The sequence below is a fragment of the Staphylococcus sp. HMSC062H10 genome, assembly GCF_001836945.1.
Taxonomy (GTDB): domain Bacteria; phylum Bacillota; class Bacilli; order Staphylococcales; family Staphylococcaceae; genus Staphylococcus; species Staphylococcus aureus.
The window spans coordinates 1-57,671 of record NZ_KV830996.1; the positions used below are offsets into that span (position 1 = coordinate 1).

The window sequence follows — 57,671 nt, forward strand, 5'->3', positions numbered from 1 at the left end:
GCATAAGAGCCACTAATTATTATAAATAATAAGTGGCTCTAAAAGGAGGTGAATGCTATGTCACAAGAAATTTTAAATGTTGAAGGTATGAGCTGTGGTCACTGCAAAAGTGCTGTTGAATCTGCATTAAATAATATTGACGGTGTCACTTCAGCTGAAGTTAACCTTGAAAATGGTCAAGTAAGTGTTCAATATGATGACAGTAAAGTTGCTGTATCTCAAATGAAAGACGCAATTGAAGATCAAGGTTACGATGTCGTTTAATTAGGCAATATTCAACGTCATCAACACCAAATTAAAAAATCGAACTGATGAGAATCCCAACAATCCAAATTATCTCATCAGTTCGATTTTTAATTTACTCGTAACCTAGTATCTCCAGTCTGCAATACATCTAATGTTGCATCTAATGCATCGACAATTAGATTTTCAACTGTAGCTTCAGTATAAAACGCAATATGTGGTGTTAATATGACATCTTCCCTGTCAATCAACGATTCTAACAATGGATCGTTCAGTGTTTTGCCCCTTTGATCACTTGGGAAAAGTTTGCGTTCAAATTCATACGTATCAAGTGCTGCACCTTTAATCACACCATTGTCTAATGCGTCTAATAACGCCTTAGTATCTACTAAAGAACCTCTTGCACAATTGACAAATACTGCGCCCTTTTTAAAGTGTTTAAATAATTCAGCATTAAATAGATAATGATTATATTTCGTTGCAGGTACATGTAATGTCACGATATCAGCACCTTCAACCGCTTCCTCAATCGTATCTTTGTAATCGACATACGTTGCAATTTTAGCATTAGGAAACGGGTCGTATGCGACCACATCACTTTGATAACCATTGGCAAATATATCGGCTACTACACGGCCAATTCGACCTGTACCAATAACAGCTACTTTTAAATCTTTAATGGATTTCGATAAAATAGTAGGTTCCCATCTAAAATCATGCTCTCGCACTTTCGTTTGAATTTGATTAAAATGACGAACCACATTAATAGCCTGATTCACAGCAAACTCCGCAATTGAATTCGGAGAGTATGACGGCACATTTGACACAATCAAGTTATACTTGTTTGCTAACTCCAAATCATATGTATCAAATCCAGCACTACGTTGTGCGATTTGTTTAATACCTAGTTCATTTAATCGTTTATAAACATGCTCTGATAATGGTATTTGTTGTGATAGCGATAAGCCATCATAACCAGCGACACCTTCAACATTGTCATCAGTTAATGCTTCTTTAGTAATATCTACCTCAACATGATGTTTCTCTGCCCACGCCTTGATATAAGGCATATCTTCATCACGTACACTCATGATTTTAATTTTTGTCATTTTAACATCACCCTTAACTTTATTATTTATATAAATTTGCTAATTCTGTTAATCTTATTGCTGCTTCGTCTAATTGCTGGTCATCTAACGCCAATGAGATTCTCACATAACGATTACCATTCTCTCCAAATGGTTTCCCCGGTGCAACAAGTATTGATTTCTCTTTCACTAAAAATTGCTCAAATTGCTCGCTGTCATAACCAGACGGTGTTTCCAACCATACATATATGCCACCTTTAGCATGAACAAATGGCAAATCAACTTTTGCAAGCATGGCTTCGAATCGGTCACGACGTGCTTTAAATACATTGCTTTGTTCTTCTAAAAAATCATCATAATGATTCAAAGCATATATTGCGGCATCTTGTAATGCACCAAACATCCCAGCATTTGTGTGCGTTTGGTACTTTTTCAAAGCTTGAATCATATCTTTATTACCAACTGCAAAACCGACTCTAAAACCTGACATGTTATAACCTTTAGACAAGGAATAAATTTCAATCGCAACATCTTTCCCATTTTCCGAAGCAAGTATACTAGGATTTTTAGCGTCGAAACCGAAAGCACCATAAGCAAAGTCATGCACGATTTTAGTGTCTGTATCTTTAAATTTAGCTATCGCTTCATCAAAAACTTCTTTCGTAGCTGTCGATCCAGTTGGATTATTTGGATACGTTAAATAAATGAGTTTTGTTTTATCTATTATTTGTGAATCAACTGTGGACCAATCTGGCAAATAATGTGGCGGTTCTAAATTAAGTGGCACTGGCTTTCCATCAGCTAAAAGTACTCCTGCCAAGTAATCTGTATAACCTGGATCCGGTAGTAACACGTAATCTCCTGGATTGATAACACATGTCGGTACTGCCACTAATCCATTTTTTGTACCATATAAAATACATACTTCATCTTCTTTATCTAACGTCACATCATATTGTCTTTGATAAAAATCTACAATGGCTTGCTTGAACATCTCTTTACCATGAAAAGCACCATATTTTTGATTTTCAGGAATAGTTAGTGCTTTTTGAAAATGATCAATAATACCTTGTGGCGTGGGCCCATCAGGGATCCCAACTGCCATATTAATTAATGGCAATGGTCCATGTTCGATTTTACGTCCCATCGTTTTCCCGAAATAACTATCAGGGATATTTGCTAATTTGTTAGAAATCATCAAATTCCTCCTCTATCATTAAACATAGCCTGGGCGACTATCATAATCCTAACAACTTGTATCACTCTCATTTAGATGGTTACAATGACATCGTCATTCACCGTTATGTTCAACAGAATTTATGTCACACGTTGTATTGAATGAATTTATTTTCATTTTAGGTAGGTACAATATTATTGTCAATATTAGGAATTTTCAGATTAATACACACTCAATCGTTATGATTTAACAGCCATGCATATCCGCATGCGCAACCAGTTAGATATGCTTATATAAAGTATAACGCCCATCAAGGCACGTATTCAAACGTGAACCTTAACAGGCGTCATTCATTGTTAAATAAAACTTCTTAAGCACATACTTATTTCACAATGTCTTTTACGTTCCCCTTATACTTTTCTCACATCTTTCTCTTAGACTACTCCCTTACACGCCTTGCTCAATATCTTTAATTATTTCGTCTACAGTTATTTTCGCACTCGTTAAGACAATAGGAACGCCTGCACCTGGATGCGTACTTGCACCTGCAAAATATAAATCTTTATAATCTCGCGATACATTTTGTGGACGATAATAATTACTTTGCGATAAAGTTGGCATTAAACCGAATGCCGAACCAAATTTCGCATGATACGTTTGCTCAAAATCATTCGGCGTAAAGATGGTTTCCGATATAATATGCGATTTTATATCTTCAAATGCTTCAATTGTTGCTAGTTTACGATAAATAACATCTTTTATTTGTTGTGTCAAAGCTTCATCTGACCAATCGATTCCGCTACCTGTTTTAAGTTCCGGAGTCGGCATTAACACATAAATACCAGTTTTGCCTTCTGGCGCAAGTGATTTATCAGCGACCGCTGGAACATACACATAAATAGAAGGATCATATGATAAACGTCCCTCAAATATTTCTTCAATATTGCCTCTAAAATCATCTGAAAAAATAACATTATGAAGTCTCACTTGATCTGTCACATCAATATCTATACCGATATACATTAAAAATGCTGAACAAGAGTAATCTAAGTCTGCAATTTTATGTGGTGGATACTTTTTAATAGGTGCAAAATCTGGCATTAATGATTCCGCAACACTAGGGAAATCAGCCGTACATAAAATTTTATCAAATTTTCTTATGTCACGATTCACTTTTATCGCATCGGCCCTTTTGAATTTAGGATCAATAATAATTTGCTCAATTTCAGCATTAAGTTCAATATTAACGCCTAAGTCTTTATTTAATTGTGCTAGCCCTTGAGCCATGCCATACATACCGCCTTTAATAAAATGCACACCAAACATCATTTCAATCATAGGAATAATTGAATATAGTGACGGGCCTCGTTTTGGATCAATTCCTATGTATAACGTTTGAAAGGCTAACAGTTTTTGTATTTTTTCATTATCAATGTACTGCTCAATTAATTGATCTGCATGATTTAGAGTTTTTAATTTAGCACCTTGCACAAGTGACGTCATATTATAAAAGTCACTTGGTTTGCGATACGTTCTTTCTAAGAAATAGCGACGTGCAATTTCATATTTTTTATAAACATCTGTTAAAAAGGACATAAAACCATGTGTTGAACCCGGTTCTATACTTTCTAGCATGTGCTGTAATTCAGCTAAATCTGTAGGCACCGTTATACAATCATCGCGGTCAAAATACACGTCGTAAATATAACGTAATTGTCTCAATTCAATATAATCTTCATAATTTTTACCACACATTGTAAATACATCTTTATAAACATCTGGCATCATGACAATTGTGGGACCCATATCAAATGTAAAGCCGTCTTTCTTTAATTGATTCATACGCCCGCCTACATTTGTATTTTTTTCAAATATCGTCACTTCATGACCTTGAGAAGCAATACGGGCTGCCGCTGCTAATCCTGTGACACCTGCACCAATTACTGCAATCTTCATTATTCAACCACCTATATTATATGATATTTACTATTTATTTCATGAAACAACTTTGCTTTTTTCCTCTTATCCACAAAAATACGTTCATGTAATGTATAGTTAGCCTGTCTCACTTCGTCCAGTATTTCAATATATATACGTGCTGCTAATTCTATGATTGGTTGTGCTTCAATACTAAATACTTTGATTTGATCCATAACATCTCGAAAATCTTTTTCTGCGATAGCTGCATAATATTCCCATAAGTCAATATAATGATTATTAACACCATTTTGGTACACTTCAGCAATATCAACTTCATATTGCTTTAATCGTTGCTTACTAAAATATATCCGTTCATTTTCAAAATCTTCACCGACATCTCTTAATATATTAATCAATTGCAACGATTCACCAAGCCTTCTTGCGACATCGTATGTCTGATGTGTTTCATGATCACTTAAAATCGGCGTCAATACTTCACCTACTGTACCAGCAACACCATAACAATATCCGAATAATTCAGCGTCCGTTTCAAACATTGTAAAATGTTGATCTTTATATACAGTATCAATGAGATTATAGAAAGATTGAAAGGCGATATTTTTATGTTGTGCAACATGCTGAAGCGCCATCATGATTCTACGATTACTTTGAAAGTGATGATGTTCATATGGGTATTTTTCAATAGATTGTATATCTTCTTTTATTTGATTTAAAAATTGAATATCGCCATAAACATCTATACTGTCATCAATTTTACGACACACAGCATAAATTGCCCAAACCGCTTTTCTTTGATCTTCTGGTAACAAGTCAAAAGCGTAAGAAAAGCTTTTTGAATGTTTCTTCATGATTTTATGACAATATTTAAAATTCATATCCATCATTGCCATACTAGTCCTCCTATATTGAAATGCCATTACCTTGATTTATTGTTCTTTAGATATAGAATATTGACGACCTTTCCATTCAACTACACCATAACAATGCGTTTGTCTCCAAGATTGGATGAAAATTTTAGTAAAAAACATAAATAACAATGGATGACATACCATTAATAAATTAGAAAATTGGCCGACCCTTCGATGCAGATAAATAAATTGTGTAGTATAGCTCAAGTAAACTGTTAACATTTTTCCTACAGACATTTGGCGATATTTTAAACTAAGACATAGCCCTACAATACTCGCAATAGAACCGAACAACCACAACACTATTGCTGCCATGATCTTAGGCTTTGTGCCACCTGCCCCAGTTGACAAATGCTTTGTCCATCCTTCTTGTAATGACTGAAATCCTTCTTGATACATGCGAAATGCAACAAACGGAAATCCTTCATAAACTGTTACGGGCAATGATTGTGAAGTATATGCACTTCCTAAAGCAAATCCTTCAATAATATGACGGTTCGCACTTTTATGACCTCCAGTTGCATAATAATCTTCTTTATTTGTTAATATCACCGGTCCAAATGCATGTTGGTTAGTCTGACCGTCGTCTAAGGTAGAAAATACATTCATACCAATGACTGTCATTAAATTAAATATCGCTGAAAACCCTTCGTAGAAACGCTTTGTTATATGATAAGGCTGTACGCTTAACAATCCTTTTTCACCTTGTAATTGATACTGATTAATCAACGTTTCAACAGCATCTTTCCTTAAGAAAGTTACATCAGCATCTACAAAAGCAATACGATTCGTGCATGCATGCGTCACACCTTGATAACAAGCATGTGATTTCCCATACCATTTACCTTCAGTATCATCAACAACATCTACTACAGTCGCACCATATGAACGCGCTACACGTGCTGTTTCATCTATCGATCCGTCATTCATAACAATGACATCTACTGGAACTTGCTGTTGTATTATCGAATGTAGTAAATGACCTATTCTTTTTTCTTCGTTTCTAGCCGGAATAATAATTGTTAATGCTTTATGATTGAAGTTCAGCGTTTTCGCCTTTAGCTGATGCCTACGATTAAATATCAATGCACCACACGCCATAGACATAGTCACTATTACTGTTAATATTCGTGATAACCATTTCATAGATATCACTTCCTATTCTTCGCTTCTCGCGCGTTTATTTTGTCTGCGACTTGTTGCCCACTTAATGTAACCATTGGCATGCCACCACCAGGATTTACTGATCCACCTACAAAGTACAAGTTTTCAAAATACTGACTTTCTTTAGGAAATTTAAACCCTTTGTTTTTCTTTTTATCTGCTACAACACCATATATTGCACCACGATTAGAACGATAATTTTTTTCAATATCCTCCGGTGTCCAAACATCTTCATAAATAATGTGTTTTCTTAAATCAGTAAGTCCCATTTCTTCTAATTTATCCAAAATTTTATCCCTAAACTTCGCATAATCTTCAGCTGTAAAAGGCTGATCTTGAATATATGGAATATGTGGTAAGACTTTGATGTTTTCATAACCTACTGGTGCTTGTGTGTGATCAGTTTTATTCGTATTTACTAGATAAATGGTCGGATCATCTGGCAATACTTTTTCATGAAAAACTTGTTGATAATTGAGATAAGCATTTTCCGTAAAAAAGAAATTATGATGTGCTAATTGCGGGTATTGGCAAGCAACACCTAAATGCATCACATATCCTGAGCTTGCTGGCTCAAATTCCCGCTCTAATTTGTTTAATCGTTGAGTATCAAGGTGAAGTAAATATTTATAAGTAGGTATGACTTCCATATTTGAAATAATATAATCTGCCTTTACAAACTCACCTGTATCTAATCTGATACCCGTCACACGTCTTTGATATGTTTTAATATTGTCCACACGTGTACCTGTATGAATTGTGACACCTTCTTCACGCGCTAACTTTTCCAAGGCATTGGCTAAATGATGGATTCCACCTTCTACATACCAAAGGCCTTGCTCTTGTTGCATATGGAATAACATAGATAATACAGCTGGCGCATCGTATGATGAAGAACCAACATATTTGATAAAATAGCCTAACATTTGTCGCAAGTATGGATTCGAGATACGCTTGTCTATGGCCTGTTGCATAGTATGTACATAATCATAATTAATAAGTGCATTTAATGGCCCATGAAATTTAATAATTTGAGAAAGTGTATCTAAGCCATGCTTAAAATATCCTTCTTCAGTTATACGATCGATTTGTTTTGTGTAATTCAAATAATTTTGCAGTTCCTCTATATCCTTGTTCGACAATATCGCATTATGCTGACCTGTTTCTTTAATACCTTCATACAAATCGATAGTCGTTCCATCTGGAAAAAAGCTACGCCATTGATGTGGCAATCTCTTGATTTTAACGTAGTCTGACATTTGCTTCTTGCTATATTCGAATAATTTTTCAAAAATATAAGGCATCGTTAAAATAGATGGACCTAAATCAAAGCCAAAGCCATCTGATTCATGACGATTCACTTTGCCTCCTATATGATTATTTTGTTCATATAATGAGACCGAATAGCCACTTTGTGCCATTCGAATTGCTGCAGAAATCCCACCTAAGCCACCACCAATAACGATGATATGTTTAGTCATGACGTTCACCTCTTCGTTTTAATATGCGTAGTAACTGCGTTAATCTCGGTCGATTATAACGTTGCACAATAATGATTGGAACATTAGCTATCATTGCATAGAAAATATTTATATACTTTACTAAACGAGGGCCTTTATTGAATATGATGACTGGAAGTATCGATATCCAATGAATTAACTCTGCCCTCTTTGTCTCTATAATCATTTTTTCAATTTCATCAGTATTGATTGTCATTAAATGACGCTGATCATATATATTTTGATTAAGCTGATGACCATCTAAAATCTTATGTTTCCATTTTCTTACGTAAAACCATTTGTTCCAAAATTTTCCATGCTTCTCAAAGTTAAATGATTTAAATATTATATGCTTCTGACGAAAATACTTGTCAGGAATTCTTGTACCTAAATTTGCTATATTTAGTTGAACAATTAACCAATACATACTGCAGAAAAATGCTGTTTTGATATATTTTTTTATGATTTTCATTTAAATTGAATCACTCTCAATCATACCTATATAGTATAAATTGCCATTTTATTACTTAGTTCCCTAAAGATTAGTGAATAAACCGCTCTCATTTATATTTATATAAAACAAAAACGCCAATACTCTCATGTTAGAGACTATTGACGTCATTTGATTTACATTTGATTAATGAATGAAATTATATGAACCTGCTTGGTTTGCTGAAATAGTTCGTGATGTTACGACACCTGCACCGTGACCATAGTTCATTTCAGAAACACGTACTGAACCATTGCTATTCACGCTCTCAACATAAGCTACATGTCCATAGTAACCTTGTGTTGTTTGCATGATTGCACCAGCTTTAGGGGTATTGTTCACAGTATAACCTGATGCAGCAGCTGCACTAGCCCAATTGTTGGCATTGCCCCATGTTGAACCAATTTTTCCACCAACACGATCAAATACATAATAAGTACATTGTCCTGAAGTATATAAGTTACTTCCTGATGCATAACCATTAGAAATTGAACGACCATTTGAAGATGGCGCTGCAGTTGTAGTCACACGAACATTATTGCTTGTTGTGCTATAACTTGCACCTGATCCACCAGTGTAATAGTTATTTGTTGCTGTTTGGCTATTGTTTGTATAGTTATTGTAAGATGCATTGTTATAACTATAAGTATTGTAGTTGTTGTAGTAGTATGTGTTGTTTTGCGTTAATTGACTTGGATTCCAATTTCCTGTCCAAGTGTAATGATAATTACCTTGTGCATCAATTGTATACGTATAGCTGTATGATTGAGCGTCATTAGAATTATATCCATTGTTATTTTGTTCTGCGGCTTGTGCATCATGTCCTGCAAATGCGATAGTGGCAAGTCCTGCTGTAGCGATTGTAGCTGTAACGATTTTTTTCATAATTAAATATCCTCCCAATAATCAAAACACTCTATACATATAGTCATTAGCGACTCAATTATTTTAAATTTTATATTTTTTATTTTTTTAGTATGCAAATAATTATAACTTTTATAGTTTTGCGATAAAACAAACTATAACAGAGATTAGGTACCTTGTGGACTTTGTTATCATAATGTAATCTGTTCCTAACAAAGCATCATTGAATGTAATATACCAATTAGAATGTTTACAACACTTTTTCTGCACCGCTAACATGGGATTTGAAAATAAAAAAAGCACTAAACTTTTAATGAAATACATCCTTTTTGATAATAAATATCAGAAGTAATGTAATATTTCAAAAGTTTAGTGCATCAAGTTATCTCTTATTTGTAGCATGTGTTTCCATCGTTTTTACAATCAAATCAGTCAGTGCTTTACTACCTGCATATTCTAAGTGAATACCGTCATATGCAAAGTACTCCGGATGACCTTCAGAAGCTTTATACCAATCGACTAGATGTACATTAGAGCGCTTTTCAGCTGCCTCATAAATTAATTTATTTATTCTACCTTCATAATCTCTAGGTACTCTAATAGAAACTAAATAAATGTCTGCTTTTCCGAAACTATCCAATAGTTCATTTAATTGATCTTTCGTAAATGCGCCATTTGTACCAAGCTCTACTACAACTTTTTGACCTTTTTTAGCATAGTCTTTATATTGCGATTTCACAATTGGTGTAGCATCAACGAGTTGCCGTCCAACTTTACCATCAATTTGTGCATTTGGTATTTTCTTAGTAAAGACATTACCAATATCCACCATAACCGAGTCACCAATTAATAGTGGTGATGACTTTTTAATATCCTCTTTACTATTTGCTGTCTGCTTATCCTCTTGCTTATCTTTTTTAACGACTTTTTTCTTCGTTGTTTTAAATTCCGTCTTCTTCTCTTTCTTCTCGGCTTCATGTTGTTTGCCAAGTGCATCAAACTGTCCACTGAGCACAACGATAGACGGAACCAATAATAGGATAACTAACACAGTTCTAGCAAATTGCCCCTTCTTTTTAGGTAAAAATGCAAAAGCTTTAAACCCTTTTTTACGTATAGGTGTTTCAATAAAGCGATACGAAATTTCAGCCATTAACGCTGTTAACAAAATTTCTATCACATAGACGTATACGGGTATTTGTCCTTGTACGTAATAACTGTTCACAAAAACAATGATAGGATAATGCCATAAATATAAACTATATGATCGTTTACCTATAATTAGCAAGGGTTTCATACTTAAAAATTTAGCAAATAAACTAGAAGGATGTACCGCAATCGCAATAATGAATAAAGTTGCAAATGATATAATGTAAAATCCTCCATTATAAATCCATTGATCTTGGTCTCCAACTATAAAGAACAAAGTCATTAGCACCGCAAAACCAGATATCCCTATAATATCTAATGATACGACAATCTTTTTAGAAATATCTTTTTTCAAAGCAAACGGTGGCCAAATAAATGCTAATATACAACCAAGCAATAAAGTTTGCAGTCGTGTATCTGTCCCAAAATACACACGTGAATTATCTCCAGTGATGAAATGAATCACTATCATAAGTCCTAAAGAAATCAACGATACAATAAATAGCGTTTGAATAATATTTCTCGGTTTAAATCTATGTAATAAGAACGTGATAACCAATGGGAAAAGCAAGTAAAATTGTTCTTCAATGGCTAAAGACCATAAATGTTTGAGTGGTTCAATAGCAAATTGGTTAAAATAATCTACATTCTGTGAAATGTACCACCAGTTTGAAACATAGAATATAGCTGCAATAGCATCTCGTTTCATTTGTATAATCAATTCCGGTTTAAATATCAGTGTGAACGTAAGCACGACACAGATTAAAAATAACACTGCCGGAATGAGTCGTTTCAATCGTCGCTTCCAAAACTCTAGTAAATCGATTTTTTGCGTCCGATAATACTCACTTATCAACAAACTTGTTATTAAATAACCTGAAATAACGAAGAATGTATCTACTCCTAAAAAGCCCCCACTTAACCATTGTGCATTCAAGTGATAAATAATGATTCCTATAACTGCGAATGCCCTCAATCCATCTAATCCGGGTAAGTATCGCGGGGAATACATTTTTTCTAAACGTTTAAAGTCTTTTGTATCCATGTTAATAAACGCCCCATTTATTTTTCTCTATTTTGTAGCATATCACAATATTTTTGAAAATAAAATATTGCACTGATTTTCATTAATTGATTTAACCCTTAATTAAGATAGTTTTAAATTTTTTATTAAGTAGAAAACAATTATTACAGTTAATTTCATTACTGCAAACCACATATAAATTTGTCGATTTTACTACATAACATAGATTATCATAGATTCTTGAATTTTTAACAAAATAACTGTTGTTTTCATTATATTTTTACAAAAAAAGGTTCGTTTTATATTTTATGCATCTTACTTTTACAGAATCATTAAGATTTGCTATTCGGAATTTACTTTTTCAAAGTTGAAAAAACTAACATGTATTGAAAATAAAGTGAAATGCAGCCTATCCTCTAATTTAAACCAAACGATATATCACGTCAACCTTTATATTTAAACGCTATGTGTCACTTTTAAAATGAATATTACTAAGATTGTCATATCAATTATTCATTGCATCGAATTAATCTTTTAAATTTCTATAATAAAACCTATTATCTACATCTAATTTAGGAAAACTACTTGGTAAATCTCCTCGCTTAATTTCTCGGAAGCCATTATTAGAATAAAAATACTGTGCACTAATAAATTTATCAATTGTTCCTAAATAAATACCATCGATATTTTGTTCTTTACATGTCATTATAACTTTATCTAAAAGTTTTTTACCTATTTTTAAATTCCTATAACCTTCATCAACAAACATTTTTTTAAGTGCAGACATATTATTATCTAGTCTAATCAAACCTATAGTACCAACAATATTTTGATGATTGTTTATTGCAAGCCAAAATTGACCTCCGCTATTCAAATAATTATGTTCGATGTTTTCCAAATCAGGTTGATCATTCCTATCAATATTTATATTAAATTCATTTTTTTGAATCGATAAAATAAATTCGATTAACTCTTCCTTATAAGATCTATTATATTCAATTATGTTTATAGCCATTTTTATCTCCTTTTTCATTTAATTTAATCATAAAATGCGCGTTTAGTTTGTATCTAGTGTACTCAGTACAGCCTCAAATGAAGTTTCATTCCACTTGGCACTTAATAAAGACAAGTATTTTAGCAGTAATACAATAAAGTCCAATAAATTTCCCTAACTTCAATATCCACTTTTTAAGAAATGTATTTTTAATTAATAAAAAAACTCTCCCCAATTTCTATGGGAAGAGCTATATATTTAATGTCTAAACATTACTTTTATTAATTATGAAGGAATTAGAATCCCCAAGCGCTTAAACCTTGTGCTTTGTATGCTTTAACAGCTGCGTTGATTTGTTGGTCAACAGTGTTTGTTGGACCCCAACCTGGCATAGTTTGGAATAAACCTGAAGCACCTGATGGGTTGTAAGCATTTACTTGACCATTTGATTCACGAGCGATGATTGCAGCCCATGTAGCAGCTGAAACACCAGTACGTTGAGCCATGATTTGAGCTGCTGATGAACCAGTAGCACCTGCAGTATTACCATTGCTTAATCTCACTGAACTTGAAGTAGTTGAAGTGCTGTAGTTATGGTAAGTTGGAGCTGAAACAGCTTCAACGTTTGAGTTACTTGATTGTGCATTGTAGCTTACTGATTGTACATTTGAACCTTGGTTGTATGAAGTAGTGTAGTCTGCACCTGCAACGTTTGAGAAACCAGCAGTTTGACCATTAGCTGCTTCATAGCTCCATGACCATGTAGTACCATTTGAAGTAAAGTTATATTGGAAACCATCTTTTACAAAGTGGATGTCATATGCACCATCTTTGATTGGAGCTGCATTTAATTGATCTTGGTGATTATGCGCTAAGTCAACTAAGTGTGCTTGATCAACGTTTACTTCAGCAGCGTGTGCTTGATGTCCTGTACCTGCTGCGTAACCTGTTACACCTAATGCCACTGCTAATGATGATGCCATAATTGTCTTTTTCATAGTAAAAAATCCTCCAGTAATAATTGTAAGTTTATGTTTTTAGTAATTATATTTTGAATTTGAATGTCGTAGTGCAAGTTTAAATTGTCTTTTATTTCTTTCAACGGTACTCACTATATCATAAAAAAGTAGCAAGTAAATTACACTTTCTTTACAAAACATTACAATATCAAGTGTTATTTGTAATGTTGAAATATGGTTGTTTTATACTGTAATGTGAAATATGTTTCTTTTAGAATCTAATCAATCCTTGAAATAAGCATAAATGCATAAGTTTTTTACTATATTTAGCTCAACTATTACAGCTTTCGTAATATTACAGATTGTATTTTTGTTACACGCCTGTAACATTACCGTCATCAAATACAACTTACTTTGATCAATTAAACGCAATTAAAAAGCAATCAACACATAGATTTCTACAAATGTATTGATTGCTATTATTATTACATATTCAAAGTTTTAGAATACACATCTTTTATTAAATTAAAGTCTTCCTTTTTCAAAAGACATATTTGATTTTAAACACGTGAGTAAATTTCTTCTATAATGAAAGTTTCTATTTCAATTGTTTTGCTAATCCAAACTTATGATTTAAAGATTACTCCATTTCAATAGATAGATCGGAAATTAACCCATAAATTTGAAAATATCATTTGTATAAAGACGAAATACTTTTCTATAAACGATATCCGCAACCCACGCTGTAAGGAATGGTACTACAAAGAATGCAACTACAATAAGCAATACACTTAACCATGCTGAATCAACATGCATGAATTTAAACGCATTGATTGGCCCAACCATACCTATAAAACCAAAACCAGCAGATTCTTTCGTTCCATAAATACCAACTATTGCTGATACCAACCCTGAAACAATTGCAGTCGTTAATATTGGCAACATTAAAATTGGGTATTTGACAATATTCGGTATCATCATTTTGACCCCACCGAAGAATACAGATAGTGGTACACCTAATCTATTTACTTTACTAGTTCCAATAATAAGAACGGCTTCAGTTGCTGAAATTCCGATTGATGCAGATCCAGCAGCTAGTCCAGTAATACCTATTGCAAAAGCAATTGCTACCGTAGATAACGGTGAAATAATAATAAGACTAAATACCATTGAAATTAAAATACTCATTATAATTGGTTGTAATTCTGTGAATCCATTTACCATATTTCCAATGCCTGTTGTAATCATTCTAGTATATGGCAATATTAGAACACCTATAGCTCCTGAAATACCTCCAACTACTGTCGGAAAAACAATCAACGCCATACTACCGACACGATGTTGAATTAACAAAATAAATAATACGGCTATAGCTGCTGTGATCATTGTATTTATCAGGTCACCTATACCAGCAATAACCCAAGCACCATTTTTAAATTGTGCTGCCCCGCTTCCTACATATGCAGCACTAGATACTACTGCAATTGCTAATGGCGATAGGTCAAATTTCATGGCAATTAATGCACCAATCAAAGCTGGTACTGTAAATTGAATTGCTACTACAACACCCAGTAATGTTTTAAAAATTGGATGATAATCCATAAAATACTTAAAAATTTCTCCAAGTATAGCATTGGGAACTAAACCCGCAACAATACCTATAGCGACACCCGATAAAACTCTAAATATAAAATCTTTTGGTGTAATTGTTTTAATTGATGTCATAATATCATCCTTCCACTTATGTATACGCATATTTATGCAAAAATAATAAAGAGCCTTAAGTTATAAGCTACCACTAGCTTAAATTCTAAGATGTGCATGCCGATGTTGTTATATTTAGGCTAGCGATATCATCTATAACTCAAGACTATGAAAAATAGTATATCACAAAATTCTGAATTTTTAGATAAAGAAATTGGCAATTTTTCAAACATATTGTTACAATACACTTTTATTTTATCTTCATTTTTAAAATACATTCATATAATAGAAGAAAGGCATTCAAATGCTTACCAAAAAGGTACATTATTTGTTAGGAGCGTATCAGCACTTACATATCATCAACACAATTGACAATATAATAGAAGATACTGATAATAAGTGTTAAAACAACAGATGTTAGGTAGTGAACAAATGATTGAAAGTAAATCCATAGATCCAAGAATCGTTAGAACCAAACAATTGCTTGTCGATGCTTTTCTTAAAATTTCTAGAGAAAAGAAATTATCTCAAATTACAGTTAAAGATATCACTGATATTGCTACGCTAAATCGTGCAACATTTTACGCTCATTTCACTGATAAAGAAGACCTCCTAGACTACACATTGTCTGTAACCATTTTAAAAGACTTGAATGATAACTTGAGCATTTCTAATGTCATTAATGAAAAGGTACTGCGTAATATTTTCATTTCAATTGCGAGTTATATCAAAGATGCTGCAAAGTCTTGCGAATTAAATAGTGAAGCATTTTGCAACAAAGCACATCAACGTATTAATAATGAATTAGAAGATATTTTTGCGATTATGTTAGAAAACAGCTATCCGGAGCATCAACGAGATATCATTGTAAATAGTGCGAGTTTTTTAGCAGCTGGTATCTCAGGCTTAGCATTACATTGGTTTAACACGAGTCAAGAAACAGCCGATGTGTTTATCGATCGCAACCTTCCATTTTTAATTCATCATATAGCACATTTTTAATAAAACTTGGTATTTAGTCATGCATCTTGAAATCACTATGTGACTTAGGTTCATACTTGTACACACAATAAAATTTAACGTATTACGATTGATTAGCCGTGTCTAGGACATAAATCAACGTCCTATACTCTACAAAGCCATATTGGCAGTCGTTAACTGAATAAAAATAAGCTTGTCATTAAAACATATAGATTTTAGTGACAAGCATTTTTGTTTTTGCGTACTTAAACAACACTTCAGGCAATATGTTGTTTAGGCAACAAATGATATGTACGTGTTTATTGGCAAACGTACGACATAGTAGTATAGTATGTCTAAACAACACATGTCGCATAGTTGATATGCGTTGTTTAAATACTAAGATAGGAGGGATTGACGTGAGCGAGACAGATGAACCTCAGGGGTTTGAACACACGCATAACATATTAAATATTAATCAGAATAGTCAGAGTCTAATGACATTCATTATAAGTAAATTGAAGTCGAAGTTGAAGCATCACATAATAATTGCTCGTGGTAATAAGCGAATCGACTATCGACTGTCGTATAACTTTTACACTACGTATTATGATAATGTAGAAATCAAGAAAATCGACTGTGAATATACCTATGCGATGGCCATTGCAATTTTAATAAGACACACGATGTCATTCGACAATGCTCATTTCTTTGCTCAGCTACGTCATCCTGTCTTATAAAACAACATTGCAGACATGTATATCAAACGGCACTTCAATAACATCACTTTGCCGTCGTACTACTATTAAAATCGTGTCTCAAACCCCTTATTTTAATTCCAAAAATCTGCTGGTCAAAAGACCGAGAAACTAAAAACATTACTGAATGTGTTGATAAATTACCTTATAGAAATAAACTCAAAATATATCAACACTTGATTCTAAGGAGGATATGACAATATGAAAATTTTAGATAGAATTAATGAACTTGCAAATAAAGAAAAAGTACAACCACTTACTGTAGCTGAAAAACAAGAACAACATGCTTTGAGACAGGACTATTTGAGCATGATTAGAGGTCAAGTGTTAACAACATTCTCTACAATGAAAGTCGTTGATCCAATCGGTCAGGATGTCACACCAGATAAAGTTTATGATCTTCGCCAACAATACGGTTATATTCAAAATTAATATTTGCTCACGAGGTATTGCACTTAAGGTGCCAACTGACCTCATAAACAAAGCCCATACGGATTGAAGACACTAATGTGTCGCACCATGTCTCTTACGACATGCGCACATTACGCTTCATCTCTGTATGGGCTTTTTATTTATTCTTTTGAGAATTTTATTTTAGCAGACTAAAAAATTAAAATGGTGTCCATCAAGATCTTTGAACATTGCACCATAAAACCCTTGGCTTACTGTTGGTTCTTGAACGACTGTGCCACCCGCTTCTTTCACTTTATTCACCAACTGGTCAACTTCTTCATTTGTGTTCACACCTAGAGAAATCATCACTTCATTTGGTTCAGTGTTAAGGCTTTGCTGACTCACATTTTGAAAATGCTTGTTTTCTATTAAAATTACGGTTGTTTGACCTATTTGAATGCCTACCATTTTATCTAACATTTGTGGGTTTCTATTTATTTTAAATCCTAACGCTTTATAAAACTGTGCGCTCTTTTCTAAATCTTGCACATGCAAATTAAACCACATTGATTGAATCATGATTGCACCCCATTCATTACTTATTATAGTCTTGGACTTTAAGCCAATCACTTAATGATAATCTTGTTGGATTTATTTCAGCCATTAATTCAAAGTCTACTTCATAACCTTTTTCTTCCAACCATTGCTTTTCTGCAACACCACTAACAAATTCTCCTTCTATAACAGTTGATTTACCTGTCACTTCACTAAAAATTGTTGCTGCTTCACTTAATGTAACTTCATCGGAACCAATCTCTATTGATTGATGCGTAAAGCTTTGTGGATGTGCAAAAATATACGATGCAATTTTAGCTATATCAATAGAAGAAATCATTGTGAATTTTATATTCGGATTAATAAATTCTGGTAATGTAATACGTTCATCTTCGACTTTAGCAATACGTAAAAAATTATCCATAAAGAATGATGGTTTGATAATTGTTGCATTTATATTAGATTCTATTAATCTATTTTCTATTTTTGCTAGTACTTCAAAGTGTGGGCCAGTTCGATTTCGATTAACCCCTCCCGCAGTACTATACACAATATGTTGAATATTTTCTTGCTCAGCTATTTCAATTATCTTCATACCTTGTCTTAATTCTTCGCTAACATCATCTTTAACGATTGGCTGAATACTGTATAAGCCATACTTCCCTTTCATCGCTGATTGCAAACTAACACTATCACTCAGATCACCTTCAACGATTGATAAATGCGGATGTCCTATGTCTGAAAGTTTACGATTATTCTTATTTCTTGTTAATGCACTTACATACCATCCATCCTCTAACAACTGTTTTACAACTGCATTACCTTGCTTCCCTGTTGCGCCTATTACTAAAATATCTTTCATTTTAGATCCACTCCCCTTTTATCTTAAAAACCAATAGTCCTCTTTTTCACCTTTTAAATACGTATATGGTTCTGGTGTTTGTCCATTTTCCTTAATATTGTCATTTATTACATTTCTGACATCCCATACTAAATGAATAAATCGTTGTAATTGATGACTAAAAATGCCTAGTGGCGCTTTCATAGCTAATGCTTTTTCCACATCTTCTGTAGTAACATTCAGTTTTTCTGCAATCATTTGAACCGATAAAGTTGATGCTTCGAAATGTGCTTGCAATTCTTCAGCTGTAATACGTCTTTGCTCTTTATTTAAAGACATACGCAACACTCTTTTCTTTTATGATGTTTAATAGTTATTGCAAATTCATTGCTAACTTTCTTAACACGTTTTATAATAAACGGAGAGTTATCCGTTTGTCAATTTTAGAGAACTATAAGTAGGTGGAATCATGCGAAAAGATGCAAAAGAGAATAGGCAACGAATTGAAGAAATAGCGCACAAACTTTTTGATGAAGAAGGCGTTGAAAACATTAGTATGAACCGTATTGCTAAAGAACTAGGTATCGGTATGGGGACACTATATCGACATTTTAAAGATAAAAGCGATTTATGCTACTACGTCATACAAAGAGACCTTGATATTTTTATCACTCATTTTAAGCAAATTAAAGATGACTATCATTCTAATTATGAGGTTATGCAAGTGTCGTTAGATTATCTTTTACAATTTAAAATCGATAATAAGGCACTACTGCAATGTATTGAAGCAGGCAACAATAAATTACGTTTTTACCAAAGCGCATTTTATCAAGAATTATTTGATTTTTATTATGACTTGTTTAAAAGCGATGACGACATTTACACGAAGTTTAAAACAGATATGCTGTTGCAAGCATTATCAACACGTGTATTTGATTTCCAAATAGAACATCGCCATATTTCAATTGAAGCGTATAGAAATTATTTATTAAACATTTATTTAGATGAGGTGGAACGTAATGACTAAAATTGTGTTAATTACAGGTGGTAATAAAGGATTAGGCTATGCAAGTGCGGAGGCACTTAAAGCATTGGGCTACAAAGTGTATATAGGTTCTCGTAATGACGTAAGAGGACAACAAGCATCTCAAAAATTAGGTGTTCATTATGTACAGTTAGATGTTACAAGTGACTACTCTGTCAAAAATGCTTATAACATGATTGCTGAAAAAGAAGGTCGTCTTGATATCCTCATTAACAATGCAGGTATATCTGGTCAATTTTCAGCACCTTCCAAATTGACACCTCGTGACGTTGAAGAAGTATATCAAACGAATGTATTTGGTATCGTTCGAATGATGAACACATTCGTCCCTCTCTTAGAAAAATCTGAACAACCTGTTGTCGTCAACGTATCAAGTGGTTTAGGTTCATTTGGAATGGTTACAAACCCCGAAACAGCTGAATATAAAGTGAATTCATTAGCTTATTGTTCGTCTAAATCGGCAGTAACAATGCTAACATTACAATACGCTAAAGGATTACCAAACATGCAAATCAATGCTGCTGATCCAGGTGCTACAAACACTGATTTAGTTGGTGATTTTAGTAATAATTCAAAACATGTTTCTGAAGGGATCAAGCCAATCATTCAATTAGCAACCATTGATGCAGATGGCCCGACAGGTACATTTATTAATGGGAATGGTGAAATGCCTTGGTAATCCAAATTTATGTTACAAATATTGAATTTAGAGGTAAATAAAAAATGCTTCTGCAATAGATGCAATATACATGCAAAACAATATGGAGGCGAATCAAATGAAAAGTATTACGTTTGAAGAACATTATGTCATTGAAGATATTCAAAAAGAAACGATGAATGCGATATCGGCAGATCCTAAAGGTGTGCCGATGAAAGTAATGTTAGAAGGCCTTGAAAAAAAGACAGGTTTTACAAATGCAGATGAATTATCACATCATGATGAACGTATCCAATTTATGAATAATCAAGACGTTCAAATTCAAGTCTTATCTTATGGAAATGGGTCTCCTTCAAATTTAGTTGGTCAGAAAGCCATTGAATTATGTCAAAAAGCCAACGATCAATTGGCAAACTATATTGCACAATATCCCAATCGTTTTGTAGGCTTTGCAACTTTACCTATCAATGAGCCTGAAGCCGCAGCGCGAGAATTCGAACGTTGCATCAATGATTTAGGATTCAAAGGTGCGCTCATTATGGGACGTGCACAAGATGGTTTTCTTGATCAAGACAAATATGACATTATTTTCAAAAAAGCTGAAAATTTAGACGTACCGATTTATCTACATCCCGCGCCAGTTAACAGTGACATTTATCAATCATACTATAAAGGAAATTATCCTGAAGTAACTGCGGCAACATTTGCTTGTTTTGGTTATGGTTGGCACATTGATGTCGGTATTCATGCAATACATCTAGTATTATCTGGCATTTTTGATCGTTATCCAAAGTTAAATATGATTATTGGACATTGGGGTGAGTTTATCCCCTTCTTCTTAGAACGTATGGATGAAGCTTTATTCGCTGAACATTTGAACCACCCTGTAAGCTATTACTTTAAAAATAATTTTTATATCACACCGAGTGGCATGTTAACGAAGCCACAGTTTGATTTAGTCAAGAAAGAAGTAGGCATTGATAGAATTCTTTATGCTGCTGATTATCCATATATTGAGCCTGAAAAATTAGGTGTATTTTTAGATGAACTGGGTTTAACAGATGAAGAAAAGGAGAAAATAAGTTATACAAATGGTGTTAAATTATTAGGTTTATCATCTAACAATTAACAAATGGAGGTCATTGAATATGGAAACTTTAGAATTACAAGGCGCTAAATTACGCTACCACCAAGTCGGACAAGGACCCGTGCTCATCTTTATTCCTGGTGCAAACGGTACCGGAGACATTTTTCTACCTCTTGCAGAACAGTTAAAAGACCATTTTACTGTTGTAGCCGTTGATCGTCGTGATTATGGAGAAAGCGAGTTAACTGAACCACTCCCTGATTCCGCTTCTAACCCTGACAGTGATTATCGTGTCAAACGCGACGCACAGGACATTGCCGAACTTGCAAAGTCATTAAGTGATGAACCTGTCTATATATTAGGTTCAAGTTCAGGTTCAATCGTTGCGATGCATGTGTTAAAAGATTACCCTGAAGTCGTTAAAAAGATTGCATTTCATGAACCACCAATTAATACATTTTTACCAGACAGTACTTATTGGAAAGATAAAAATGATGACATTGTGCATCAAATTTTAACAGAAGGCTTAGAAAAAGGCATGAAAACATTTGGTGAAACATTAAATATCGCACCAATTGATGCAAAAATGATGTCTCAACCTGCTGATACTGAAGAAGGACGTATAGAACAGTACAAACGTACGATGTTCTGGTCAGAATTTGAAATTAGACAATATACGCATTCAGATATTACTTTGGATGATTTCATAAAATACAGCGATAAAATCACCCTACTAAATGGGACAGATTCTAGAGGCTCCTTCCCACAAGATGTTAACTTTTATATAAATAAAGAAACTGGCATACCTATTGTAGATATTCCAGGCGGTCACTTAGGTTATATTCAAAAACCTGAAGGCTTTGCTGACGTATTATTAAATATGTGGGGTTAATCTATCGTTCTCTAATAAAACAGCTTGGGCAGTTTTCAAAATATTTTTGATGACTGCCTAAGCTTATTTTTGTTTACGTTTAAACATTCAAATCGACTCGTTATTATACATGAAGGCATGTTAACCATTCTTTTCCACTGAAAACACTACTGTTCCAAACATTGATAGTCTTCTTTTGAAATACCCTTTCCGATAAGCACCAAATATTCTGGCACTTTTTTTGAAAATGCTACAGGTGTTAATTCATATTGTCCTTGTGTAAATTGAATGAGATATGTATGTGTGGTGTCTTGGAATGTCATAAATCCTTTCAACCTATAAATATGAGACGGAAGGCATGCTAAACGTTCTATAAATTCAGCTTTTGTACATTTGACTGGTGATTGTACAAATTGATGATTAATCATTTGATGTAACGACTTATGTTTATTGTCAGAAGTTACTGTCATTTGGCCAACTGATATTGGCAAAGTGACTCTGCCATGCATACCAACTTGTATATCAGCATCTGGATTAATTACTTCTAAATCTTTTAAAAGTTTGCTCGTCGTATCAACATCTGCTGAATCTATTTTATTAACAAATAAGACAGAACAATATGCTAATTGCTCATAAAATAAGCCTTGGATGTCTTTAGGGAATGATTTAATGTGTTTATACATGCTTGCGTCTATTACACCAATCATATGTGTAATTGTTGTAAACGGAGCTAAAATAGGTGTTAAACAAGCATCTAAGACAGAGACCGGTTCTGCAATCCCACTACATTCAATAAATACAATGTCTGGTTGCTCTTTTAAATATAATTGATGTAACTGTTCTGATACATCTGCTTTCATTGCACAACAGATACACCCCTCTGTCAGTTCACTTAAAGGTATGTCTTCAGATACTAAGGCACCATCAACACTCATTTTGCCAAATTCATTCATAATAACTGCCGGTTTCAGCGACTCCTTTAATGATTCAGCGAGCAAATGATTTAAGACAGTCGTTTTACCGCCACCTAAAAACCCACCTATAATAACTATTTTCATCTGCGACTCTCCTCTTATACTTCATATGCATAGAATATTCCAAGATAGCTTTCCTATTGACTGACATGACTCTATATTCAGTTATAGTTCATTTCTTTTTTAAATAATCAACATTACCATTTTAACAATGATGCCTACACCAATAACTAAAGACAATGATGTCACCATTTGCTTTCCAATTAATTTTAGTGCTGACTGACCACCTAAATGTTTCAAAAGCATCGTCATTGTGACCGAGCACGCTGTAAAAGTTGAACTAAAAAACACAAGTAGTAGTAACTGTATTGCTGTCATTCCTTGTAATAAGGCGCCCTGATGCAAATTAAACAAGAGCATGCCGTCTTTTCGAATCATTGAAAATAAAATCCCTGGTGACAATTCTGACGAGATGCCTAATAACGATAATATAGGTGTAAATATTTGTGATAAAACATTCAAAATTGGCGTTAGTGATAAAATACTAACAATAAGACAGATTGTGATAAAAATAGGTAGCGCTTGAACGATAAACATTTGTATATTTTGCCACATTTGTAGCAACATTTGACGTATATTTGGCATATGTAATTGCCTATCATAAGGTAGCGGAACGCTAAGTTGTTGATCATTCTTTTTCAACCATATCCTATTATGCAAGATGCCACCTAATAGTACTAATATTAAGTACGGCATAAACAGCCATGACTTTCCAGCTACACTAAAAATAGATAATGTCGCGCCTATTTGATAACTGCAAGAACTACCAAAACTTATTAAGCTCATGCACTGTGTCTTCGTGCAGGTATGACATTGGTGTGCTGCTTGTGAAATGGCTGCTGCATTACATCCAAATCCTTCTAATAGTGGCACGATATCATTGCCTTGTAATCCTATCCGTAACATTGAAGGTTCAATTGCCCATATCATCCATGATTTGAGTCCTGTTTGATCAATTACAGCAGTTGATAAACTAATCAATATTACAACCGGCAATGCCCATACGAGCGAATATGTTCCAAGTGATAGCACACCATAATCACCAAATAATATATGCTGTAATATATCGTGATTGAGCAATGTTGTTTGAGTTAAATATTCTATCCATGCTGATACATACTGATTTTGAAACCAATCTGAAAATTGATAAGCGATACCGATTGGCAATGCAAACATTAAAAATATCAACAACCAGGCTAAAAATGTCGCACTTATTTTAGGTCTTAAATGTCGTCGTTCATGTTGAAATAGTGTCAATTGTTCTATCACATGTTCGCTCGCTATAGGCGAAGAAACTACACTTTCTGCCAATGAAATATCTAATTTCTGTTTTATGATTAATAATCTTAATTTCGCTTTTTCTGTTGCGGTAAGTTTATCCGCATGACTAATAACCAAATAATGAGGTTCATTAGGTATGGGCGTATAATGCCCGGTTCTCATATCATATTTCACTTCTAACATGTGCATGACACTTCACAACATGAATAATCATCTAAATACATTTGATTTTTTTGGTAATTTTCAATGACCTCTTGTTTAGCTGGTAAGCCTTCCCGCTGTGTTAAAAGATGTGCAAGTACTGCAAATCGCGCTCTGAATTTATAGATATAGCATAATTTGGCATTATCATTTTCAACTGTTGCACCAATCATAAAAATATTCGGATAACGTGTCGATTCATCATGTGTTGTTAATTTAATATCTTGATTTGTTGTCGCAAATAATTGTTGAACGATTGGATTTTTTGTTGCATCAAAGCCAGTTGCTAGTATTGGTTCATGAGGCGTATGCACACTTTGTCCGCTATCAAAACTGATATGATACTGTCCATCGTTAAAATCAATATCTTTAACTGTATAATGCACATTCATTTCAATGCGAGCTCCTTGCTTAATGACATTACCTAGTCGCTGACGTGTATAAGGTGACAATCTAACACTAGGATCAGCATCCGGATCATTTAAACCGGTTGTGCTAGTATAAAGTGCGATATCAGAGCCATTTTTTGCAAGTTGATATGCAGCATCAAAGCCACTTTCATTACCTCCGATAACCACATATTGCCCCTTATTAAAGTTATCAAAGTCTTCAATTTCACTATAATGAATACCATATTTAAATGGCTTTTTAGGGAAATTATAATCACCTGTTGCGACAAAGATATAATCCGCGTGATATGTCTCTGTTGTCGTTGCAATCGTATAATATGCATCATCTACAGATATATTTGTGACAACTGTGTTTTCAAAGATATTCAGCTCGTAATGGTTGGCAACCACTTGTAAATATTCAGCATATGTTTCTCCGGAAATATGTTCTTCATTAAATGTAAATGCTGGTGAAGTATCCATGGAAATTGCATTCATATCAGGCATGCCAAATCCATTAGACGTAAATGATGGCGTAATCGTACGGGTCGATTTCGGCCAATGTTTAAATGAATGTCCTACTGTTCCTTTTTCTAAAATAATGACATCTTTTATACCGAAATCTTTTAAGGTAATGGCCATACCTATACCTGCAGCACCGGCACCGATAATAGCCACTTTATGATGTTGCATATTAACACTCCCTCAATGATCTATTTCAAGTTATTGTTTTTGATTATAAATCGTAATAATTACGATTTATAAAGTATAGACCTATCCTTGAGAAATTTCAATATTAAAAGAAAAACTTCCGCTATTGTAGAGAATTCATCTACATTTCGGAAGTTGGTATGTGTCTTTTTTATTAAATTTAAAGATGCTACGGTTAGTTCAAATGATTGCGATAGACATTCAATGGTTGTCATCCAGCCTCAGTACTTGGAGATAACATTTTGGCGATGAGACAGAAATCATATTTTTACAAAATTTATTTCGTCGTCCCCCCAATAAATATAAAGTATTTCTTTATTGTTGTGTAACTTCTCCACGTTGTATTTCACTATCCAAATTTTGTTTCATATTATCAAACAACTCTTGAAATCTAACCTCATCTTGATCAGAATAACCTTTAAAAATAACTGAATCTATATTTTCTTCGTTAAAATAATAAATTTCATCTTCCACAGCACCAATCGGATATTTACATGCAGAATAGTCAAACATATACTTTTGATTTTCAATTTCTACAATTGGTCCTCTTTTAATAATCATTAACTTTTGCGAACCTTCTTTTAAATAAATAATGCTTCCTATTGTTTCCATTTATTTTCCTCCTTTGTCACCATCTCGATTTCGATATTCCTTCGCATTTCCAAGTCAATCATCTCTTCTTCCGCTTTACGAATGCCATGTTGAATTTGCTGTTGCTGCTCGTATAACGCTTCCGTTGAACGTCGTTTCGCAAAATGAAATTCATCGCGTAACTGTTCCATGCGACTAGCCATATTGCTACTATAATAACGCTCACTTAAATGTTGATATAATTGTTCTATCGAATGATTAAGCGCATCACTTTCATCTATCAATGCTTTAACCTCTTGCTTTTCATCATATAAGTCATCCATTTGCTTATGTTTCGCTGTGATTATTTTATTGATTTCATCAAGTTTATTAGACATCATTTCACCACGTTTTAATTTTTGCCAATTTCATTACCAATCATTACGTCTGTTTGATTAAATTCTTCGCCAACTTTTTGTATACTATCGCTCGCAGTTCGTATTGCTTCAGCAACAGATTGATTCTTACTAATCAAATCATCTATCACACTATGAGCATTATTATTTCCACTTACTGTTGTACTTTCATCTTTATCCGGTTTCGAAACATTATTACATGTTTCAACAGCGCTTTTAATAGATGATGATGCACTATTGGTCTTAAAAATATCACTTTGAACTGTACTCATCATTTACACCTCTTCCCATTTAAATTATTTTAAAATTATTAGAAACTGTATCAATATATGATATTCAAACATTCAATTATACTTAAATATTGTTTTATGATTATATTCAAAATTATTGTATCAATAAATATGTATCATTCCTAGAATTTTATTGAACAAAAAGTTATAAAATCACTTTTATTGCAAATCAACCTTGTTTTGCATTACAGAAATTAGCGCTAGAAATTAAAATTTTATTTTCCAACAATAAAAAAGCACAAATATTTTATTGAGGCAGCTGAAGACCTTCTCATTGTAAAAATATCTGTGCATATTATTTATTATCTTAATCTAACGTAATAACTAACCTGTTGTATCTTGTAAAATCTTATCCATAGATTGCGCAACACTATCACGGTACATCTCCCCAAATTTCAATAAATGCACCATCAATAAATATAAACGATAAAATTCAAGTCTATAGGATGCACCTTTTGCGAGTGGATAATGTTTATTATACGCATCATAAAATTCGCTCGTAAAACCACCAAATACCGTTGTAATACCGATATCAAATTCTCTGTCACCATATAATGGCGCTGGATCAAATAACGCTGGACGACCATCTTGTAAGAACATATAATTACCACCCCATAGGTCACCATGTAATAAAGACGGTTTACTTTGATGCTTTTCTAATTCCGCCACAATTTGACGTCGCACTTTGTCATATACTTTGATATCGTTGGCATCCCATAGCCCTCTATTTAGCAACTCATCTTTCAAATGGTCCATGCGCTTGTCGACAAAAATGGTACACCAATCGTCTTGCCAATGATTATCAAAAGAAATATCGCCACCTTCATAAGGTAATGAGAAGCCAAATTTGCCTTCTTCTTGTTGCTGACTGTGTAATTGAGCTACGAGTTGCCCTAATTGGCGTTGACTCCCTGAAGCCCCTTCTTCTAAATACGTCATCACTAAATACGCATCACCGTTAACCTCGCCACTTGCAATTACTCTAGGTGCCGTGATACCTGCACGTTCAAATTCATTTAAACCTGCAATTTCTGCAGCATAAAATGATTCTTTACGTCCACGTTGGACAAGTAAGAAAAATGTATCCGTATCCGTTTCGACTCGATATGCTTCGTTTACATCACCACCACTCACTGGTGAAATCTTTTTAATATCTTTTAAAGGTAATTGCTCTAACCATTGTTCATTCATACAAACACCTTCCATTACGCTTACTTTATACTATTATATTGCCTAATTAGGATGATTTAATCTTAAAAACGTTATTCAAACTTGCGTCAATTTTCAAAACTTTTTAGTTTTAACTAGGAAATTATGTAGGGAAATGCTAGTCTATTAAAAGAATATATTTCACATATATTAAGTTGAGGATAGTAAGCCTCAAATATAATGAAATAGGAGCATACTCATGTACAAATTAATTAAACCTTTCTTATTCAAAATCGAACCCGAAAAAGCACACGGACTAACTATCGATGCATTAAAAACGTTACAAAAATTTCCGGTTTTATTCCCAGTCGTCGATAAACTATTTACTTATAAGAATCCAACGTTATCACAAACGATACAAGGTAATACGTACGACAATCCAATTGGCTTAGCAGCTGGTTTCGACAAATCTTGCGAAGTGCCAAAAGCATTGGAACACCTTGGATTCGGTGCTTTAGAATTAGGTGGTATCACACCTAAACCTCAACCGGGTAACCCTCAACCACGCATGTTTAGATTATTAGAAGATGATGCCTTGATAAATCGAATGGGCTTCAATAATATTGGTATGAACAAAGCACTCAGTCATTTGCGTAAAAATGCTTATCAAGTACCTGTTGGTATCAATGTTGGTGTGAATAAAATGACACCTTATGAAGCGCGTTATCAAGATTATATAAAGGTTGTTGATACGTTTAAACACGACGTTTCATTTTTCACAGTCAATATCAGTTCTCCAAATACTGAAAATCTTCAAAACTTCCATGATAAAGATGAATTTTCAATGTTATGCCAAGCTTTAACAACATTTAAAAAACAGCACGATGTAACAGTGCCAATTTACTTAAAACTAACGTCTGATATGGATTTCGATGGCTTAAAAGCACTATTACCAGCGATTACTGAGACATTTGACGGTATCATCTTAGCAAACACAACGCGACAACGAGATGGTTTAACTTCTGCTAATAAAGTCGAAGAAGGCGGTTTGAGTGGTCGTCCATTATTTGAACGTAATTTAAAATTGATTAAGTATGCTTATCAGCAAACAAATGGTGAATTTTTAATTATAGGTACAGGCGGCGTATTCAGTACTGAAGATGCAATCAAAATGATGCGTCACGGTGCGTCACTTATTCAAATTTATTCATCACTTGTTATTGAAGGCCCAGGTTTAACTAAGAAAATGAACAAAGGCATCGCACGTTACTTAAAAGATCATCATTTTGACAATGTCAGTGATATTATAGGACTAGATGCCTAATCCAACGTAGTCAAATAACACTTTAAAACTTGCTGAATCGTCTTATTAAAATTATGATATAACTCAAGAAGATATATTTATCACCATTTTTCAAAATAATGGCTTAAATATCACATATCATTAAATATAGCGTTTTATAACGGAGGCGTTTGTTATGACTAAAGAAACAGATAATAAAAAAACAGTAGCGACTTCTGACAACAAAGACACAAAGCAACAAAATCAAACTGAAGAAGATGAACGTCAAGGTTTAAATGGTTATCGTAAAACAGATCTTGATTTAGAAATCGAGCAAGAGCTACGTGAAATGATGAAAACAGGTGAAAATGAAACGAAAAACGACTACAAAAAGTTTAAAGTTTTTTCTCTTATTTCAACACTTGTCATTGTTATTTTAGCAATTATAAGATTTGTTCATAAAATGATGTAATTAGAGTGAGACATTGTTTTATGTCTCAGGATTCAGTTATTCATTATAGCTACAATATTTACGATGATATAAATAACCCGAGATTTTAGTATGATTCATTTCACTAAAGTCTCGGGTTTCTATTTGATAATTTTTAATAGGGCATGGCTTGTATATGCGCCTGCCTTTTATCTCATTTCCAATGATTAATCTGGATATTGTTCTAAAAATGCTTTCGCTTCTTTATTAACTGTTTTAAAATCAATACCTTGTTGCATCGCTGCAAAGACACATCCACAATAACACTGCCTAAAGATATTATAGTCATTACACATTTCTATGGAACGCTCATAACCTTTACTTTTCTTAAAATCACTTGGCAAATAATTCACATCGTATATTTTTTGGACATCCATACCAAGTTCATTGATTAATTGTGCGTTCTTTTTAGGGGATAACGTTAGTGCGCTTCCAAAATAGTCATACCCATGCTCTACAGCTGCTTTAGCTACAATATCCAAACGCATTTCAAAACAAGCAGTACAACGTAAGCCGCCTTCTTTTTCATCAGCTAATTCTTTATCTTTCACCATTTTCATAAACTTATGCGGTTCATAAGGTGCTTCAATATACTTCACATTCGCACCAGTCTTGCGATTAAAATCTTCCACAAATTGTTCTTGCACTTTAGCACGTCGTAAATATTCATTTTTCGGATGAATATTGGAATTCGCGAAATAAATTGCAATGTCTGCATATTGTGTTAAAAACTCTAATGTATATGTACTACAAGGTGCACAACAACTATGCAATAAGATTTTAGGTCTGATTGCTTCTCTTTCCCACTGCCCGATTAATTTCTTCAACACCTTGTCATAATTAATTTTTTGATTTTTCATTTTACTGATAATTGGTTCAGCATTAATCATGATTTAACCTCCCACATTGAATCATTAACTTCTATTATATATGATTCATATTAAATGTCAGTCAAAAAAGTTAGAAATTTATTTTAATACATTTATATTTCGAAAATCCCTTATGTATCTGAAGTATTTTTTAAACTTGAATTTTACAACACTAAACAACACATACGTCTCTGTGTCATTTTCATTTTTTGTATGTCATATATGTTTACTACATGTTGAAAAATTTCACCCTTCAATTTATCATGTGTTTTACAAAAAATTGATTTCAATTAATCGTTAAAGTTATACTTTTGTCTATTTTTAATGTAACATGATGTTAGTAATAAAAATAATACATTGAGGTGTTTTACATGACAGCATTATTCCCTTATATCGCTTTTGAAAATTCAAAAGAAGCCCTTGCATATTACGAAGAAGTATTTGGTGCAACTGACGTTAAACGTTTAGAAGTTGGCGAAGAACAAGCGTCACATTTTGGTATGACTAAGGAAGAAGCGCAAGAAGCAACTATGCATGCTGAATTTGAAGTGCTTGGCGTAAAAGTGCTATGTTCTGATTCTTTTGGTCGCGCTGACAAAATTAATAATGGCATATCATTATTAATTGATTATGATGTTAACAATAAGGAAGATGCTGATAAAGTTGAAGCATTCTATGAGCAAATTAAAGATCATTCTTCAATTGAAATAGAATTACCGTTTGCTGACCAATTCTGGGGTGGCAAAATGGGCATCTTTACCGATAAATACGGTGTTCGTTGGATGTTACATGGTCAAGACTATACTGCAATCCAACAATAATGTTATTGATAAAGATATCATTTAATAAGCTTATGTTATTTAGCAAAGCAAGCCACTCTTGATTCATGGCTTGCCTTATTTTATTGTATATTTTTAATTATCGTTGCTGGCCCTTGATTGACAATCGTATTAAAATGCCTTATTAAGTCAACTTTGTCTATACGGTTTGGATCTTCTACCCAATGTCTTATCAGAGACAATCCCGCACCTGAAACATAACTCATGAAATAGGAAAATGGTATACCATTAATTTGATCATTTTCATTTTTATAACGTTGCAAATGACACATAATTAAATCATAAAGTTTTTTCGTGGATATTTGAATCTTTACCCATACGAAACATCAATTGATAAAATGCGATGTCTTTTTCTATCATTTCTATTAAAACGGTCATAATTTGATGTATATTATCCGTGGATAACTTAACTGCTCCATTTAACTTCTCATCATGAATGAAGTCTCTTATTTCCTCCAACTGCTGGTCCTCTAATTTTTCAAGCAAATCATATTTATCATAATAATGCGTATAAAATGTACTACGGTTAACATCAGCTAAATCTGCAATTTGTTGCACAGTAATCTCTTCTAATTGGTGTTGATGTAAAAGTTCAATAAATGCATTTCTCATTGCAACTTGTGATTTTCTAATACGTCGATCTATAGTCATTTGTATCAAGTCCTCCCCAATGATTATAAACAATTATAAATGTTATGTTCATTATCCTACAAATCTCCAACATTGATGATTGGCACACAATGTTTACCTGTTTAATATAGGTGATACAAACAAACGGAAAAAGGTGATAACAATGAACCAACATTTACTAGGAAATCCAAAATTAACTGTAACTAATGTCAATGAAGTGAAAGCCGGTATTAACCACATCGTTGTCGACAGTGTTCAATATGGAAATCAAGAAATGATTATGGAAAAAGATGTCACTGTGGAAATGCGCGATGGCGAAAAATTATATATTAATATTTTCAGACCAAATAAAGATGGCAAATTCCCTGTAGTTATGTCTGCAGATACTTACGGTAAAGATAATAAGCCTAAAATCACAAATATGGGTGCCCTTTGGCCAACATTAGGCGCCATTCCGACATCTAGTTTTACACCTGAAGAATCACCAGACCCAGGATTTTGGGTGCCAAATGATTATGTTGTAGTTAAAGTTGCATTACGCGGTAGTGACAAATCAAAAGGCGTCTTATCTCCATGGTCAAAAAGAGAAGCGGAAGATTATTACGAAGTGATTGAATGGGCAGCGAATCAGTCATGGAGTAATGGAAACATCGGGACAAATGGCGTTTCTTATCTTGCGGTGACTCAATGGTGGGTCGCATCATTAAATCCACCACATTTAAAAGCAATGATTCCTTGGGAAGGCTTAAATGATATGTATAGAGAAGTAGCCTTTCACGGAGGTATACCGGATACTGGCTTTTATCGTTTCTGGACTCAAGGTATTTTTGCGAGATGGACAGATAATCCAAATATCGAAGATTTGATTCAAGCACAACAAGAACACCCTTTGTTCGATGATTTTTGGAAACAGCGTCAAGTGCCATTATCACAAATTAAAACACCTCTACTAACATGTGCGAGTTGGTCTACACAAGGTTTGCACAACCGTGGCTCTTTTGAAGGATTTAAACAAGCTGCATCAGAAGAAAAATGGCTATATGTGCATGGACGTAAAGAGTGGGAAAGTTACTACGCTAGAGAAAATCTCGAACGCCAAAAATCATTCTTTGATTTTTACCTTAAAGAAGAAAATAACGATTGGAAAGATACGCCTCATGTCATTTATGAAGTTAGAGATCAATTTTATAAAGGCGAATTCAAATCAGCGTCAGCGTTCCCTTTACCTAACACAGAATATACACCATTGTATTTGAATGCTGAAAATCACACATTGAATCATGCAAAGATCAGTAGCGCGCATGTCGCACAATATGACTCTGAAGATAAACGACAAGATGTAAGTTTTAAATATACGTTTGACAAAGATACTGAGTTAGTTGGAAACATGAAATTAAAACTATGGGTAAGCACTAAAGACTCAGACGATATGGATTTATTTGCAGGTATTAAAAAGTTAGATCGTCGTGGTAATGAAGTTAACTTCCCTGATTTTAATCATATTGAAAATGGTCAAGTAGCTACTGGTTGGTTACGCGTATCACATCGTGAATTAGATCAAGAAAAATCCACAATTGCGCAACCTTGGCATAAACATGAAACAGAATTAAAGTTGTCACAAGTTGATATTGTACCTGTTGAAATCGAATTGTTACCTTCAGGCACGCTATTTAAACAAGGCGAAACATTGGAAGTTGTTGTAAAAGGTAGTGAAATTGTAATTGGTAATAGTACCCCTGGCATGAAAACACGTTATGAACATGAAGAAACCGTAAATAAAGGCATGCACATGATTTATACTGGTGGTAAATATGATTCACAATTAATCATTCCTATCGTTAATTGATATACAGCAATTACGGTCGATTTTGATTAAAAGTGACATAGTGATAGGACTGTATAACAAGAGAAGGCCACACGCTTGGAATCTTAAACCAAGGTGTGGCCCTTTTTATTATTTATGGCTATTTAATTTTATAACACTATCGTATTTTCTTTTTCATGAATCATTTCAATAATGACATTGTCTTCATTCATTACTGCTACTTTAGGTGCATGGTGTTTAATTTCTTCTTCATTCAACTGTGCATAAGTCATGATTATGACTACATCGCCTACTTCAACAAGTCTTGATGCTGCACCATTTAAACAAATTTTACCACTACCTCTTTCACCAGCTATTACGTATGTTTCAAAACGTGCACCATTATTATTATTCACGATGGCTACTTTTTCATTTGGCAAGATGTCTACCGCTTCCAATATATCTGAATCAATCGTAATGCTACCTACATAATTTAAATTTGACTCAGTCACTCTTGCTCTATGAATTTTAGCATTCATCATTGTTCTTATCACTTTATTCAGCTCCAATTATTATATTATCTATTAAACGCGCTTTTGAAAATTTGACAGCTAACGAGATAAATATGCGTCCAGTTATTTCACGTTGTTCTACTAATTGAGGATAACTATAAACAGCAACTTCTTCAATGCGTCCACTTATATGTGATTCAAGATATTGAGTAACCCTGTCTATAATTACTTTACTTTGACGTTCACCGTCTTGATACAACGCTTGTGCTAATAGCAAACTTTTACTTAAATGTACCGCTTCTTGTCGTTCTTGCTCCGTCAAATAAACATTTCTTGAACTTTTCGCCAAACCATCTGCTTCTCGAACGATATCAATACCAATAATTTCAACGGCATGATTGAAGTCTTTTACCATTTGCTCGACAATAGCCAATTGCTGGGCATCTTTTTTACCAAAATAAGCATAATCCGGCATAACAATATTAAATAGCTTATTAACTACTGTTACCACCCCATCAAAATGCCCTGGACGCTTCGCTCCTTCTAACACATCAGCTAATGGACCTACTTTGACATCAATACCTAATTCACCTGGATACATATCTTCTACTGCAGGATGAAAAACAATGTCCGCCCCTACTTCTGATACTAATTCTAAATCTTTATCAATTTGTCTCGGATAAGCATCGAAATCTTCGTTTGGACCAAATTGTAATGGATTAACAAATACACTCACAACTGTAATATCATTTGTACTAACTGATTCGCGTACCATCGTTAAATGTCCATCATGTAAGGCACCCATTGTTGGGATAAAACCAATCGTTGTGCCTGAGCGTTTGGCTGCTTTAACAATGTGTTGCATCTCTTTTACCGTAGTAATCAGCTTAGTCATTGTTATTAACCTCATTCATAATTTTCTTTTTATACGTATATGCTTCTGATGGAAATGCACCAGATTTAACTTCTTGATCGTATTGTTTTAAACCATCCACACCAACACTAAAATCAGCAAATTGCTTCACAAATTTCGCTTTATGTTCAACACCATAATTTAACATATCGTGATAAACCAATACTTGACCATCTGTACCTTTTCCTGCACCAATACCAATGACTGGAATTGTTAAGTGCTTGCTAATTTCTTCTGCTAAATCATTTGGAATTGCTTCAAGTACTAACGCAACTGCACCAGCTTGTTCTACATTTTTCGCATCTAAAATAAGTTGCTCAGCTGCTTCTTTCGTTGCACCTTGTAATTTATATCCCATAACGCCAACACTTTGAGGTGTTAATCCTAAATGTGCAACAACAGGAATACCTATTGCCGTTGCTTTTTCAATAAATGGTGTAATATGCGCTCCTTCTGCTTTAATTGCATTTGCATTCGTCTCCTGATAAAGCTTTAGAGCATGATTTAAGTCTTGTGTCATAGAGATGCCTACTGCACCAATCGGCATATCAACAACTACAAATGTATTTGGTGCGCCTCTTCTTACTGCACGACCGTGATGAATCATATCTGCTAACGTCACTTGTACGGTACTTTCATAACCTAATACAGTCATACCAAGTGAATCCCCAACAAGAATCATATCAATCCCCGCTGCTTCCACTTGTTTAGCACTTGGAAAATCATAAGCTGTTACCATAGAAATTTTAGTTTGCTTTTGTTTCATATCTATTAATTGACTTACTGTTTTCAATGTTATTCAACCTCTTTTTGCAGTATTATTAGAAATAGTATAATGAATCTTTTATAGAAAGGAAAGAAGAAGATGTTATCAGTTGCGATTATCGGCCCAGGCGCTGTCGGTACAACTATTGCCTATGAATTACAACAATCATTGCCTCATACAACGCTTATCGGGAGACACGCCAAAACAATAACATATTATACTGTACCACATGCACCTGCACAAGATATTGTTGTGAAAGGTTATGAAGATGTCACAAACACATTTGATGTTATTATTATTGCGGTCAAAACACATCAACTTGATGCCGTTATTCCTCATTTAACTCATCTTGCACATGAGGACACGCTCATCATTTTAGCCCAAAATGGTTATGGTCAACTCGAACATATTTCATTTAAAAACGTATGCCAAGCAGTTGTCTATATAAGTGGTCAAAAGAAAGGCGATGTTGTTACGCACTTCAGAGATTATCAATTACGTATACAAGATAATACATTAACTCGACAATTTAGAGATTTGGTCCAAGAAAGTCAAATCGACATTGTATTAGAAGCAAATATTCAACAAGCTATTTGGTATAAATTGTTAGTTAACTTGGGCATTAATTCTATAACAGCACTCGGGAGACAGACAGTTGCAATCATGCATAATCCTGAAATACGTACACTGTGTAGGCAGCTATTACTAGATGGTTGTCGTGTTGCACAGGCAGAGGGGTTAAACTTTTCAGAACAAACTGTCGATACTATTATGACTATATATCAAGGTTATCCCGACGAAATGGGAACGAGCATGTATTACGACATTGTGCATCAGCAACCTCTTGAAGTCGAAGCGATTCAAGGCTTTATTTATCGACGTGCACGTGAACACAATCTTGACACCCCATATCTTGATACTATTTATAGCTTTTTACGCGCTTATCAACAAAATATGTAAGCACATATTAAAGACCTTAACGACGCATTTAAAACATATCGTTCTAAATATCGCTAAGGTCTTTTAATTATATTAGACTATTCAGCTTCTCTAATTTCTTCTGCCACATCTTTATAGTCTATTTTCGCTTTAACAAATGTCTCGTTATTTACCGGGAAATGTTGTTGGAATGTTTCAAAGTTTTGTATCTCAACGACAACGTCATCCACTTCAAAGTCAAGAACATGTCCACCATAAGCTCTTTCATCATCCGCAAAATGTATATGAAAACCAGCAGACCCTACGCCATGAAATAATTCTGGTGTGAAAAATCCAACAATGGCACCACGAATATCTTGTCTTTTTTCTTCAGGTTGTCTGCGTGCTGAATCAATCAAACGTGTGTATGGTGGTTGCTGAGCAGGCATCATACGTACATGCATATATTTAAATGTGCCATAAATTTTAACAGCCGAAAATAAATTCTCACTTAACATTTCATTTTTAATTTGTGCGAATACATCATCTTGTGATAATTGTTGCAATGAAAATGTCTTACTCGCTTTAAAATTAGTAATCGATGCATACGGTACTTTCTCATCGCCTTTTAATTCTATAAATTGTTTATGCTCGTTAGCATGATATGCCTTCCCGTCTAAAAATATTACTTCGCCATCAGACCCTGTTAACGTTGCAATCCCTAAATTCCCATGTTCTAATAATTCATTAATTGTAGCTGTTCCTTCTAGTAAGCCAGCCATTAACGTTCCTAATGTGCCGTGTTGATACAAGACATTCGTCATTCCAAAACCATCTCCCTATAGTTATTCCTCGTTGTCATGCTCTACTTCGTGATTAATGCAGAACTACTTTCCTTTATACTCAATGACGCCTCGACATTTCTATTCATGTCACTAAATTTTCACGAGTCATAATACTTTATTCAATTATTATTTTACGCAAAAGTATTGCCTCTATCAATGCTTGCTAAAAAAATGGATCTATCAGTGCCACATGTTACCGCAACACTAATAGATCCTCTTACCATTAATATATTTCTAATTAATACTTAAAATAGGCTTAGTCTTCTAATAAATATTTAATTGAATCAAATGTATCTTCTAATGTTTTAACAGATTTATCGAACAATGCTTGTTCTTCTGCACTTAATGGCATTTCATAAATTTTAACTGCACCATGTTGGTTAACCAATGTCGGTACACCTAAGTAAACGCCTTTGTGACCGCCATATTGACCATCTAATTGTATAGAAACATTTAAGACATTATTTTCATTATTTAAAATGGCTTTTGAAATGCGCATCAATGCTAATGCAATACCATAGTATGTTGACCCTTTAGCTTGGATAATTTCATAAGCAGCGTCACGTGTATTTACATAAATTTCTTCCGCTTTAGCTTCGCTACCAGTTTGTTCTTTTAATGTGTCATATACTGAAATACCTGCTACATTTGCTTGTGACCAAACTGCAAGTTCAGTATCACCATGCTCACCAATAATACTAGCGTCAACACTTGAAGGTGCAACACCAAGTTCTTGGGTAATTAAATATTGTAAACGTGCACTGTCCAATACAGTACCTGAACCGATAACACGTTCTGCTGGTAATCCAGTATATTCTTTTACAAATCTTGTTAAAATGTCTACAGGGTTTGCCGCGATTAAGAAATATCCATCAAAGCCGCTATCCATAACACTCTTAACAATGCTCTTCATAATCTTAGTATTTTTTTCAACTAATTGTAAACGTGTTTCACCTGGCTTTTGAGGTGCACCAGCTGTAATAACAACTAAATCTGCATCTTTACAGTCTTCGTATTCACCTGCTTTCACATCAACTGGTGAAGGACTGTGGACTGTACCATGGTTTAAATCTTGAACATCTGCTTTTACTTTGTCTTTTGCAATGTCAATAATTACAAATTCATCAGCAACACCTTGCGTAACCATTGCAAAGGCATAGCTTGATCCTACAGATCCATCTCCGATTAATACAACCTTTTTACCAAATGTTTTCATAATTATGTCTCCTAACCTAATTGAATTTATTTTACACGTGACTACACGTAAAAATATCTATACTGAAATTAAAGATTAACAATTTTATTTTATTATAATATTATGCTACCAAATTACAAACATAAAACTGAGATGTAAACGGAGTCAAATTACACTCTATCGCCAATAAATATTGATATCTCAAGCTTTAGCACGTAATTTGAAATTTGTGACAATTTTTAGCATTCTAAAATTGCGTAACGACGCTATTTAAAGGCTTTAACAAACTATTGAGCTTTCTATTTTTTTCAGTTTAAAAAGGATGGCAATTCGACTTAAATGACTTACTATATAACCTCCTATTTTCCGCCTTACCCTTATCATATTTGATGCATCTTTTTATAGTCAAAGAATTACATTTCATACAAACTAGCCAATCAGATATAAACATGAAATTGATTTTAAAAATATAATGCGCAAAATTGTTAGAAAATTAGCAAAAAATAGTACTTATTCATTTAATATCTGTTATAATCAGTTTTATCATTTAAAAAATCTATGGATGTTATCAAGACAAGTCATTAATACGTAACATAAAGTTATGATTTTTCAGAATTTTTAGACAAAATATTGATTATTTGTGCTATGATATAACATATTAAAAAACACCGTATAGAATTGTTTATGAATGTTTGGGAGGAAAGTTTATGGGAAGTTTTTTCAATAAAATAGCACGAAAAGAGGATCCGGCTATCTATCAAAATAAAGATGGTCATTTAAAGCGTACACTTCGGGTGCGTGATTTCTTAGCTTTAGGTGTAGGAACAATTGTATCGACATCTATCTTTACGCTACCTGGCATTGTTGCTGCAGAACATGCAGGACCGGCCGTTGCGTTATCATTCTTACTCGCTGCTATTGTTGCCGGTTTAGTTGCATTTACTTATGCAGAAATGGCTGCCGCTATGCCATTTGCAGGTTCAGCCTATTCTTGGGTCAATGTATTATTTGGTGAATTTTTTGGATGGGTTGCCGGTTGGGCTTTATTAGCTGAATATTTTATCGCCGTAGCCTTTGTTGCATCAGGATTCTCAGCGAATTTACGCGGACTTGTAAAACCAATTGGCATCGAATTACCTGCAGCATTATCAAATCCATTTGGTACGAATGGCGGTTTTATCGATATTATTGCTGCTATCGTTATTTTATTAACTGCATTATTACTATCACGTGGTATGTCAGAAGCAGCACGTATGGAAAATATTTTAGTTATTTTAAAAGTATTAGCTATTATTTTATTTGTAATCGTAGGTTTAACAGCAATAAATGTTAGTAACTATGTGCCATTTATTCCAGAACACAAAGTAACTGCTACAGGTGACTTTGGTGGATGGCAAGGCATATATGCTGGTGTTTCAATGATTTTCTTAGCGTATATTGGTTTCGATTCTATCGCAGCAAACTCAGCAGAAGCACTTGACCCTCAAAAGACAATGCCTAGAGGTATTCTTGGTTCTTTAAGTGTTGCTATCATATTATTTGTTGCTGTAGCACTTGTGTTAGTTGGTATGTTCCATTACTCACAATACGCAAACAATGCTGAACCTGTTGGTTGGGCTTTACGTCAAAGTGGTCATGGTGTTGTAGCAGCTATTGTTCAAGCTATCTCTGTTATCGGTATGTTTACAGCATTAATTGGTATGATGTTAGCAGGCTCACGTTTACTTTATTCATTTGGACGTGACGGTTTATTACCTTCATGGTTAAGCCACTTAAACGACAAACATTTACCTAATCGCGCACTAGTTATACTTACTATTATTGGTGTTTTAATTGGTTCTATGTTCCCATTCGCATTTTTAGCACAATTAATTTCAGCAGGTACACTAGTTGCATTTATGTTCGTTTCATTAGCAATGTATCGTTTGAGAAATCGTGAAGGTAAAGATCTACCAATTCCTGCGTTTAAATTACCTTTATATCCTGTGTTACCAGCAGTTACATTTGTTTTAGTATTGCTAGTATTCTGGGGATTAGGATTCGAAGCGAAATTATACACTTTAATTTGGTTTATTGTTGGTATCATTCTATATTTAAGTTATGGACTTAGACATTCTAAGAAAAATGACGTAGCTGAATACCACCCACCAAAATAAAAATCAAAAAAATCATTTCCCATCTGATTAACATCCAGATGCGGAAATGATTTTTTATTTTATATTAAGATAATCGCTATTACCAACCTTGTCCAGATATGTCATATTGATCTAAGTCACCTGCTTCCAAAGCAGTCAGTGCATCTTCTATAGTGTTTAACGCCGTGTCTAATTGCTCATATGTTATCACCAATGGCGGTTGGAATCGTAACACATTTCCTGCTACAGCTATAATAACTACGCCATGCTCAAAGCAGTAATTACAGATTTTAAGTGCCGCAGTAGCATCACGTGTTTTGAGGTTTTTGTCGGAAACAATATCAATACCAATGCTCAGACCTTTACCTCTAACATCGCCAACACTATTGTATTTAGATACCCATTGATCCATTCGTTTCCTAACATATTCCCCTTTTTCCGCACTAGCATGAAGAAGCGACTGATCTTCAATCATTTGAATTGTGGCTAATGCAGCTTCACAACTAACTGGATTAGCACCTGTTGTAAATAAATGTGCTGGTGCTTCTAAACAATTCATAATCTCTTTGCGTCCAACAATTGCTGACATGGGCATACCACCTGCTAAAGATTTTCCGAAAGTGATTAAATCAGGCGTAAAATTAAAATGCGAGACTGAACTCCATTTACCTGTTCGCCCAAAACCTTGTTGAATATCATCGACAGCGATTAAAATACCATGTTCACGACAAATCTTTTCTAACGCTTCAAAATACCCTGGAACTGGTTCTAAAAGTCCACCATCGCCTTGTATCGTTTCAATAACAATACATGCTACTTCGTCAGCAGGTACATATTTCGCAAACATTTCTTTTAGGGGTGCTAAATATTCTTCTACTGAATTAGCTTGTGGCTGCTCGTACATACCACGATATTTATCTGGAAACGGAATATGATAAAAACCATTCAATAACGGACCATAATGTTTGCGCATATTTAAACTAATAGCTGACATAGACAACGAGCCAAAAGTTGAACCATGATATGCATTAGTGAAACTAATGATATAAGGACGCCCTGTATATGCTCTGGCAAATTTAATGATGCCATCATTTGCGTCTGATCCGGTTAATCCGAAGGTCACTCTTTTTTCAAAATCTCCAGGTGCAATCTCACAAAGCTTCTTAGCTAAACGTACCAACGGTTCATGATACATATATGCTGGTGTATAATGAATAAATTTATCAACTTGTGCCTTTATCGCTTCTGTTACTTCTCTAGGTGCATGACCTACGTTTTGAGAACTCGCACTCGATAACAAATCGATATATGTCTTCCCCTCAATATCAACCAATGTTGCTCCATATCCATGATCAATCACCAACGGATAATATTTAATACGTCCTGATTTCGCAAAATAATGTTCATCCTCTTGAATTAATTGATGTGCTTTACTCATATACATTCCCCTCCCATTGACAGACCTTATTCGTATAATTACCTTCCCTACATCGATAACCACATTCGATTTGATATCACGTGAAAATACTGTCATGTCATTATGAATACTATCCAATATACTAATAAAATTCAGATTTGTAAATATATTCTGATAATTAAGAATTTTATATCAATCTACTTTGTTTATGCGCATAATTTTGTTCGATTAGGGAATTGTTTACTATATTCCATTTGACTCTGAGGTGATATGAATGCGTTTAAAAGTATTGTTCCATTTCATTGCTGCTATTTTCATATCATTCATGTTGCTATGGATGACCATGTTGTTTGACATAATTAGCGATCAATCACATTTAAACGCTTTATTATTGAATTTAGATTTTCTAATTCCTTCTGGCAATACACCATATACTCTAGAAATAATATGTCACTTACTAATTGGTAGCGTCATTTATTTTGTATTTGTGTTTCTGTTTCATACTTCTAAAAGGCTTTACTATCTATGTTATATCCCTTTAGTTTTCTTATTTATAGCATTGTATCCCTTTTTAGTATTTATTGCGCAACGTCCAATTTTTCAATTTAGTGTGACAGAATTAATCGGTTGGATTATTACACATATTTTCTTTATGTCATTAATGGCGTTAGTCATACCTAGAATAAAATAATATTTTTAATTAAACTGACAATTATTTTTCACATTTTATACACTTTTCAAGGTTTATGACTTGAGAAATGTTCTCATTTTTATCATACTGGAGGTGTATTGAAAAGTTAAGGAGTGGAAAGTATGAATAAAGAGCAATTAGAAAAAATGAAAAATGGAAAAGGCTTTATTGCCGCATTAGACCAAAGTGGTGGTAGTACACCAAAAGCACTTAAAGAATATGGTGTAAACGAAGATCAATATAGCAATGAAGACGAAATGTTCCAACTTGTTCACGATATGCGTACACGTGTGGTAACTTCACCTTCATTCTCACCAGATAAAATTTTGGGTGCTATTCTTTTCGAACAAACAATGGATCGCGAAGTAGAAGGCAAATACACTGCAGATTACTTAGCTGATAAAGGTGTTGTTCCGTTCTTAAAAGTAGACAAAGGTCTTGCTGAAGAGCAAAATGGTGTTCAATTAATGAAACCAATCGACAACTTAGACAGCTTATTAGATCGTGCAAACGAGCGTCACATTTTTGGTACAAAAATGCGTTCTAATATTTTAGAATTAAATGAACAAGGTATCAAAGACGTTGTTGAACAACAATTTGAAGTCGCTAAACAAATTATTGCTAAAGGGTTAGTGCCAATTATCGAACCAGAAGTTAATATTAACGCAAAAGATAAAGCTGAAATTGAAAAAGTATTAAAAGCTGAGCTTAAAAAAGGTTTAGACAGCTTAAATGCTGATCAATTAGTTATGTTAAAATTAACAATTCCTACTGAAGCTAACTTATACAAAGACTTAGCTGAACATCCAAATGTTGTTCGTATCGTTGTATTATCAGGTGGTTACAGCAGAGAAAAAGCGAACGAATTACTTAAAGATAACGCTGAACTTATCGCAAGCTTCTCACGTGCATTAGCTAGTGATTTAAGAGCTGGACAATCTAAAGAAGAATTCGATAAAGCATTAGGTGACGCTGTAGAATCAATCTACGACGCATCTGTAAACAAAAACTAATTTATACATTAAACGTATTTTTTGATATAAACTACTAAAAAGGACTCATACATGTGCTTTAAAAGCATTGTGTATGAGTCTTTTTGATTAAAGTTGATTTTGCCGTATATATTATAGATTACGCGAAAAAAATCGGACAGCTGAAAAATCTATAAGATTTCTCAGTTGCCCGATTTTAAATATAGCTATTAGAATTTAGTTTTCGTAGTAACCTAATTCTAAGTCTTTTGAAGTTTGTTTACGGATTTTTCTCATTAATTTTTCGTCTTCAATTAATGATTCACCGTATGATGGAATCATTTTCTTGATTTTAGGTGCCCATTCAGTTTTGTATTCAGGGAAGTTACGTTCTAATACTTCTAACGCAACTGAAACTGAAGTTGAAGCCCCTGGTGATTCACCTAATAATGCGATTACAGTGTGGTCTTGTGAGTTAACCACTTCTGTACCGAATTGGATGAATCCTTTACCGTGTTCAGGTGTATCTTTGATAACTTGTACACGTTTACCAGCAGTGTATAATTGCCAATCTTCATTACGTGCTTCTGGATAGAAAGTACGTAAGTGGTTCATACAACCTTCTTTTGTCATAATCACTTGGTCAAATGAGTATTTAATTAAAGGTAAGTTTTTAACAGCTGCTGCTAATAAAGTTGTAATGTTGTATGTTTTAACTGATTTGAATAAATCTAAGTTAGAACCATTTTTCAAGAATTTAGGTCCAACATTAGCAAATGGTCCAAATAATAATGTTCTTTGACCATCAATGTAACGCGTATCTAAATGAGGTACAGTCATTGGTGGTGTACCAGGTGGCTCTTTACCATAAACTTTGGCATCGTGTTGTTCAATAACTTGTGGGTTTGTACAAGCTAAGAATTGACCACTGATAGGGAATCCACCTAAATGTTTACTTTCAGGGATACCTGTTTTTTGTAATAATGGAATTGCTCCACCGCCAGCACCGATGAATACATAGTCAGTTACTTGTTTGAATTTCTCACCAGTTAGGCGATTTTTAACAGTAACTTCCCATTGACCATTTGATAATTGTTCAAAATCAACAACTTCATGGTTAAATTGCACTGTAGCATTTGGATGTGCTTCAATGCTTTTAGCCATTTTACGTGTTAATTCACCGAAGTTTACATCTGTACCTTCGTCAATTTTACTTGCCGCCATGATACCAGGGTTATCTTCACGGCCTTTCATCATCAATGGAATCCATTTTTTCATTACTTCGATGTCTTCAGTATATTCGATATTATCGAACATAGGGAAAGCTTTCATCGCTTCGTAACGATCTTTTAAGAATTTAACATTGTTTTTACCTCTAACATAACTGATGTGTGGTAATGGATTGATAAATTCTCTTGGGTTCTCGATGCTACCGCTTTTCACTAAGTGACCCCAGAATTGTTTTGAAATCTCAAACTCTTCGTTAATCACTTTCGCTTTTTCGATGTCGATAGAACCATCAGGTTGTAAAACTGTGTAGTTCAACTCACATAATGCTGCATGACCCGTACCAGCATTATTTCTTTCGTTTGAACTTTCGATTGCAGGACGATCCAAGCGTTCGTAAACGTGGATATTCCAGTCTGGCTCAATTTCTTTTAACATTGAACCAAATGTTGTGCTAAGTACACCGGCTCCAATTAAAACGATGTCTTTACTGTTAGACTTAGCCATTGGTTTCACCTCTCCAAAAATTGTAAATGTGTATCATCAATATGAAAGTTACATAAAACTGACATATTTCTTTAAAATATCAACGCCATAGATAACTTCCTGTTTTAATTGATACGCTGTAACAAAATACTATAGTTAGTGCTTACATATATATGTTAAAGCAAGCAGTGGTAAATGTAAATTATAATTATTCATTAACTTTGCAATATATTAAATCTTTTATTCATAGAAGATAAATATCAAATCAATCATAATTATTTGACAACAAATCGTTAACGATTGTTTTAATCTACATTTGGCTTATAGCATTTTAAACCTATACTCTATTTTGATACAATATAAGTGTAAAATCAATCATAAAAAGGAGATTCAATATATGCATCCAAGAAATACATCACAATTACCTTTAATATTGAAAATTATTTTGAATCTTGCACTTATAGGCATTGTAATTATCGTTCTAACACATACTGAGTTTCAACTTAATGCCGGTGATAGACATGTATTTTTATTAACATGGGATATTCGAGGTTTGAAATCTTATATTTTCTCATTCTTAATAGTGGTTGCGCTTGTTTCTAAACTAATTTTAATATTTATAACTAGACGACAAAGAACATCATAAATAAACAAGCAGTCCAGTGCGTATCATCATACCATACGCATTGGACTGCTTTACTATGCTTTTTAATTGTTATCTTTTTGTTTTTCCCACTTTTCTATTTCAGCATCTCGTAGTTCAACACGACGAATTTTACCTGAATTTGTTTTTGGTAAGTCGTCAACGAATTCAATCTCTCTCGGATATTTATATGGTGCAACTTCATTTTTAACAAATTGTTGTAGTTCTTTAACTAGCGTATCATCACCCGCAGTATGGTCCTGTAAAATAACGAATGCTTTAACAATATTCCCTCGTATATCATGAGGTTTTGCTACTACAGCACATTCTTTAACGGCTGGATGATTCGTTAACGCATCTTCAACTTCAAAAGGCCCAATCGTATAGCCTGAACTAATAATAATGTCATCTCGACGTCCTTCAAACCAGAAATAATCATCATCTACATGAGCTAAGTCACCAGTGATGTAGTATTTACCTGTTTGCGCTTTCGCCGTACGTTCTGGCTCTTTATAATACCCTTTGAAAAGTGCTGGCAAATCAAGTGGTACTGCAATATTCCCTTTCGTATTAGCAGGTACGCTATTCCCGTCATCATCTACTACAGTGACCGAACTACCCGGAATGCCTTTACCCATTGATCCAATCCTTTGTGGTGTATCTTTTAAAAAGCCTATAAGCAAGGTACTTTCAGTCTGGCCATATCCATCTCTTACAGTTAAATTAAAGTATTTCTTGAATTGTTCAACTACTTCTCGATTTAGTGGCTCACCTGCAGAAACGGCACTATGTAAATGCGTTAAGTCATAATCATTTAAGTTCTGTAATTTAGCCATCATACGATATTCTGTCGGTGTACAACATAAAACATTAATTTGATATTTTTGAAGCAATTCTAAGTATGTTTCAGGGCTGAATCTTCCATTAAATACAAAAGCAGTTGCACCTGAACCTAATACAGATAAGAAAGGACTCCATACCCATTTTTGCCAACCTGGTGCTGCTGTTGCCCAAACTAAGTCATCTTCATTAATACATAACCAATGTTTTGGTGCCATTTGTAAATGTGCAAATCCCCATCCATGACAATGTGTAACGGCTTTAGGATTGCCAGTTGTACCAGATGTATATGACAAAATCGCTGTATCATCTCGCGTCGTATCTGCCATTTCTAGTTTGTTGCTTGCATTTTCCTTCTCAGATTCGAGTGAAATCCATCCATCTTTATGACCAGCGATAACAAATTTAGTTAACGCATCATATTCTTTAATTTTTTCAAATTCAACTGTGAATGGCTCTAATGCAATGACTGCATTTATTTCACCGTGTGTGATACGGTATTGTAAATCTTTAGTTCTTAGCATCTCAGAACATGGAATGATTGCGACACCTAATTTTAAAGCAGCAATATATAATTCATACGTCGCAATAGATCGTGGCATCATAATGAGTACTTTATCGCCTTTAGATAAACCGTGCGATGCTAAAACATTACCTACTTTATTAGACTGTTCAATGAGCTGTTGGTAAGTGACTGATATATCTTCACCTTCAGTATTATGATATAAAATTGCCTTTTTATCTGGTATGTGGCTATATTTTTCGATTTCCGAAATAATGTTATATTTTTCAGGCGCGAATAGAGCTGACTTTTGCATAACTAACTTCCTTTCATACATCCACTTTTCCTGTGATGAACATTGTAATTTTATAAATGAATTATATATATCATACGCCTATCTTTACAGAATTTTCAATTAAATAGGGTTAAATACCAAAGTCCTCGACACTACACTTTGACATGACGTAGCATTCAAGGACTTTCAAATGATTGAGGGTTGATATCTCGGGCTAGACCATATCAGCTAATTCAATACGAATATTGTATGATAATTCACGATTAATTATTTTTACATCTGCACCTTTCGAAGTGCCACGTTGCTTGTGTGTATGCTTGTACTCAGCTGAATTTTGCCAATGATAAAATGCTTGCCTATTTTCCCACAGCGTAATAATGATATAGTGTCTACCAGCTGTTCTAGGTCTTAAAAACCTTAATGCTTTAAACCCATCAACGTTTTTTAAATGCTTATTACGTTGCAAAAATTTTTGCTCGAATGTTTCTTCTTGTCCTTCGTTAATATATAAATGATTTAACACACATAATGAATCATTTGATAAATCATTTATCGCTTCTAGAACATCGTAATATGCAGTGTCATTATTTTTTTGTATTGTGAGACAATCATCCAGTTCTTCTATTACATAACTTCTATATTCATCATAAATGTTCATAATAAATGCCTTCATTTCATTTATATTTTTGGTCATATTACTTTATATCTATTACTAATTCATTCCCGTATTTATTAATTACAATCATAGTTTGGCTTCTTTTTAAAAGGTAAGACTTTGTAAAAAGTATTAATATTTCATACAAATGGGGACAGGAGTCGCCCTCTATTTTTGTGTCTTCAATTTCATGATCTATATTGGACATTAGTCATGAAAATAGCCGACAACTTCATCTGTGAAATCACCGGCCTTGTATTTTAGCTAACTTTATTTCTGATTTTACGATTTTAATTGATCATACAGAGAAAGTGATCTTTTAACAATTTCTAAAAACTCATGATCTATATTGGACATTTGATGAAAATAAGACAAAATGTTTTCTGTTAGCTTCTCTTGTTTTGGGAATGAATCATCTTCTTTAATCCAAATCGCTAATTCGCCTAATGGTGTTTTATCATCTTTAAATGTTTGTATATATTCGTAAAAGCTCATAGTATTCCTTCTCTCAATTTACTTATATAAATCCTACCACGAAAGCTTTCAAGAAAACACAATTAAATGTCTATTTAGTGAACTTTTTAAGGTTATGCACTCTTTTAATGTCTGCCAATTAGGTCAATTAATCATCACAATGTACAATTAACCCTATTTTCAGTTCATATACTCACACACCGTTTTTGAACAACACATTAACTTCTCATTTAAATAAAACGCAAAAAAGCCTGGCACCAATACAATAGATGCCAGACTAAGAGTCTACTATATAAATTTATTTAGCGTATGGTTTTACTTCGATTGCACCTTCATTTTCATCATGAACACCATGCTTATAATAATCCACATATTGAGGTTCTAAAGGTTTTCTGCCACGTATAATATCTGCAGCTTTTTCGGCTAACATCAACACTGGTGCATGGATATTACCGTTAGTTGTACGTGGCATAGCTGATGCATCAACTACACGTAAATTTTCCATACCGTGGACTTTCATTGTTAACGGGTCAACTACTGCCATTGGATCTGAAGCAGGACCCATTTTAGCACTACAAGATGGGTGTAATGCTGTTTCACCATCTCTACGAACCCAATCAAGAATTTCTTCGTCTGTTTGCACTTCTGGTCCTGGTGAAATTTCTCCACCATTGTATGGATCCATTGCTTTTTGAGATAAGATATTTCTTGCTACACGAATTGCTTCTACCCATTCTTTTTTATCTTCTTCTGTTGATAAATAATTAAAGCGGATACTTGGTTTTTCGAATGGATCTTTAGATTTGATTTTCAAGCTACCACGAGAGTTTGAATACATTGGTCCTACGTGAACTTGATAGCCATGTGCGACCGCTGCCTTTTGACCATCATATCTTACAGCTATTGGTAAGAAATGGAACATTAAGTTAGGATAATCAACTTCGTTATTTGAACGTACAAATCCGCCACCTTCAAAATGGTTAGATGCTGCTGCACCTGTACGTGTGAAAATCCATTGTAAACCAATAAATGGCATGCGCTTGATATCTAAGCTTGGCTGTAATGATACAGGTTCCTTACATTTATGTTGAATGTATACCTCTAAGTGATCTTCAAAGTTTTCACCCACACCAGGTAAATGAACACGTGGCTCAATGCCTTTTGATTTTAGGAATTCTGAATCACCGATACCTGATAATTGTAGTAATTGTGGCGTATTGAATGCCCCACCAGACAAAATGACTTCATTAGCATCGATGGTATGTAGTTTGCCATTTTTCTTATACGTAACACCAGTTGCTCTTCTACCTTCATAATGAATTTCAGTCACAAAAGCACGTGTTTCTACGGTTAAGTTTTTACGCTTCATCGCTGGATGTAAATATGCTCTTGAAGCTGACATTCGGCGACCACGATGCACTTGACTATCGAACGGTCCAAAACCTTCTTGTCTAAATCCATTCACATCAGGTGTTTTATGATAGCCTGCTTCAACACCTGCATCAAAGAATGACTGGAATAAAGGATTCGTTGCTGGCCCTCGTTTTAACTTAATTGGTCCATCATGGCCTCTAAATTTATCATAAGGCGCTGCACCGTATGTTTTTTCTAATTTTTTAAAATACGGTAAACAGTGCGCAAAATCCCAAGTTTCCATACCTTCTGGTTCTGCCCAGCCTTCATAGTCCATTGGATTACCACGTTGATAAATCATGCCATTAATCGAACTTGATCCACCTAAAACTTTACCTCGGGCATGTGCTACCTTACGACCGCCCATATGTGGTTCTTCATCTGTTGAATAAATCCAATCGTAAAATTTGTTGCCTGAAGGGAACATTAACGCAGCCGGCATTTGGATAAATAAATCCCAAAAATAATCACTGCGACCCGCTTCTAATACTAATACTTCTTTATCTTTATCTTCACTTAGACGATTACCCAGTACAGAACCTGCACTACCTCCGCCAATGATGACATAATCATATGATTTGTTTTTCTTGCTCATCGTTATGACCTCCAAAGTTTGTTGTATTTCAAAGTGAGTAATGTATGAAATAATTGATCGTGGCTGCTTGGTTATCGTTGAATTTCTAAACTTAGCTAACCAAACACTCGATTTTCTTTATATGATTGTTACTAACAGTCATGAAATAATCTATGATTCATTTTTCGTTTAGTCCAAATTATCAATCAACATTTCGCTACTTATACAAAACAAAGTGAGTGTCTTGTGTTCTTACAATGGCACTCACCTTATCTAATTTTTATTTGCTAAACCAATTCACTAATTGTGGATTTGTATTTGTTAAAATGTGTTTTGAAACAAGGTACTCTTCTAAGCCTTCTTTGCCTAATTCTCTACCGATACCTGATTGTTTGTATCCACCCCATGGCGCTTGTGCAAAATATGGATGGAAATCATTAATCCACACCGTACCAAGTTTCAACTTGTTAGCAACGCGTTGTGCTTTTCCAATATCTTTAGAAAATATAGCACCTGCTAAACCATATATAGAATCATTCGCTAATTGAATCGCTTCTTGTTCAGTTTCAAAGCCTTCTACAGTAACGACAGGTCCGAAAACCTCTTCTTGTACAATACGCATTGACGTATCACAATTTGTAATGACTGTTGGCTCGAAGAATAGACCATCTTTTAAATCGTCTCTATCTGGACGTTTACCACCAACAGCAATTGTTGCGCCTTCTGCTTTAGCTACATCCATATAAGATTCGATCTTATTACGATGTTCTGTTGAAATCACTGGTCCCATTTCAGTATCAGCATCAAAACCATTACCTAGTTTGATTTTTTTCACGCGATCAATAAGTGCTTGCTCAAATTTGTCTTTAATACTGTTTTGTACTAATATTCTTGATCCTGCTGAACAAACTTGACCTGCATGGAAATATCCACCATTTAACGCTTGGTCTACCGCCAATTCAAAATCAGCATCATCAAAGATAATGTTTGGATTTTTACCGCCAAGTTCCAAGGCAATATTTGTAACATTATTAGCAGCATTTTTCATAATATGCTTACCAGTCTCAATGCCACCTGTAAATGATACAAGGTCGACCTCTTTATGACCTGACATTACGTCACCAACTTCAGAACCTGCACCTAGAATAAGATTAATTGTTCCTTTAGGGAAACCAACTTCTTCCATTAATTCAAAAACACGTATTGTTGTTAATGGTGTAATTTCACTTGGTTTCATAACTAGTGAACAACCCGTAGCAAGCGCTGGCGCAATTTTCCATGATGCTTGTAATAACGGATAATTCCAAGGTGTAATTTGTGTAACTACACCTACTGGTTCTTTAACAATTTTGCTTTCTGTATCTGGAATTGGTGAATCAATCATTTCACCACCGTCTTTATCTGCTAATCCAGCAAAATACATAAACACATTATGAATATCATCAATATCTGCATATGATTCTTCTAACGTTTTTCCAGTATCTAATGTTTCTAATCGTGCTAACGCTTCGCGATGTTCTTTGATTTTGTCCGCGATGGCACGTACTTTTTTACCTCTTGTTTCAGCAGTTTCTTGCGACCATTCACCAGACTCAAACGCACGTCTTGCAGCTAAGATTGCACGTTCTGCATCCTCTTTTGTCCCTTCAGAAACCGTAAATATCACTTCTTGATTGTAAGGATTGATAATATCTCTTGTATTTTTATTCGCGCTTTCAACCCACTCACCATCAATATATTGACGCTGAGATAAATGTTTTAAAAGTTCCATTCAACAACCTCCGTTAAGTTTGTTAAATTTTTATTTAACGAATTTTACAAACTTATGTTAGCATAGAAATGAAAAATGTGTCAATTTACAAAACAACTAAAGAATTAAGTTTTGTAAGTTCGTTAGATTTTTATTTAACGAAACATTTAACTTTAATGCTTTAAATATTTTTAATGTCTTTTTTTAGAAAAGGTTTTATAATGTATTAGTATTTATTTTAACGTGACCAAAATGATGTACGGAGGTGCAATGATGACTCGTTCTCAGAACAAACAGCAACAATTAGAACAAGCAAAAGATATTGTAATTAATTCAATTGGACAGACAATGGATTTGTATGGCACTAATAGAAGTGTAGGAAACTTATATGGCACTATGGTGTTTGAAGGCAGTATGACGCTTGATGAAATGCGTCATCAATTGCAAATGAGCAAACCAAGTATGAGTGCTGGCGTTAAGAAATTGCAGGAATTTGATATTGTTAAACAACAATTTACGAGAGGAAGCCGCAAACAACATTTTATCGCCGAGAAAGACTTTTTCATCTTTTTTCGAAACTTTTTCACTAAAAAATTTCAGCGTGAAATTGACATCAATGTCGAAGCAGTAAAAGATGCTCAAGCTATTATCAATCCATTACTTGAAAGCAGTGATTTAACTGAAGCTGAAACACAAGAGGCGCAAAAAATTAAAGCTCAGCTTGATCATACACATGTTTATTACGAATGGTTAGAACAGTTAACCGAAGCGATTGAAAGCGGTGAAATTTTCAAATATTTCCCAATTCCAGAACAACCTTCTGATACTGAAAACTAAAATTGACTCTAACAGCGACAATGATGATTATGCAAAATGAAAATAATGCAATAGGTGCACGAAATAAACGGTAACTTCTATCTCAATAAATAGAAATTACCGTTTTTGCTTAATATGACAATCAATCATATACTTATAAAATTCAAAATCTTATGCATCATTTATTAAATTATAAATTATCATCTTGTTCTTCTTCTGATACTTGAACGATTCGCAATGAACGACGTTCAACTTCTTTTAATTTTTCAGCCCGCGTTTCAAGTTTAATTCTATCGCGTCCTAAAATGATTAAAAATGATATCATCATGAAAATAAAAATAACAATTAATGGCACACTTGCCAGTATTGAAGCAGTTTTCAATACTTCTAATGCACGTTCGCCACCAACTAACATCAATGAAAATGGCAATAAGCACAATGCAAATGCCCAGAATAAACGATTGGCACGTAATGGTTCGCCTACCACTTTTTTCTGAGATGCTGCCGCTAAAATATATGAACCCGAATCAAATGTTGTTGCTAAGAATAAGAAAGCAGATACTAAGAATAGTACAATCATCAATGATGGGAATGGTAAATGATGCACCACTTCAATAATGGTTGCCTCTGTACCATGTGTATTTAAATATTGTGTTACATTAAACTGTCCAGAAATTTGTAAATACACAGCATAGTTACCAAAAATACCAAAGAATAATACGCATCCAAGCGTTCCATAAATAATTGTTCCTAGCACGACTTCTTTAAGGCGTCGACCTTTTGAAATTCTAGCGATAAATAAACCGATAAATGGCGCATATACTAACCACCATGACCAGTAGAATATTGTCCAGTCTTGTGGGAAATTCGTTTCTTTTCGACCTTTAATACCACCGAATGGTTCTAACCATGTCGCCATATGGAAAAAATCTCTCAACATATTTCCGAATCCTGTCACTGTCGTTTCCATAATAAAAACAGTCGGTCCAATAATAAATATAAAAGCTAAAAGTACAAATGATAGCCAAACGTTGATATCACTTAACTTTTGAATACCTTTTTTCAATCCTGTATATGAACTAATGGCAAATATAACCGTGATTGTTAATAAAATGGCCGAACGTAAAATCATATTTTTACCATCTAAACCAGTTAATCTTTCTATGCCTGCAGAAATTAATGGTACACCTAACGCTAGTGATGTTGCCGCACCACCTAGCAATCCAAAGATAAATAAGATATCTACAACTTTACCTACAAATTTATCTGTTTGACCTTTTAAAATCGGACGACAAGCTTGACTAATTTTATACACCGGTTGTTTTTTAACAAATACTAAATAACCAATTGGTAATGCTGGTAAAACATAAATAGCCCAAGCAATTGGTCCCCAGTGGAACATACCATACTGCGTCGCATATTGGAGTGCTTCATCACTCATACTTTTCGCGCCATTTGGTGGAACTTGATAGTAAAAAGCCCATTCAATAACGCCCCAGTATAAAATATCAGAGCCTATGCCTGCACAAAACAGCATTGCCGCCCATGTAAATGTATTAAATTCTGGTTTATCACTTGCTTTACCAAGTGTGACATTACCATATTTACCAAATGCGATATACATTACAAAGCAAAAAATCGCCAGCCCCATAAATAAATATATCGAACCAATTGAATCAGAAATGGCACTATTAATACCAGTGATGATATCTTCACTTGCTTTTGGAAAAGCCATCATAGGTATAACTGCAAAAAGAAGTACAGCTACTGTCCCTATAAAGGTCGTCCAGTCCATAACTTTCTCTTTTTTCAATTGTGCTCCCCCTAATTATTAATTTTATGAATCCTGTTTCGATTTATCTCAAAATGTAATAATTATATTGATTCACAAAATTGACAATAACTAATATTTAATAATAATGCAAATTTCATACAATTTGAAACTTGGCAATTATTGAATATTTATATAATTTTTCTCATAATAAACAAAACTTTAATAGCGCTAAAAAAACTGTGTTAAGTTATGATTTAACGAATTTAACAAATTTTACTAGAACGGCATTTAAGAATATTTATACGTTATTAACGAATATTTATTCATTGTAAAACGCTACCAAAAAGTTAGACTTCCTTCCCACTAAAATACCACTTTTCTCTTTCAACTTTTTTAAAAAACGGATATGCAACTTTTAATATTGGTATCAAAATGATTGTTAGGTCATATTCTATCAATATATTTTTCTAAAGAACTGCTTTTATTAACTTTCAATTATGTACCTAACATAAAAAGAAGCCAAGGCAACGGATGTTACCTTGACTTCTAATACATATTCAACTAACAATATATTCAATCATACGCGCATGCGAGAGTGATTGTTGTACATCTATAATGCGTTGATTTAAAGAACCTTTATATGGTAAATCAGGTTTGAATAAGTGTTGTATAAATAGCCCATCTACTAAAACGTCAATGTATGATAATAACTCTCGACGTTCTGTACAATCATTTGCTAAATATTCATATAAAAATCCAGTCCATACCCAAATTGTCTTTGTATTTCCAAAACGTGCTCGAAATGCTTTGACAAGATTTAATGTAATATCCAAATTACAAAATGGTTCGCCACCTAATAGACTTAGCCCAGATATATAATCATGATCGCAATCATCTAATATTTCTGCTAATATTTCATCAGTGTATTTCTCGCCATATCTGAACTTTTGTGAGGCTTTGTTGTAACATCCAACACAATTAAATGGACATCCTGATACATAAACACTGCATCTTACTCCTTCACCGTCAACAAAGCTATTTGATTCTATTTTAGCAATATAACCTTGTCCTTGTTTAATGTCTAAAAGTGTCATTCTTTAGGCGCTTTCATATGTTTTACTCGTGCGCAAATTTCTTTATGACGGCCTTTAATTACTGGACGTTGAACTGGATTGCCTAAGTAACCACATGTTCGTTTAACGACATCAACTGTTTTAGGATTATCATTGCCACAGTTCGGGCATTTAAACCCTTTTTCAGTTGCTTCAAAATCTCCATCGTAATCACATTCATAACAATGATCAATCGGAATATTTGTACCTAAGTAACCAACTTTGTCATAAGAGTAGTCCCATACCGCTTCTAGTGCTTTCAAATTGTGTTGCAATTTCGGATACTCACAATAGTGAATGAAACCACCACTCGCATAATAAGGATAATCTTTTTCAAAATCTAACTTTTCAAAAGGTGTAACATCTTTACGTACATCATAATGGAAAGAGTTTTGGTAATATCCTTTATCTGTAATGTCT

General features: G+C 34.0%; 60 protein-coding genes and 2 pseudogenes (1 of these 62 running past the window's edge). 20 read left to right on the top strand and 42 right to left on the bottom strand.

What is annotated here, in order from left to right:
• Positions 1 to 57 precede the first annotated feature (57 nt).
• Complete coding sequence (gene copZ / locus HMPREF2658_RS11900) at positions 58 to 264, top strand: copper chaperone CopZ (protein WP_000076662.1); 207 nt, start codon at positions 58 to 60, stop codon at positions 262 to 264.
• An 89-nt stretch (positions 265 to 353) separates the two neighbouring features.
• Here the strand turns inward: copZ and HMPREF2658_RS11905 are convergent, their stop codons facing one another.
• The 13 genes from HMPREF2658_RS11905 to HMPREF2658_RS14415 form a co-directional block, all read right to left on the bottom strand.
• On the bottom strand, positions 354 to 1,352 hold the full coding sequence (locus HMPREF2658_RS11905; protein WP_070854430.1) for a D-lactate dehydrogenase: 999 nt from the start codon (positions 1,350 to 1,352) through the stop codon (positions 354 to 356).
• Positions 1,353 to 1,374: 22 nt separating this feature from the next.
• Positions 1,375 to 2,529 (bottom strand): aminotransferase class I/II-fold pyridoxal phosphate-dependent enzyme, encoded by a 1,155-nt coding sequence (locus tag HMPREF2658_RS11910; RefSeq protein ID WP_000625070.1) that lies wholly within the window; start codon positions 2,527 to 2,529, stop codon positions 1,375 to 1,377.
• A 426-nt stretch (positions 2,530 to 2,955) separates the two neighbouring features.
• The gene (locus tag HMPREF2658_RS11915; protein ID WP_000686188.1) at positions 2,956 to 4,464 is read right to left on the bottom strand and encodes a phytoene desaturase family protein; all 1,509 of its coding nucleotides are present in this window, start codon (positions 4,462 to 4,464) and stop codon (positions 2,956 to 2,958) included.
• Between the two features lie 11 nt (positions 4,465 to 4,475).
• Positions 4,476 to 5,339 carry a 4,4'-diapophytoene synthase CrtM gene (gene crtM, locus HMPREF2658_RS11920; protein WP_001251175.1) on the bottom strand — a complete coding sequence of 288 codons (864 nt, stop codon included), beginning with the start codon at positions 5,337 to 5,339 and terminating at the stop codon, positions 4,476 to 4,478.
• 36 nt (positions 5,340 to 5,375) lie between these two features.
• On the bottom strand, positions 5,376 to 6,503 hold the full coding sequence (gene crtQ, locus HMPREF2658_RS11925) for a 4,4'-diaponeurosporenoate glycosyltransferase (protein WP_000871719.1): 1,128 nt from the start codon (positions 6,501 to 6,503) through the stop codon (positions 5,376 to 5,378).
• Between the two features lie 5 nt (positions 6,504 to 6,508).
• Positions 6,509 to 8,002 (bottom strand): phytoene desaturase family protein, encoded by a 1,494-nt coding sequence (locus tag HMPREF2658_RS11930; protein WP_000160447.1) that lies wholly within the window; start codon positions 8,000 to 8,002, stop codon positions 6,509 to 6,511.
• The gene (gene crtO / locus HMPREF2658_RS11935) at positions 7,995 to 8,483 is read right to left on the bottom strand and encodes a glycosyl-4,4'-diaponeurosporenoate acyltransferase (RefSeq protein ID WP_072433182.1); all 489 of its coding nucleotides are present in this window, start codon (positions 8,481 to 8,483) and stop codon (positions 7,995 to 7,997) included. The genes HMPREF2658_RS11930 and crtO overlap by 8 nt, the downstream gene beginning before the upstream one ends.
• Before the next feature lie 174 nt (positions 8,484 to 8,657).
• Positions 8,658 to 9,395: a CHAP domain-containing protein gene (locus tag HMPREF2658_RS11940; protein ID WP_000725216.1), complete on the bottom strand. Its 738-nt coding sequence runs from the start codon at positions 9,393 to 9,395 to the stop codon at positions 8,658 to 8,660.
• A 361-nt stretch (positions 9,396 to 9,756) separates the two neighbouring features.
• Entirely contained in the window at positions 9,757 to 11,568 is a 1,812-nt protein-coding gene (locus HMPREF2658_RS11945; protein WP_000379831.1) for an acyltransferase family protein, read from the bottom strand.
• Positions 11,569 to 12,073: 505 nt separating this feature from the next.
• Positions 12,074 to 12,562: a GNAT family N-acetyltransferase gene (locus HMPREF2658_RS11950; RefSeq protein ID WP_000996740.1), complete on the bottom strand. Its 489-nt coding sequence runs from the start codon at positions 12,560 to 12,562 to the stop codon at positions 12,074 to 12,076.
• A gap of 275 nt (positions 12,563 to 12,837) precedes the next feature.
• Positions 12,838 to 13,539 (bottom strand): lytic transglycosylase IsaA, encoded by a 702-nt coding sequence (gene isaA, locus HMPREF2658_RS11955; RefSeq protein WP_000751266.1) that lies wholly within the window; start codon positions 13,537 to 13,539, stop codon positions 12,838 to 12,840.
• A gap of 630 nt (positions 13,540 to 14,169) precedes the next feature.
• Entirely contained in the window at positions 14,170 to 15,225 is a 1,056-nt protein-coding gene (locus HMPREF2658_RS11960; RefSeq protein WP_000200678.1) for a PTS sugar transporter subunit IIC, read from the bottom strand.
• A gap of 128 nt (positions 15,226 to 15,353) precedes the next feature.
• Entirely contained in the window at positions 15,354 to 15,452 is a 99-nt protein-coding gene (locus HMPREF2658_RS14415) for a hypothetical protein (RefSeq protein ID WP_223181132.1), read from the bottom strand.
• A gap of 184 nt (positions 15,453 to 15,636) precedes the next feature.
• Here HMPREF2658_RS14415 and HMPREF2658_RS11970 point away from each other — a divergent pair, with 184 nt between their 5' ends.
• The 3 genes from HMPREF2658_RS11970 to HMPREF2658_RS11980 all read left to right on the top strand — a co-directional run bounded on the left by HMPREF2658_RS11970 (position 15,637) and on the right by HMPREF2658_RS11980 (position 17,354).
• Positions 15,637 to 16,206 carry a TetR/AcrR family transcriptional regulator gene (locus HMPREF2658_RS11970; RefSeq protein ID WP_072468843.1) on the top strand — a complete coding sequence of 190 codons (570 nt, stop codon included), beginning with the start codon at positions 15,637 to 15,639 and terminating at the stop codon, positions 16,204 to 16,206.
• A 197-nt stretch (positions 16,207 to 16,403) separates the two neighbouring features.
• The gene (locus HMPREF2658_RS14420) at positions 16,404 to 16,904 is read left to right on the top strand and encodes a hypothetical protein (protein WP_001796731.1); all 501 of its coding nucleotides are present in this window, start codon (positions 16,404 to 16,406) and stop codon (positions 16,902 to 16,904) included.
• A 219-nt stretch (positions 16,905 to 17,123) separates the two neighbouring features.
• Positions 17,124 to 17,354 (top strand): DUF896 domain-containing protein, encoded by a 231-nt coding sequence (locus HMPREF2658_RS11980; RefSeq protein ID WP_000697136.1) that lies wholly within the window; start codon positions 17,124 to 17,126, stop codon positions 17,352 to 17,354.
• Between the two features lie 162 nt (positions 17,355 to 17,516).
• Here the strand turns inward: HMPREF2658_RS11980 and HMPREF2658_RS11985 are convergent, their stop codons facing one another.
• Genes HMPREF2658_RS11985 through HMPREF2658_RS11995 form a run of 3 tightly spaced genes read right to left on the bottom strand, consistent with a single transcriptional unit; the run spans position 17,517 to position 19,050 of the window.
• Positions 17,517 to 17,894, bottom strand: a complete 378-nt coding sequence (locus HMPREF2658_RS11985) for a VOC family protein (RefSeq protein WP_000616227.1) — start codon at positions 17,892 to 17,894, stop codon at positions 17,517 to 17,519.
• Positions 17,895 to 17,910: 16 nt separating this feature from the next.
• Complete coding sequence (locus HMPREF2658_RS11990) at positions 17,911 to 18,732, bottom strand: NmrA/HSCARG family protein (RefSeq protein ID WP_000651845.1); 822 nt, start codon at positions 18,730 to 18,732, stop codon at positions 17,911 to 17,913.
• Between the two features lie 18 nt (positions 18,733 to 18,750).
• Positions 18,751 to 19,050: a DUF2316 family protein gene (locus tag HMPREF2658_RS11995; RefSeq protein WP_000055844.1), complete on the bottom strand. Its 300-nt coding sequence runs from the start codon at positions 19,048 to 19,050 to the stop codon at positions 18,751 to 18,753.
• Between the two features lie 130 nt (positions 19,051 to 19,180).
• On the opposite strand from HMPREF2658_RS11995, the gene HMPREF2658_RS12000 reads away from it, so the two are divergent.
• The 4 genes from HMPREF2658_RS12000 (at position 19,181) to HMPREF2658_RS12015 (ending at position 22,393) form a co-directional block, all read left to right on the top strand.
• Positions 19,181 to 19,738, top strand: a complete 558-nt coding sequence (locus tag HMPREF2658_RS12000; RefSeq protein ID WP_001224186.1) for a TetR/AcrR family transcriptional regulator — start codon at positions 19,181 to 19,183, stop codon at positions 19,736 to 19,738.
• Positions 19,731 to 20,435 carry an SDR family NAD(P)-dependent oxidoreductase gene (locus tag HMPREF2658_RS12005; protein ID WP_000161831.1) on the top strand — a complete coding sequence of 235 codons (705 nt, stop codon included), beginning with the start codon at positions 19,731 to 19,733 and terminating at the stop codon, positions 20,433 to 20,435. Before HMPREF2658_RS12000 ends, HMPREF2658_RS12005 begins: the two co-directional genes overlap by 8 nt.
• A 97-nt stretch (positions 20,436 to 20,532) precedes the next feature.
• Complete coding sequence (locus HMPREF2658_RS12010; RefSeq protein ID WP_000836415.1) at positions 20,533 to 21,543, top strand: amidohydrolase family protein; 1,011 nt, start codon at positions 20,533 to 20,535, stop codon at positions 21,541 to 21,543.
• 19 nt (positions 21,544 to 21,562) lie between these two features.
• Positions 21,563 to 22,393, top strand: a complete 831-nt coding sequence (locus HMPREF2658_RS12015; protein WP_000448902.1) for an alpha/beta hydrolase — start codon at positions 21,563 to 21,565, stop codon at positions 22,391 to 22,393.
• Positions 22,394 to 22,539: 146 nt separating this feature from the next.
• Here the strand turns inward: HMPREF2658_RS12015 and HMPREF2658_RS12020 are convergent, their stop codons facing one another.
• The 7 genes from HMPREF2658_RS12020 to HMPREF2658_RS12050 all read right to left on the bottom strand — a co-directional run bounded on the left by HMPREF2658_RS12020 (position 22,540) and on the right by HMPREF2658_RS12050 (position 28,455).
• On the bottom strand, positions 22,540 to 23,430 hold the full coding sequence (locus tag HMPREF2658_RS12020; protein ID WP_000706511.1) for a CobW family GTP-binding protein: 891 nt from the start codon (positions 23,428 to 23,430) through the stop codon (positions 22,540 to 22,542).
• Positions 23,431 to 23,529: 99 nt separating this feature from the next.
• Positions 23,530 to 24,870, bottom strand: a complete 1,341-nt coding sequence (locus HMPREF2658_RS12025; protein ID WP_000895201.1) for a nucleoside recognition domain-containing protein — start codon at positions 24,868 to 24,870, stop codon at positions 23,530 to 23,532.
• Positions 24,864 to 25,970 (bottom strand): NAD(P)/FAD-dependent oxidoreductase, encoded by a 1,107-nt coding sequence (locus HMPREF2658_RS12030; RefSeq protein ID WP_001163735.1) that lies wholly within the window; start codon positions 25,968 to 25,970, stop codon positions 24,864 to 24,866. The genes HMPREF2658_RS12025 and HMPREF2658_RS12030 overlap by 7 nt, the downstream gene beginning before the upstream one ends.
• Positions 25,971 to 26,303: 333 nt before the next feature.
• Positions 26,304 to 26,600: a DUF4176 domain-containing protein gene (locus tag HMPREF2658_RS12035; RefSeq protein WP_000447700.1), complete on the bottom strand. Its 297-nt coding sequence runs from the start codon at positions 26,598 to 26,600 to the stop codon at positions 26,304 to 26,306.
• Positions 26,588 to 26,956, bottom strand: coding sequence for a hypothetical protein (locus tag HMPREF2658_RS12040; protein WP_000066354.1), 369 nt, complete (start codon positions 26,954 to 26,956; stop codon positions 26,588 to 26,590). The genes HMPREF2658_RS12035 and HMPREF2658_RS12040 overlap by 13 nt, the downstream gene beginning before the upstream one ends.
• A 14-nt stretch (positions 26,957 to 26,970) precedes the next feature.
• Positions 26,971 to 27,249 (bottom strand): TIGR04197 family type VII secretion effector, encoded by a 279-nt coding sequence (locus HMPREF2658_RS12045; protein WP_001621888.1) that lies wholly within the window; start codon positions 27,247 to 27,249, stop codon positions 26,971 to 26,973.
• Between the two features lie 339 nt (positions 27,250 to 27,588).
• On the bottom strand, positions 27,589 to 28,455 hold the full coding sequence (locus HMPREF2658_RS12050) for a fructosamine kinase family protein (protein ID WP_001005532.1): 867 nt from the start codon (positions 28,453 to 28,455) through the stop codon (positions 27,589 to 27,591).
• A 217-nt stretch (positions 28,456 to 28,672) separates the two neighbouring features.
• Between HMPREF2658_RS12050 and HMPREF2658_RS12055 the strand changes: the two genes are divergently transcribed.
• Together HMPREF2658_RS12055 and HMPREF2658_RS12060 are read left to right on the top strand one after the other, a co-directional pair.
• Positions 28,673 to 29,737, top strand: a complete 1,065-nt coding sequence (locus tag HMPREF2658_RS12055) for a quinone-dependent dihydroorotate dehydrogenase (RefSeq protein ID WP_000277424.1) — start codon at positions 28,673 to 28,675, stop codon at positions 29,735 to 29,737.
• A 154-nt stretch (positions 29,738 to 29,891) separates the two neighbouring features.
• Positions 29,892 to 30,167 carry a hypothetical protein gene (locus tag HMPREF2658_RS12060; RefSeq protein WP_000159831.1) on the top strand — a complete coding sequence of 92 codons (276 nt, stop codon included), beginning with the start codon at positions 29,892 to 29,894 and terminating at the stop codon, positions 30,165 to 30,167.
• A gap of 185 nt (positions 30,168 to 30,352) precedes the next feature.
• Here HMPREF2658_RS12060 and HMPREF2658_RS12065 read toward each other — a convergent pair whose 3' ends face one another.
• Positions 30,353 to 31,075, bottom strand: a complete 723-nt coding sequence (locus HMPREF2658_RS12065; RefSeq protein ID WP_000606206.1) for an epoxyqueuosine reductase QueH — start codon at positions 31,073 to 31,075, stop codon at positions 30,353 to 30,355.
• A 350-nt stretch (positions 31,076 to 31,425) separates the two neighbouring features.
• On the opposite strand from HMPREF2658_RS12065, the gene HMPREF2658_RS12070 reads away from it, so the two are divergent.
• Entirely contained in the window at positions 31,426 to 31,875 is a 450-nt protein-coding gene (locus HMPREF2658_RS12070) for a VOC family protein (protein ID WP_000125707.1), read from the top strand.
• A gap of 80 nt (positions 31,876 to 31,955) precedes the next feature.
• On the opposite strand, the pseudogene HMPREF2658_RS12075 reads toward HMPREF2658_RS12070, so the two are convergent.
• Positions 31,956 to 32,544, bottom strand: a pseudogene (locus tag HMPREF2658_RS12075) (TetR/AcrR family transcriptional regulator).
• A pseudogene (locus HMPREF2658_RS12080) lies at positions 32,522 to 32,630 on the bottom strand (hypothetical protein). The pseudogenes HMPREF2658_RS12075 and HMPREF2658_RS12080 overlap by 23 nt, the downstream one beginning before the upstream one ends.
• 56 nt (positions 32,631 to 32,686) lie before the next feature.
• Here HMPREF2658_RS12080 and HMPREF2658_RS12085 point away from each other — a divergent pair.
• Positions 32,687 to 34,369: a CocE/NonD family hydrolase gene (locus HMPREF2658_RS12085; RefSeq protein WP_001071598.1), complete on the top strand. Its 1,683-nt coding sequence runs from the start codon at positions 32,687 to 32,689 to the stop codon at positions 34,367 to 34,369.
• A gap of 128 nt (positions 34,370 to 34,497) precedes the next feature.
• Here HMPREF2658_RS12085 and panD read toward each other — a convergent pair whose 3' ends face one another.
• The 3 genes from panD to panB are packed head-to-tail and all read right to left on the bottom strand — an operon-like array spanning position 34,498 to position 36,545.
• On the bottom strand, positions 34,498 to 34,881 hold the full coding sequence (gene panD / locus HMPREF2658_RS12090) for an aspartate 1-decarboxylase (protein WP_000621530.1): 384 nt from the start codon (positions 34,879 to 34,881) through the stop codon (positions 34,498 to 34,500).
• 1 nt (position 34,882) lies between these two features.
• Complete coding sequence (gene panC / locus HMPREF2658_RS12095; protein WP_000163746.1) at positions 34,883 to 35,734, bottom strand: pantoate--beta-alanine ligase; 852 nt, start codon at positions 35,732 to 35,734, stop codon at positions 34,883 to 34,885.
• Positions 35,727 to 36,545, bottom strand: coding sequence for a 3-methyl-2-oxobutanoate hydroxymethyltransferase (panB, locus tag HMPREF2658_RS12100; RefSeq protein ID WP_000860046.1), 819 nt, complete (start codon positions 36,543 to 36,545; stop codon positions 35,727 to 35,729). Before panB ends, panC begins: the two co-directional genes overlap by 8 nt.
• A 72-nt stretch (positions 36,546 to 36,617) precedes the next feature.
• Between panB and HMPREF2658_RS12105 the strand changes: the two genes are divergently transcribed.
• Entirely contained in the window at positions 36,618 to 37,478 is an 861-nt protein-coding gene (locus HMPREF2658_RS12105; RefSeq protein WP_000953571.1) for an oxidoreductase, read from the top strand.
• Positions 37,479 to 37,555: 77 nt separating this feature from the next.
• Here the strand turns inward: HMPREF2658_RS12105 and budA are convergent, their stop codons facing one another.
• Complete coding sequence (gene budA / locus HMPREF2658_RS12110) at positions 37,556 to 38,260, bottom strand: acetolactate decarboxylase (RefSeq protein ID WP_000186130.1); 705 nt, start codon at positions 38,258 to 38,260, stop codon at positions 37,556 to 37,558.
• Positions 38,261 to 38,537: 277 nt separating this feature from the next.
• The gene (locus HMPREF2658_RS12115; RefSeq protein ID WP_053004553.1) at positions 38,538 to 39,497 is read right to left on the bottom strand and encodes an L-lactate dehydrogenase; all 960 of its coding nucleotides are present in this window, start codon (positions 39,495 to 39,497) and stop codon (positions 38,538 to 38,540) included.
• 686 nt (positions 39,498 to 40,183) lie between these two features.
• Here HMPREF2658_RS12115 and HMPREF2658_RS12125 point away from each other — a divergent pair.
• A complete protein-coding gene (locus HMPREF2658_RS12125; protein WP_000534422.1) occupies positions 40,184 to 41,632 on the top strand; it encodes an APC family permease in 1,449 nt (482 codons plus the stop codon).
• Between the two features lie 79 nt (positions 41,633 to 41,711).
• On the opposite strand, the gene HMPREF2658_RS12130 is transcribed toward HMPREF2658_RS12125, so the two are convergent.
• Entirely contained in the window at positions 41,712 to 43,049 is a 1,338-nt protein-coding gene (locus HMPREF2658_RS12130; RefSeq protein ID WP_000030055.1) for an aspartate aminotransferase family protein, read from the bottom strand.
• A gap of 253 nt (positions 43,050 to 43,302) precedes the next feature.
• Here HMPREF2658_RS12130 and HMPREF2658_RS12135 point away from each other — a divergent pair, with 253 nt between their 5' ends.
• A complete protein-coding gene (locus HMPREF2658_RS12135; protein ID WP_001237623.1) occupies positions 43,303 to 43,719 on the top strand; it encodes a hypothetical protein in 417 nt (138 codons plus the stop codon).
• A gap of 122 nt (positions 43,720 to 43,841) precedes the next feature.
• Complete coding sequence (locus tag HMPREF2658_RS12140) at positions 43,842 to 44,732, top strand: fructose bisphosphate aldolase (RefSeq protein WP_001031407.1); 891 nt, start codon at positions 43,842 to 43,844, stop codon at positions 44,730 to 44,732.
• A 195-nt stretch (positions 44,733 to 44,927) separates the two neighbouring features.
• Here the strand turns inward: HMPREF2658_RS12140 and lqo are convergent, their stop codons facing one another.
• Positions 44,928 to 46,424, bottom strand: coding sequence for an L-lactate dehydrogenase (quinone) (lqo, locus tag HMPREF2658_RS12145; RefSeq protein WP_001130051.1), 1,497 nt, complete (start codon positions 46,422 to 46,424; stop codon positions 44,928 to 44,930).
• Between the two features lie 295 nt (positions 46,425 to 46,719).
• Between lqo and HMPREF2658_RS12150 the strand changes: the two genes are divergently transcribed.
• Complete coding sequence (locus HMPREF2658_RS12150; RefSeq protein ID WP_001796575.1) at positions 46,720 to 47,049, top strand: hypothetical protein; 330 nt, start codon at positions 46,720 to 46,722, stop codon at positions 47,047 to 47,049.
• A 62-nt stretch (positions 47,050 to 47,111) separates the two neighbouring features.
• On the opposite strand, the gene mbcS is transcribed toward HMPREF2658_RS12150, so the two are convergent.
• From mbcS to betB, 5 genes are all read right to left on the bottom strand, one after another.
• Positions 47,112 to 48,704, bottom strand: coding sequence for an acyl-CoA synthetase MbcS (gene mbcS / locus HMPREF2658_RS12155; protein WP_070854432.1), 1,593 nt, complete (start codon positions 48,702 to 48,704; stop codon positions 47,112 to 47,114).
• Positions 48,705 to 48,897: 193 nt separating this feature from the next.
• A complete protein-coding gene (locus HMPREF2658_RS12160; RefSeq protein ID WP_001028779.1) occupies positions 48,898 to 49,341 on the bottom strand; it encodes an antibiotic biosynthesis monooxygenase family protein in 444 nt (147 codons plus the stop codon).
• Positions 49,342 to 49,620: 279 nt separating this feature from the next.
• A complete protein-coding gene (locus tag HMPREF2658_RS12165) occupies positions 49,621 to 49,833 on the bottom strand; it encodes a sterile alpha motif-like domain-containing protein (RefSeq protein ID WP_000011688.1) in 213 nt (70 codons plus the stop codon).
• Between the two features lie 277 nt (positions 49,834 to 50,110).
• On the bottom strand, positions 50,111 to 51,820 hold the full coding sequence (gene betA, locus HMPREF2658_RS12170; RefSeq protein WP_000038850.1) for a choline dehydrogenase: 1,710 nt from the start codon (positions 51,818 to 51,820) through the stop codon (positions 50,111 to 50,113).
• Between the two features lie 259 nt (positions 51,821 to 52,079).
• A complete protein-coding gene (gene betB, locus HMPREF2658_RS12175; RefSeq protein ID WP_000421696.1) occupies positions 52,080 to 53,570 on the bottom strand; it encodes a betaine-aldehyde dehydrogenase in 1,491 nt (496 codons plus the stop codon).
• A gap of 68 nt (positions 53,571 to 53,638) precedes the next feature.
• On the opposite strand from betB, the gene HMPREF2658_RS12180 reads away from it, so the two are divergent.
• Both HMPREF2658_RS12180 and HMPREF2658_RS12185 read left to right on the top strand, forming a co-directional pair.
• Positions 53,639 to 53,734: a hypothetical protein gene (locus HMPREF2658_RS12180; protein WP_031785531.1), complete on the top strand. Its 96-nt coding sequence runs from the start codon at positions 53,639 to 53,641 to the stop codon at positions 53,732 to 53,734.
• 88 nt (positions 53,735 to 53,822) lie between these two features.
• Positions 53,823 to 54,386 carry a choline uptake/conversion transcriptional regulator CudC gene (locus tag HMPREF2658_RS12185; protein WP_000198599.1) on the top strand — a complete coding sequence of 188 codons (564 nt, stop codon included), beginning with the start codon at positions 53,823 to 53,825 and terminating at the stop codon, positions 54,384 to 54,386.
• A gap of 169 nt (positions 54,387 to 54,555) precedes the next feature.
• Here HMPREF2658_RS12185 and HMPREF2658_RS12190 read toward each other — a convergent pair whose 3' ends face one another.
• Positions 54,556 to 56,178, bottom strand: a complete 1,623-nt coding sequence (locus tag HMPREF2658_RS12190; RefSeq protein WP_000711870.1) for a BCCT family transporter — start codon at positions 56,176 to 56,178, stop codon at positions 54,556 to 54,558.
• Positions 56,179 to 56,309: 131 nt separating this feature from the next.
• On the opposite strand from HMPREF2658_RS12190, the gene HMPREF2658_RS12195 reads away from it, so the two are divergent.
• Entirely contained in the window at positions 56,310 to 56,471 is a 162-nt protein-coding gene (locus HMPREF2658_RS12195) for a hypothetical protein (protein WP_054194588.1), read from the top strand.
• A gap of 15 nt (positions 56,472 to 56,486) precedes the next feature.
• Here the strand turns inward: HMPREF2658_RS12195 and HMPREF2658_RS12200 are convergent, their stop codons facing one another.
• The 3 genes from HMPREF2658_RS12200 to nrdD all read right to left on the bottom strand — a co-directional run.
• Complete coding sequence (locus HMPREF2658_RS12200; RefSeq protein ID WP_001790600.1) at positions 56,487 to 56,597, bottom strand: hypothetical protein; 111 nt, start codon at positions 56,595 to 56,597, stop codon at positions 56,487 to 56,489.
• A 99-nt stretch (positions 56,598 to 56,696) separates the two neighbouring features.
• Positions 56,697 to 57,233 (bottom strand): anaerobic ribonucleoside-triphosphate reductase activating protein, encoded by a 537-nt coding sequence (gene nrdG, locus HMPREF2658_RS12205; RefSeq protein ID WP_000173331.1) that lies wholly within the window; start codon positions 57,231 to 57,233, stop codon positions 56,697 to 56,699.
• Positions 57,230 to 57,671 carry the final stretch of an anaerobic ribonucleoside-triphosphate reductase gene (nrdD, locus tag HMPREF2658_RS12210; RefSeq protein ID WP_001071717.1) on the bottom strand. It continues 1,409 nt past the right edge of the window, so the window shows 442 of its 1,851 coding nt (coding positions 1,410–1,851); the start codon falls outside the window, past its right edge; its stop codon occupies positions 57,230 to 57,232. The genes nrdG and nrdD overlap by 4 nt, the downstream gene beginning before the upstream one ends.

Bases quoted from the DNA above. Each gene is read 5' to 3' on its own strand.
- copZ (WP_000076662.1), top strand. From the start codon at position 58: ATGTCACAAGAAATTTTAAATGTTGAAGGTATGAGCTGTGGTCACTGC.
- HMPREF2658_RS11905 (WP_070854430.1), bottom strand. From the start codon at position 1,352: ATGACAAAAATTAAAATCATGAGTGTACGTGATGAAGATATGCCTTAT.
- HMPREF2658_RS11910 (WP_000625070.1), bottom strand. From the start codon at position 2,529: ATGATTTCTAACAAATTAGCAAATATCCCTGATAGTTATTTCGGGAAA.
- HMPREF2658_RS11915 (WP_000686188.1), bottom strand. From the start codon at position 4,464: ATGAAGATTGCAGTAATTGGTGCAGGTGTCACAGGATTAGCAGCGGCA.
- crtM (WP_001251175.1), bottom strand. From the start codon at position 5,339: ATGGCAATGATGGATATGAATTTTAAATATTGTCATAAAATCATGAAG.
- crtQ (WP_000871719.1), bottom strand. From the start codon at position 6,503: ATGAAATGGTTATCACGAATATTAACAGTAATAGTGACTATGTCTATG.
- HMPREF2658_RS11930 (WP_000160447.1), bottom strand. From the start codon at position 8,002: ATGACTAAACATATCATCGTTATTGGTGGTGGCTTAGGTGGGATTTCT.
- HMPREF2658_RS11940 (WP_000725216.1), bottom strand. From the start codon at position 9,395: ATGAAAAAAATCGTTACAGCTACAATCGCTACAGCAGGACTTGCCACT.
- HMPREF2658_RS11945 (WP_000379831.1), bottom strand. From the start codon at position 11,568: ATGGATACAAAAGACTTTAAACGTTTAGAAAAAATGTATTCCCCGCGA.
- HMPREF2658_RS11950 (WP_000996740.1), bottom strand. From the start codon at position 12,562: ATGGCTATAAACATAATTGAATATAATAGATCTTATAAGGAAGAGTTA.
- isaA (WP_000751266.1), bottom strand. From the start codon at position 13,539: ATGAAAAAGACAATTATGGCATCATCATTAGCAGTGGCATTAGGTGTA.
- HMPREF2658_RS11960 (WP_000200678.1), bottom strand. From the start codon at position 15,225: ATGACATCAATTAAAACAATTACACCAAAAGATTTTATATTTAGAGTT.
- HMPREF2658_RS11970 (WP_072468843.1), top strand. From the start codon at position 15,637: ATGATTGAAAGTAAATCCATAGATCCAAGAATCGTTAGAACCAAACAA.
- HMPREF2658_RS11980 (WP_000697136.1), top strand. From the start codon at position 17,124: ATGAAAATTTTAGATAGAATTAATGAACTTGCAAATAAAGAAAAAGTA.
- HMPREF2658_RS11985 (WP_000616227.1), bottom strand. From the start codon at position 17,894: ATGATTCAATCAATGTGGTTTAATTTGCATGTGCAAGATTTAGAAAAG.
- HMPREF2658_RS11990 (WP_000651845.1), bottom strand. From the start codon at position 18,732: ATGAAAGATATTTTAGTAATAGGCGCAACAGGGAAGCAAGGTAATGCA.
- HMPREF2658_RS11995 (WP_000055844.1), bottom strand. From the start codon at position 19,050: ATGTCTTTAAATAAAGAGCAAAGACGTATTACAGCTGAAGAATTGCAA.
- HMPREF2658_RS12000 (WP_001224186.1), top strand. From the start codon at position 19,181: ATGCGAAAAGATGCAAAAGAGAATAGGCAACGAATTGAAGAAATAGCG.
- HMPREF2658_RS12005 (WP_000161831.1), top strand. From the start codon at position 19,731: ATGACTAAAATTGTGTTAATTACAGGTGGTAATAAAGGATTAGGCTAT.
- HMPREF2658_RS12010 (WP_000836415.1), top strand. From the start codon at position 20,533: ATGAAAAGTATTACGTTTGAAGAACATTATGTCATTGAAGATATTCAA.
- HMPREF2658_RS12015 (WP_000448902.1), top strand. From the start codon at position 21,563: ATGGAAACTTTAGAATTACAAGGCGCTAAATTACGCTACCACCAAGTC.
- HMPREF2658_RS12020 (WP_000706511.1), bottom strand. From the start codon at position 23,430: ATGAAAATAGTTATTATAGGTGGGTTTTTAGGTGGCGGTAAAACGACT.
- HMPREF2658_RS12025 (WP_000895201.1), bottom strand. From the start codon at position 24,870: ATGTTAGAAGTGAAATATGATATGAGAACCGGGCATTATACGCCCATA.
- HMPREF2658_RS12030 (WP_001163735.1), bottom strand. From the start codon at position 25,970: ATGCAACATCATAAAGTGGCTATTATCGGTGCCGGTGCTGCAGGTATA.
- HMPREF2658_RS12035 (WP_000447700.1), bottom strand. From the start codon at position 26,600: ATGGAAACAATAGGAAGCATTATTTATTTAAAAGAAGGTTCGCAAAAG.
- HMPREF2658_RS12040 (WP_000066354.1), bottom strand. From the start codon at position 26,956: ATGTCTAATAAACTTGATGAAATCAATAAAATAATCACAGCGAAACAT.
- HMPREF2658_RS12045 (WP_001621888.1), bottom strand. From the start codon at position 27,249: ATGATGAGTACAGTTCAAAGTGATATTTTTAAGACCAATAGTGCATCA.
- HMPREF2658_RS12050 (WP_001005532.1), bottom strand. From the start codon at position 28,455: ATGAATGAACAATGGTTAGAGCAATTACCTTTAAAAGATATTAAAAAG.
- HMPREF2658_RS12055 (WP_000277424.1), top strand. From the start codon at position 28,673: ATGTACAAATTAATTAAACCTTTCTTATTCAAAATCGAACCCGAAAAA.
- HMPREF2658_RS12060 (WP_000159831.1), top strand. From the start codon at position 29,892: ATGACTAAAGAAACAGATAATAAAAAAACAGTAGCGACTTCTGACAAC.
- HMPREF2658_RS12065 (WP_000606206.1), bottom strand. From the start codon at position 31,075: ATGATTAATGCTGAACCAATTATCAGTAAAATGAAAAATCAAAAAATT.
- HMPREF2658_RS12070 (WP_000125707.1), top strand. From the start codon at position 31,426: ATGACAGCATTATTCCCTTATATCGCTTTTGAAAATTCAAAAGAAGCC.
- HMPREF2658_RS12085 (WP_001071598.1), top strand. From the start codon at position 32,687: ATGAACCAACATTTACTAGGAAATCCAAAATTAACTGTAACTAATGTC.
- panC (WP_000163746.1), bottom strand. From the start codon at position 35,734: ATGACTAAGCTGATTACTACGGTAAAAGAGATGCAACACATTGTTAAA.
- HMPREF2658_RS12105 (WP_000953571.1), top strand. From the start codon at position 36,618: ATGTTATCAGTTGCGATTATCGGCCCAGGCGCTGTCGGTACAACTATT.
- budA (WP_000186130.1), bottom strand. From the start codon at position 38,260: ATGACGAATGTCTTGTATCAACACGGCACATTAGGAACGTTAATGGCT.
- HMPREF2658_RS12115 (WP_053004553.1), bottom strand. From the start codon at position 39,497: ATGAAAACATTTGGTAAAAAGGTTGTATTAATCGGAGATGGATCTGTA.
- HMPREF2658_RS12125 (WP_000534422.1), top strand. From the start codon at position 40,184: ATGGGAAGTTTTTTCAATAAAATAGCACGAAAAGAGGATCCGGCTATC.
- HMPREF2658_RS12130 (WP_000030055.1), bottom strand. From the start codon at position 43,049: ATGAGTAAAGCACATCAATTAATTCAAGAGGATGAACATTATTTTGCG.
- HMPREF2658_RS12135 (WP_001237623.1), top strand. From the start codon at position 43,303: ATGCGTTTAAAAGTATTGTTCCATTTCATTGCTGCTATTTTCATATCA.
- HMPREF2658_RS12140 (WP_001031407.1), top strand. From the start codon at position 43,842: ATGAATAAAGAGCAATTAGAAAAAATGAAAAATGGAAAAGGCTTTATT.
- lqo (WP_001130051.1), bottom strand. From the start codon at position 46,424: ATGGCTAAGTCTAACAGTAAAGACATCGTTTTAATTGGAGCCGGTGTA.
- mbcS (WP_070854432.1), bottom strand. From the start codon at position 48,704: ATGCAAAAGTCAGCTCTATTCGCGCCTGAAAAATATAACATTATTTCG.
- HMPREF2658_RS12160 (WP_001028779.1), bottom strand. From the start codon at position 49,341: ATGAACATTTATGATGAATATAGAAGTTATGTAATAGAAGAACTGGAT.
- HMPREF2658_RS12165 (WP_000011688.1), bottom strand. From the start codon at position 49,833: ATGAGCTTTTACGAATATATACAAACATTTAAAGATGATAAAACACCA.
- betA (WP_000038850.1), bottom strand. From the start codon at position 51,820: ATGAGCAAGAAAAACAAATCATATGATTATGTCATCATTGGCGGAGGT.
- betB (WP_000421696.1), bottom strand. From the start codon at position 53,570: ATGGAACTTTTAAAACATTTATCTCAGCGTCAATATATTGATGGTGAG.
- HMPREF2658_RS12180 (WP_031785531.1), top strand. From the start codon at position 53,639: ATGAAAAATGTGTCAATTTACAAAACAACTAAAGAATTAAGTTTTGTA.
- HMPREF2658_RS12185 (WP_000198599.1), top strand. From the start codon at position 53,823: ATGACTCGTTCTCAGAACAAACAGCAACAATTAGAACAAGCAAAAGAT.
- nrdG (WP_000173331.1), bottom strand. From the start codon at position 57,233: ATGACACTTTTAGACATTAAACAAGGACAAGGTTATATTGCTAAAATA.